Origin of the sequence: Acinetobacter sp. 22512 (assembly GCF_052044755.1) — a bacterium.
GTDB lineage: Bacteria > Pseudomonadota > Gammaproteobacteria > Pseudomonadales > Moraxellaceae > Acinetobacter > Acinetobacter pittii.
On the sequence record NZ_JBQENP010000001.1, the window covers coordinates 115344 to 172676 of the forward strand.

Below are 57333 nucleotides of genomic sequence, written 5' to 3' on the forward strand. Positions count from 1 at the left end.
CTAATAACTACCTAAAAAGTATATTTTTTTATTTTTTACTTTGTTAAGAATTTATAAGGATCTCTTCTAACTATTTTAATAAGGAGAAAAAAATGGATTTTTTTAATATTTTCATTGGTGACACGACTTGGAAATTTGTTTTAGAAATTTTGGTTCGATGTACCGTAATGTTCATCATCATTATTAGTTTTTTAAGATTATCCGGTAAACGAGGTATACGTCAGCTCTCCCTTTTTGAACTCGCAATTATTTTATGTTTAGGTTCAGCCGCCGGTGACCCGATGTTTACCGAAGACTTACCTATTGCCCATGCCTTCGTCGCGTTTGTTGTTATTCTTTTTCTTTATCGCTTTGCTACATGGAGTATGGTAAAGCATAAAAAAATTGAAGATTTACTAGAAGGAAAAGCGCTTTGTATTGTTAAGGATGGCCTTGTAGTCTACAAAGATTTCCAAAAACAATCATATTCTCATGATGAGTTTTTCTCAGAAATGCGTCAACAAAATGTTGAGCACCTTGGACAAGTAAGAACAGCTTTGTTGGAGTCGGACGGTATTCTCAGTCTGCTTTATTTTGAAGATGAAGATGTAAAATGGGGCTTGCCACTATTCCCTGATGCCTACCGTAAAGCCGATGTACTGAAAATTAATACTTTTTATTCCTGTATGAAGTGTGGTGAAACTAAAATTTTAAATAAAATCGATCAAGAATGTACCCGCTGCAAACATCACAGTTGGGCTAAGTCTTTAAAAACACGCCGATTAGGATAATAAAAAAGGTGCTATTTCCTATTAAAAACAGAAAATATCACCTTCAAATGTTAAAAAATTAATTTTAACTTTTTATTTAAAGATTAGTTTAAACCTTTAAATTCAGCTTTACCGCGGTAAGCAGCTTTAGTCAATTCTTCAATACGAAGTAATTGGTTGTACTTAGACACACGGTCAGAACGGCAAAGTGAACCAGTCTTGATTTGACCAGCAGCTGTACCTACTGCTAAGTCAGCAATAGTAGAATCTTCTGTTTCACCAGAACGGTGAGAAATAACAGTCGAATAACCATTTGCTTTAGCAAGATAGATTGCATCTAAAGTTTCAGTCAAAGTACCGATCTGGTTGTATTTGATTAAGATTGAGTTACCAACTTTTTCATCAATACCACGTTGTAAAATCTTAGGATTAGTTACGAACAAGTCATCACCAACCAATTGGATTTTATCACCAAGGATTGAAGTCAAGTAGCTCCAGCCTTCCCAATCAGACTCATCAAGACCATCTTCGATTGAGATAATTGGATATTGATTTACAAGGCCAGCTAAATAATCTGCAAACTGATGGCTTGTAAATGCACGGTTACCTTCACCTTCTAAAACGTATTGACCATTTTTGTAGAATTCTGAAGATGCGCAGTCAAGTGCAAGCATCATGTCTGAACCAGCTTTGTAACCAGTCAATTCAATTGCTTGTAAAATGATTTGAATTGCTTCTTCGTTAGAACGTAAGTTAGGAGCAAAACCACCTTCATCACCTACAGCAGTATTCAAACCTTGTTTCTTTAAAACTGATTTTAAAGAATGGAATACTTCAGCACCAGCACGTAAAGCTTCAGCAAATGAAGTGAAACCTACAGGCTCAATCATGAACTCTTGAATATCAACAGTGTTGTCCGCATGCTCACCACCATTTAAGATGTTCATCATCGGTACAGGCATTGTCAAAATTGTTTGACCACGAAGATCTGCGATGTATTGGAAAAGAGGAAGTTTCTTTTCTTCAGCAGCAGCGCGCGCAGCAGCCAATGACACAGCTAAAGTTGCGTTAGCACCTAATTTCTCTTTGTTTTCAGTACCGTCAAGCGCGATCATTGTATTATCAATGTCTTTTTGCTCAAAAACTGATTTACCCAACAAAGCATCACGAATCAACGTATTAACGTTATTAACTGCTGTACGAACGCCTTTACCTAAGTAACGCGATTTATCACCGTCACGTAGTTCTAAAGCTTCACGAGAACCAGTTGAAGCACCAGATGGTGCACATGCACGACCAACAACCCCAGATTCTAAAATTACGTCTGCTTCGATGGTTGGGTTACCACGAGAGTCCAAAATTTCACGTGCACGAATGTCAACGATTTGGCTCATGAACAATTCCTCTTTGAATGAATATGAGCTGCGGTTAAAGCAGCGTAAGGGTTATAAAACAACTCAATGGGTGTCTAACTTTTTGAATCCTTTAACTAAAGTATCCAATTCTTTTATTTGTGCCAAGAACGGTTCAAGTTGCGACATACGTAATGCACAAGGTCCATCGCATTTTGCATGTTCTGGATCTGGGTGTCCTTCCAAGAACAATCCAGCCAAACCAGTTGCCATTCCAGCGCGTGCTAAAGTTGTAATTTGAGCACGACGACCACCTGCTGAGTCAGAACGACCACCAGGGGTTTGTAACGCATGTGTCACGTCAAAGAAAACTGGCACATTCATTTCTTTCATTGTGTCAAAGCCAAGCATATCTACAACAAGATTGTTATAACCAAATGCTGAACCACGTTCACAAAGAATAAGTTTGTCGTTTCCTGCTTCTAAACATTTGTGCAGGATATGGCGCATTTCATGAGGTGCTAAAAACTGGGCTTTCTTAATATTAATAATAGCCTGTGTTTTCGCCATCGCCTCGACAAGATCAGTCTGACGACTTAAGAAAGCGGGTAATTGAATAATATCGGCTACTTCTGCAACTGGTGCAGCCTGATATGGCTCGTGCACATCAGTAATGATAGGAACATTAAAATGTTTTTTAATATCACCTAACCATTCGATACCTTTTTCAAGTCCAGGACCACGGAATGAATGTAGACTAGAACGATTTGCTTTATCGAAACTCGCTTTAAATACATAAGGAATATCTAAGCGTTTGCAAATATCAACATATGTTTCTGCAATTTCAAAAGCTAAATCTTTTGATTCAAGTACGTTCATTCCGCCAAATAATACAAATGGCAAATGATTTGCCATTTGTATATCGCCTAAACGTACAACTTCTTGTGGTTTTAATTGTGACATTTAAACTTTCCCAGTTTATTTAAAATCGCATTATTTACTTTTTTGATGCTGTGTTTTTGCAGCGTCAATAAAACTAGCAAATAATGGATGTCCATCACGTGGTGAACTTGTAAATTCCGGGTGGAATTGTACAGCAATAAACCAAGGATGTTCAGGAATTTCTACAGTTTCAACTAAATGTTGTGCTGAAGAGTAACCTGAAATCTTCATACCAGCTTGTTCAATCGACTCGATGAAACGGTTATTCATTTCATAACGGTGACGATGACGCTCAGTGATTTCAGCTTTACCGTAGACTTCACGTGTTTTTGTGCCTTCAACCAATTCAGATTTTTGAGCACCTAAACGCATAGTTCCACCTAGGTCAGACTCAAGGCTGCGTTGTTGTAATTCACCGCGCTCATCTAACCATTCAGTAATTAAACCAATGAGTGGATATTTTGTAGAACGATTAAATTCTGTAGAAGAAGCTTCTGGCATACCTGCAACATGGCGAGCGTATTCAATAACAGCCAATTGCATGCCTAAACAAATACCCAAGAATGGGATTTTGTTTTCACGTGCGTATTGAATAGCTTTCATTTTGCCTTCAGTACCACGCTCACCAAAACCGCCTGGAACTAAAATTGCGTCAGCTGTACTTAAAATAGATACGTCTTGGCTTTCAAGTTCTTCAGCGTTGACATAATCAATTTGTACTTTTACGCGATTTTTAATACCTGCGTGTAATAACGCTTCATTCACAGACTTATAAGCATCTGGTAATTCAACATATTTACCAACCATAGCTACACGTAAAGTGTATTCAGGATTTAGTAATGCTTCGACTACATTGTCCCAATCTTCTAGGTTTGCTTCTGGAAGATCATTAAATCCAAAACGCTCACAGATCAAGTCATCAACGTTTTGTTCATAGAATGTACGTGGGATTTGATAAATCGTTTTCGCATCTTTACATACCACTACAGCACGTGCTTCTACGTTAGTGAACAATGCAATTTTGCGTTTAGTATCAACATCCACATCATATTCAGTACGACAGATAAGAATATCTGGTTGAATACCAATCGAAAGCAACTCTTTTACAGAGTGTTGAGTTGGTTTTGTCTTAAGCTCTGCTGCAGATTTGATATATGGCAACAAAGTTAAATGCATAAGCATGGTTCTTTTATGACCAAGCTCAACCATTAATTGACGAACTGACTCCATAAATGGAAGTGATTCGATATCACCTACTGTGCCGCCAATTTCTACGATAGCAACATCGTAGCCTTCACCTGCGCGAAGTACACGTTCTTTAATGTTGTCAGTAATATGAGGAATAACTTGAACTGTACCACCAAGGTAGTCACCACGACGTTCTTTATTTAAAACGTCCTGATATACACGACCACTGGTAAAGTTATTAAGTTTGGTCATTTTCGCACGACGTAAGAAACGTTCGTAATAACCCAAGTCTAGATCAGTTTCGGCACCATCCTCTGTGACAAAAACTTCACCATGTTGGAAAGGGCTCATTGTCCCTGGATCGACATTAATGTAGGGATCCATTTTAACCATTGTGACTTTTAAGCCACGGGCTTCCAAAAGTGCAGCAACTGAAGCAGCAGAAATACCTTTACCTAGCGATGAAACTACACCACCAGTGACAAAAATAAAATGGGTCATTAAGTTTCTCGTACAATCAAGCCGAAATCGGCCTACAATGTTTGGCAATTTTACTGTACTCTGCCCCTATAAAGCAAAGTCAAACCGCATCAATTCAAAGATCATTAAACAACTGGCTATTCTATCAGCATTTTTAATAAAAATTTAGGTCAATCTCACATGATTTTTTCATTCTCTTTTGCTGTTATAATGCCAGCTCCTCAATTAAATGTTGTTTAGGACAATGGCAAATAAAAAACTTTTAATCTGTGCTGCAATTGCTGCTGGACTATTGTTAACCGCATGTGTCAAAAAAGAAACACCTAAAGAAGAAGAGCAAGAAAAGGTTGAAACTGCTGTTTCAGAACCTACACCTGCTGAACCTGCAAAATTTGAGTCTCTAGAAAGTGTTCAAACTGAAGAAGCTCAAACTCAGGAACCAACGCAAGTTGAGGTGCATCACGAAGAAACAGCAAATACGACAACTGAAATTCGCCGTGAAACTCGCCCTGCACAAGCTGAGCAAAATTCACAAACAAATGTTTCTGAGCAACCTAAAGCAGAACCAAAGCCAAAACCTGAACCTAAGCCTGAAGCAAAAGCAGAGCCAAAACCATCTAAACCAGCTGAACCAGCTCAAAGTGAAGATGATGCTGTTGCTGCTGCAATTGCGGCTGCTACTCCAGCGCTTAAGAACTAAGTTCGTATGCGATATGCCCAAATTGAACCATCAGTTTGGGCTTTTTAAATATTATTTAAGTTATCAACACAATAATAAGTTTTACTTTTCTTTCTATTTATCTTTAAAGTTTTCTTAGTTATCAATTAGGGACAATCTACTTTTTTCACTTCAAAAAACATTGACGATAGATATATGGCGATGTAGTTTTTCAACAAGTTCCTTTTTGGAACTTTAATTAAAAGAAGATTGGAGCCTAGAATGAATACAGTATCAAATCGTGTCCCCGCCTCATTTCCAGTCCGTCGTATGGACTATAATTTTGAAAATGTACCTCGCTACTGGTGTAATAATGAACCCACTTTTACCCATTATTTTACGGGTTTATCTACATTATTCCCTGAAGGTGAATCATATTTCGTTCGCTCTGTTCGAGCTTTACGCGCCAAAGCAAAGTCGAATGAAATTTTAGATCGGGAAATCAGTGCGTTTATTGGCCAAGAAGCAATGCACTCAAAAGAACATCATGCTTTTCATGTAAGTGCACAGCAATATGGTTTAGATCCTCAATCTTTAGAAAAAGTAACTGGCATCGTTTTAAAAACTATTGAAAAAGTTTTTAGTAAAAAATGGAATTTGCTTGTAACAGTAGGTCTAGAACATTACACAGCAGTACTTGTGGTTAGTATGATGCAATCCGTTAATGAATTGATGACGGACTCAACTATTCGCAATTTATGGCTATGGCATAGTATTGAAGAAACTGAACATAAAGCTGTGGCCTTTGATCTCTATCAACATTTATATGGAAGCGGCTTAAGTGCATACCTTCCTCGCATTACAGTCTTTACTTTAAGTCTATTTTTGATTACCGGTTTTTCAACAATTTATCAATTTGTTCTTATGAAACGGGATCATCAACTTTTAAATTTCAAATCTTGGCGTAAGTTCTTTAGTTTTGCGAATAAACAATATAGAACATTGATCCCCCAATTTTTTGATTATTATCGCTTTGATTTTCATCCCAACCAAACAGATGAAAAAGACCTCGTGGCTAGCACAAAAATCAAAATTGGACTAAAAGATCCCAAATTGCTTTTATCTTGATCTAATAAAATTATAAAGCCCATCTATTGAATGGGCTTTATTTAACTTATTGCAAATTACCGTTATTGTTTATGTTCGACCAAAAAATAATTTGATATTAATTTGGCAGCCCATGATGTACTTTTCCAACCTTCATAGAAGCCACAATGACTTCCTTTTTTTGTGGTGATTACCGCAATATTACTCATTTGCTGAATCGTTTCTTTGTAAGGTTCCAAATTTTTAATAGAACAGACAGGATCATCCTCAGCGTTAAGAATCATTAATGGTATTTTGACATTCTCAAATACATAAATTGGATTAATGGCTTGGCAATAGCTTTGATAATCTTCAAAGCCAGCCATTTCAAAATATTCTTTCTCAAACTCTTCCAGACTTGTGGTCGCCAGAACTTTTTCAATAGAAGAAAGTTGGTTCCATGTATTTTGATAAGGATGAATAAAATACTTGAATAACTTTTTGGTCATCATTTTGCTATAAAACGGATGAACATTTTTAAAGCCTATCTCTGTATTGTAGCCTGGACACATTGCAAAGGCAGCTTTAAATGGCGTGTCAGTACCTTGCTCTCCTAAGTAGCGAACCAGTAGTCCTGTTCCAGCAGAGGAACCTACAGCGTATAAATCCGATTTAGGAAACAAATTTTGAATATGTTCAAGTTGCTCTTTAAGATCGCTTGTTGATCCAAAAAGAGAAATCTGTGGTACAGGCATAGGTAAGCCAGCATGCCCACGGCGTAAGCATAGCGCTATTCTCCATCCTGTATAGTGATGTATATCTTTCACAAGTTCACGCATACTTTCAGGGGTCCCTGTAATGGTATGCATAATGACAACTGTTGGAGTATCTGAAGGAAGATCATAGCCATACCACGCGATTGCAGTTACGCCACCATCTTTCATGGTGAGCTGATCAATACGATCATATTCAAGCTTAATGGTTTTTTTTCTAATAATATCAAAATATAAAAGATGAACATGATTGTTGCTTAACCACGGTGTGGGCCGATATTTTTGCTTGAGCTGGGGCAATTTCTCCAGAATATCTTTTATTTTCCCATTTGGATCATAATAGATTTTTGGCTGTTCAGCACCTAATACCGAATCGAACAATTCTGAACCGAAAGCTTTAATTTTATTTAAAGTAGATATGCCCATTTTCAATCACTACCTCTGATTATGAGTTAAATGATTGCCGCACTAAGGCTGCAACCTGTTGTCCCCAAATTGCATAAATTTCCTTACTCGGATGAAAACCATCACTTGCCATAGGCAGATTCATCGCTTGAAAATGCTCAATATCATATTGAATGAACTTAAATTGGTTTTGTGATTCTAACCATTTATCTAGTACCTGATTCATTTGTTCCGCATATTTTCCAAACAACCAAGCCAATGGATTTGGTAACGCTGGGAAATGCTGCATTGGCGGAACACCAGAAACAATAATGAGCTTAGGCTGAAAACGTGCCTGTATATATTGAAATAATTGTTTTTGTTGTTTTATCCATGAACTTGCTGAGGTTAGTTTCGTGACATCATTAACACCAATCGACGTAACCACCACATCGTAATTTTGTTGCTCTAAATGCTGTACTGCTTGAAAAACCTGCTTAGTTGTATCACCTGTTTTTGCATGCAGTTTCCAGCGTATCGAATATTGATCTTGCAACTCAGAAATAATTGCACCAGATAAAGCATCTTTTTGGTTTTCTACCCCAACACCTGCTGCGGCAGAGTCTCCTAAAATAAGTAATGATAGAGGTCTTCCCTTGCCAACGGTGCCTTCTCTATCACCGCTTGCTTCTAGCAAGCGTGGTGTATTCTTACGAACCTTTGTTCCTTGTACAAACAGTACAGGAAGCAATACTAGAGTTGAAAGCTTTAACCACATTTTATTGATCTCTATCTTACTAAGCTATTTACTAAAATTATTGAGGTTGAAACTTAGCAATTCTTATACCCATTTGTTCAGCCAATGCAGCTAAGCCACTCATTGGACGTATCATTACTTCAAAATCAATAATTTTGCCTTGTTCATTAAAACGAATCATATCAATATCTTTTAATGATTTACCACTAACATTGGCACTGAACTCAAACACTACATTTTCACCGTCTTCTGTATAAAACTCACGATGATAGGTAAAGTCTTCGAACACCTGAATCACATTGGTAAGAATGAAGAAAACGACCTGCTTTCCTTCATAAGGTTTGTAAGCAACTGGTGAGCGAAAAACCACTTCATCCGCCAGCAAGTCATTTAGATCGGATAAGTTACCAGCCTGAACCATTTCATGCCATTTTTCTAAAGACTGTTTTGTTGTTTCGAGTGTCATTGTTTTTTATATCCTATAATTTAACCAAAGAAGTAATGGGCATTTCTCTTTAAAAAAATGCCCATAAAAATTTATAGTGTTGCTGCTAATTCAGCGCCTTGGCGTATTGCACGTTTTGCATCTAGTTCACCTGCCTCTTTAGCGCCACCAATTAAATGAACTTTTTTTCCATCTGTTTTTAACTGATCATACATTGCAGTAAATGACTCTTGGCCTGCGCAAATCACCACATGGTCAACCTCAAGTACACTTGGTTTCCCATCCATAATTATATGTAAGCCTTGATCGTCTACCTTGTCGTATTGCACACCAGCAAACATTTTGACCTGACGATTTTTTAGTCCTGTACGATGAATCCAGCCTGTTGTTTTACCTAAACCAGCACCTACAGCAGCAGTTTTACGTTGTAGTAAATAGATTTCTCGTTCAGATACCTCAACTTTTGGCTGTTTTAAACCACCTACATGTTCATATTGAGTATCGATTCCCCACTCTTCATAGAACTTTTCTGGATTTAAACTGCCACTTTCACCTTCATGAGTAAGATATTCAGCTGTGTCGAAACCAATACCACCCGCTCCAATAATGGCAACACGTTGGCCTACTGGCACACGCTCTTTTAAAACCTGCAAATAGCTCAGCACTTTAGGATGATCAATTCCCTCAAACTGTAATTGACGAGGTGTTACACCTGTTGCAACCACAATTTCATCAAAATTTGCTTGGCTTAATTCTTCGTAAGTTGCTTGATGGTTTAACACAAGTTCAATGTTTGGTCGCAATTCAATTTGACGACTAAAGTAGCGTAAAGTTTCGTAGAACTCTTCTTTTCCAGGAACTGTTTTTGCAATATTAAACTGACCACCAATTTGATGACTTGCTTCAAAAATTTTAACTTGATGCCCGCGATCAGCTGCATATACCGCAAAACTTAAACCTGCCGGACCTGCGCCAATAACAGCGATACTCTTTTTAACCTGAGCTTCTTTAAAGATCAGTTCAGTTTCATAACATGCGCGCGGGTTTACTAAACAAGTTGCAATTTTCATTGAGAAAATATGATCTAAACAAGCTTGGTTGCACCCAATACACGTATTAATTTCATCACTGCGGCCTTCACTTGCTTTCAAGACAAATTCAGCATCCGCTAACATTGGTCGTGCCATAGACACCATATCAGCATGACCAGATGCCAATACATGTTCAGCCATTTCAGGCGTATTAATTCGGTTAGAAGTAACTAAGGGAATAGACACTTCACCTTTAAGTTTTTCAGTAACCCATGTAAACGCAGCACGAGGAACTTTGGTTGCAATTGTAGGAATACGTGCCTCATGCCAGCCAATACCTGTATTGATAATTGTTGCGCCTGCTTTTTCAATTTCTTTTGCAAGCTGAATCACTTCATCAAAACTTGAACCGCCTTCAACTAAATCAAGCATAGATAAACGATAAATAATGATAAAATTTTCACCAACTAAAGCACGTGTGCGCTTTACAATTTCAATTGGAAAGCGGATACGGTTTTCATAACTACCGCCCCATTCATCATCACGATGATTCGTTCGAGCTGCAATAAATTCATTAATTAAATAACCTTCAGAGCCCATGATTTCTACGCCATCATAGCCCGCATACTGAGCAAGTTTGGCGCAGTTAGCAAAGTCATCAATGGTTTGTTGTACTTCGGCAGAGCTTAAAGCTTTAGGCTTAATCGGGTTAATCGGTGCTTGAATTGCTGAAGGCGCAACGTTATTTGCCTGATAAGAATAACGACCCGTATGTAAAATCTGCATAGCAATTTTACCCCCAGCTTCATGGACAGCTTGGGTAATCACTTTATGTTTTTCAGCTTCTTCAACTGTATCTAGTTTGGTCCCGTGGCTAAATACAACACCATCATCATTTGGAGAAACACCGCCAGTTACAATTAAACCCACATCACCTTTTGCACGCTCAGCATAAAACGCAGCCATGCGCTCATATCCTTGCGGTGCTTCTTCTAATCCAATGTGCATCGACCCCATAAGCACACGGTTTTTTAAAGTAGTAAAGCCTAAATCAAGTGGCTTTAATAAATGTGGATAAGCTGACATATTTTCTCCTATGGCTAGCAATAAGCTTGCTAATGCAACTTGTTGCATAAATTTATAATCAAATTTTGACTTTTATGCAACATGTTGCATAATCTCATGAGTCACACTTTACTTTTGCTTACAAACTGGATTGCCATGTCACTTCCTCATGTTTTATTGACCAGCTTGCTTGAACGTCCAAGTACGGGGTTTGAACTTGCCCGTCGCTTTGACCGCTCAATGGGCTTTTTCTGGAATGCCACTCACCAGCAAATTTATCGTGAACTCAATAACATGCTTAAAAAAGGCTGGGTTTCCACTTTAGAAAATGAAATGGATAATGGCCGAAAAAAAACCTATCAGGTCGAACAACTGGGTCGTATAGAACTAGCCTCATGGATGACGCAACAAAGTGAACCTGCACAGCTTCGTGATGATTTAATGGTTAGATTGCGTGCAGAAGCACAATTGAGCAATAATCAGATATTACCTGAACTGTTAAGGCATCTTGGTTTACATCAAGAGAAGCTCAAACTTTATCAAAGTATTTATGATAAAGATTTTAAAGACAGTGATGATCTAAATGACCGTGTGTTATACATCCACAAAATGATCTTAGAACTTGGAATTACGATGGAAAGTGAATGGATCAAATGGTTGGAACAAGTCATCCCTCAATTAAAACGCTTTGCCCAAGATAACCCATCTGGAGAATAGCTATGCCGTATTACACCATGCCCGATCGGGAAAATTTATTTGTACGCCGTGTTGGTCGTGGTGAGCCTGTTTTGGTTTTATCTGGCCTTGGCATGCAAAGTTGGCAGTGGCTACCGTTTATTTATGCAAACCGTAAAGAATATGAGTTTATTATTCCAGACTGGCGTGGTTTCGGTGGGTCAAAGAATTGTGCAATTCCCGAGCAAGATGCCATTTCTAGTCATTGGCAAGATGTTGCTCATTTGATAGATCAATTAAAACTCGATAACTTTATTTTGATGGGTTATTCAATGGGCGCGACAACTGCCATGCATGGCATGAAACACGCTCAACTTGCACAGCAGTTAAAAGCCTATTTACATATTGATCAGACACCCAAAATATCAGTAGATTCAACTTGGGAATATGGTTTATTCGGCCCTCTTCACACTCAGTTCAAACAACTATTAAATGATATTTATCAATTATTGCTAAAGCATAAAAACGCCAAATATCTTTATGAACTATCTCTTCCAGATCGACAAGAACTAGTCCGTCTATGGGTAGATTTTATTGAGTTACAAAGTAGCAATCCATTTAGTCCACTAGTTTTTAAAACAGCTTTAAAACAGCCTTTTCTACAAAAATACTTATTACCTATTCAACGTTTGGATTACTTGTTTTGGTATGTTGAAAACTATCTTTATCATAATGAAGATTATCGAGAAGCAATTCAGCAGTTAGCATGTCCTACCACTTTCTTTATTGGTCGTAATTCGACACTTTATCCAGAAACTGGTCAGACACTAATTGCACATAGCGTTGAGCATGCAAAAGCAATATATTTTGAACGTTCAGGCCATACACCTTTATTAACCGAGCCTAAAAAGTTTGGGCATGAAATCACTACATTCTTATCCGAACTCAAGCATGCTTCTTAAAAAACAAAGGGATCTATTTACAGATCCCTTTTTAAAGCCCATAAATAATTAAGCGGAATGAGCTAATTCTTTTGTCTTTAATTGCTTCGAGACATTTAATAAAAGCTGCTCTGTTTTTTCCCACCCTAAACAACCATCAGTTACTGACTGGCCATAGGTCATATCACAAGAAATCTTTTGGTTACCATCAACCAAATGACTTTCAATCATGACACCTCGAACTTGTGTTTTTAAACGTTCAGCAACGATTTGCTGTAAAACTTCTGGCTGACGCAACGGATCTTTCCCACTATTACCATGACTACAATCAATCACCAGTGCAGGTAAATTCTGTTTGTACTTTTCGCGTATAGCCTGAATTGAAGCCAAATCGTAATTTGGCCCATGATTCGCACCACGCAAGATCAAGTGAGGTAATGGATTTCCAGCACTCTGAATCACTGAAGGCAAGCCTTGTTGATTCATTCCTAAAAATTGATGTTCATTTTGCGCGGATTGAATCGCATCTAGTGCAATCTGAATAGAACCATCAGTACCATTCTTGAAACCAATACTGTATGGCATATGACTAGAGATTTCACGGTGAATCTGAGATTCGCTTGTGCGAGCTCCAATTGCACCCCAAGCCAATAAATCATCAAAATAGCCAGTTGCCATTGGGCTTAAAATTTCACTCGCAATTGGCAAGCCCTTTTCAATAATTTGTAGGTACAGTTCACGAGATTTTTCTAAACCAAGTTGTAAATTTGATGAGCCATCTAAATTCGGATCATACATGAACCCCTTCCAACCAACTGTGGTACGTGGTTTTTCAATGTATGTACGCATCACGATAAAAATCTGATCTTTAACTTTTTCTTGTAATTTTTGTAGTTTTTCAGCGTATTCAAGTACTGCAACTGGATCATGAATTGAACAAGGCCCTGTAATTACCATTAGACGATGATCTTTGCCGTTAAGAATATTTTGAATAATTTGGCGGTGTTCGGCAATTTGACGTGCGAAAGAGTGTGCAAGCGGGTATTTCGCTTTTAACTGGATAGGTAAACTAACTGGTGTTTCTTTTGTATTGGTTTGAGTCAGTAAAGTATTTAGGGCATTCATTGGTTTTTTCCTTGGGACTGCAATCTACTCAGTCCGATCATTTATTTGAGCGTTTTGGATCTATTCGTTGGTAAAGGTAAGCAAAAGTAAAACCAATAAAAGTTGCTAAAGTACGAATAAGTCATGTTGTTCATTTTAAGTTCCTCGATTCTAAAAAGATAAAGCATAAAAAAACCTGATCGGGGTTGCCGATCAGGTATTAACTGTGATGGGCAACTTTCTCATGCCCGAATACGCTCAGGCAACTATCTAAATTGCCAAAAGTAATAATAAGCGTTAGTGTTCACAGATTGATTTAACATCTTTATCTCAAATATTAAAAAATGTTCCTTAAATCTAAAATACGCATTGTTGATGAGTTTGACAAGTCTTTTTTTTGAAAAAAACTTCTTATTTTCTCGCTTAAGATTTGATTCAATGATGCATTAACGAATCAACCCTTGAGGTTGCAAAATAATTAAACCAGCTCCACAAAGCACAATTAGACCACCTAATATATCCCATCTTGTTAATCCCACCTGATCAACAAAGCGTAGCCACATAAGCGCAGTAAAAATATAGATACCGCCATAGGCCGCATAAATGCGCCCAGAAGCTGCCGGATGTAAAGTCAACAACCATACAAAGATAGCCAGACTTAAGACCGTAGGTAGCCACAGCCAAGCCGACTTACCCTCTTTTAAAATCAGATAAGGAAAATAACAACCAAGAATTTCAGCAATTGCCGTGATAATAAATAACCCGAATACACTGAGTATTCGGGTTATAGCAAGACTATCAATTAACATAAGTTATGCTGGTTCTGCCGTATGATGATCTTCAAACACTTCAAGTTTTAAGCCGACAGCTTTGCCATCTTCTTTTTTCACCGATACAGCCACGTTACCACCATGATCTGCAAGTTCACCAAACAGAATCATTTCAGCGAGTGGTTTCTTCAAGTGTTCTTGAATGAGACGTTGCATTGGACGAGCACCCATCAAACGGTCATAACCATTTGTAGCTAACCAATCTCGTGCACTTTGATCAACATCAAGAACAACTTGTTTTTCATCCAATTGCGCTTGTAATTCTGTCAAGAATTTGTCGACTACAGACTCAATCACAGTTGTTGGCAATGCTTTGAATTGAATAACACCATCTAGACGGTTACGGAACTCTGGAGAGAAAGCACGTTTCATCGCTTCTTGGTTATCAGAACTATGATCTTGTTCCGTGAAACCAATGCTCGCGCGAGAAATACTTTCTGCTCCAATATTCGTAGTCAGAACAATAATCACATTTCTAAAATCTGACTTACGTCCATTGTTATCCGTTAAAGCACCATGATCCATGATTTGTAGCAATAGATTAAACACATCTGGATGTGCTTTTTCAATTTCATCAAGCAACAAGACACAATGTGGATTTTTGTGAATCGCATCAGTAAGCAAACCACCTTGGTCATAACCCACATACCCTGGAGGTGCACCAATTAAGCGTGAAACTGCATGACGTTCCATATATTCAGACATATCGAAACGTACAAGCTCTACACCCAATAATTTAGCGAGTTGCTTAGTAACCTCAGTTTTACCTACACCTGTTGGACCAGCAAAAACAAAACTACCCACTGGTTTATCTGGTGACTTCAATCCAGCACGAGATAACTTGATCGCTGAGCCTAATGCAGTAATTGCTTCATCTTGACCAAACACCACACGTTTCAAATCACGCTCAAGATTTTCAAGCACTGACTTATCATCTTTAGACACAGTTTTTGGTGGAATACGAGCAATCTTAGAAACGATATCTTCGATATTCTCTACAGTAATCAAGCTATCATCACTTTCAGCTTTCAAACGGCGTTGAGCACCTGCTTCATCAATGACATCAATTGCCTTATCTGGCAAGAAACGATCATTAATGAACTTAGCAGAAAGCTCTACAGCTGATACCAAAGCCTTATCGTCATATTGTACGTGGTGAAAATCTTCAAACTTAGTTTTCAATCCACGTAAAATATCAATCGTTTCCGAAATACTTGGCTCATTGACATCAATTTTTTGGAAACGACGTGATAACGCATGGTCTTTTTCAAAAACCTGACGATATTCTTGGAAAGTCGTTGAACCAATACAACGTAAAGTACCATTAGCTAAAGCTGGCTTAATAAGATTTGAAGCATCCATTGTGCTGCCCATACTTGAGCCTGCACCAATGATCATATGAATCTCATCAATGAATAAAATCGCATTTGGATTTTTCTTCAATGCATTAAGCAACTGTTTTAAACGTTTTTCAAAGTCACCACGATATTTAGTTCCAGCAACTAATGCACCAATGTCCAGACTATAAATTTCAGCCTGACTTAAAGGTTTAGGTGCTTTACCATTCACAATTAACCATGCCAAACCTTCAGCAATCGAGGTTTTACCCACACCTGGATCACCCACAAGCAATGGATTGTTTTTGCGACGGCGACACAGAATTTGAGCTGTACGCTCAATTTCTTTTTCACGACCAATCAATGGGTCAGTTTTGCCTTTTTGCGCTTCAACATTTAGATTCAGCGTATAAAGCTCAAGTGGCCCTGCATTGCTTGCGCTAGTTTCACCTTCAATATCTTCAACTTCTTCTTCAACTTGTACTTCGTCTTTACGTGTCCCATGAGACAAGTATTGAGTCAATGTCAAACGATTGATTTGATGACGTTTAAGTAAATACACAGCAAAAGAATCACGCTCTGAATACATTGCGACCAAAACATCTGCACCTTCAACAGTACGATCGCCGCCACTTGATTGCACGTGAAAAATAGCACGTTGCAAAATGCGGTCGAAACTTTCTGTTGGATGAGGCGCTTGCTCGCTATTTTCGCCAAGCTTAGGAGTATGCTGTTCTACATATTCTTCTAATTCTTTACGCAAAGAAACTATATCAGCCCCACATGCTTTTAATGCATTCACGGCTGAATCGTTGTCGAGTAGTGCTAATAATAAATGTTCAACTGTAAGAAACTCATGTCTCTTTTGACGAGCCATGCTAACAGCCAAACGTAATGATACTTCTAATTGACGACTGAGCATGTAACCCCCTTATGCTTTAGGCTCAATCTGGCAAAGTAATGGATGACCTTGCGATCGAGCGTAATTATTAACAAGGTTTGCCTTAGTTTCCGCGATGTCTCTTGGATAGACTCCGGCAATACCTTTACCTTCATAGTGTACTGTTAGCATTACTTGAGTTGCTTGGTCAAGATTCATTGCAAAGTATTGTTGTAAAATTTCAATTACAAAGTCCATTGGAGTGTAATCGTCATTCATTAATACGACTGCATATAATGGGGGACGCTTGAGTTCAGGAGGGGCTGTTTGTACAACAACCTCTCCATCATGATCTTCGTTTTGCGAATCACTTAAGCGTGGGTGGAAGTGCCAATCGACATAGCCAGACTGCTGAAAAGAAGCCTTGATATCTTTTAAGTTTGTTTGACGCTTATTTGTTCGCATAGGATGTTACTATTGTGAATTTGCTTCAGCTTGAGGAATTTCTGCCACGAAAGCAGAAGATGTTTCGACAGGTTTACCACGCTGCCAACTAAAACGTTTAATAATCGGTGTATCAGAGCCACCAGTTAAACGCACTTCAATAAATTGAGGCGTGAAACCTTTAGGCATTGTCCAACGACCTGTTAAGCGCTCAAAGTCAGTAAAGTTAAAGTTCTTCGCTTCAAGTGGTACGACTAAAACCTCAGTATCTTTGATCAATCTGATTTCAACCGATCCTAAAGCACGGCGCTTACTTGGACTTACTTGAACTAAATCTAGTTGATATTCATAAGCATTTTCAGGTAAAGGCTTAATTGCCAGATTTTGGATTGTTAAGCTCAAACCACCGCGCTGTCTCAAAATCTCACGGTAGATATTACTCATACCTTCTTGCTGAGTCTTATCGGCGTTCGCTTGATTAAGCGCTTCAAATAGATCATTTGCATTCGTCACAGCCACATCACGCTCTTGCACCGCTGCATTAAGGCTTTTGTTAACTGCATCTAAGGCTGTTTTTTGCTTTTGCACCACTTCAACCAATTGCTCCGCATCTGCATCGTAACCAACAACAGTTAAACCTTGACGGTGCCCAATTGTATAGCCGAGCGCAAAACAACCACTCATTAAAATAGCAGCACCAATAAACAAAGGCTTATTGGTGTTTAAAAATTTTTTCTTTTGCAACGAACTTTCTGCTGAAGTCGTCTGTCCAGAGTTTTGCATCGTCATCTCAGTGTTCAAGATCAGAGTCAAGACACACATTTAAATCGAAATTTAAATGTGTGTGAAGCAAAAAAGAGTTTTTTATGGTAATAAACCAATCCCTTGTAAGCCTTCATCTTCATTAAAGCCAAACATAAGGTTCATATTTTGTACAGCCTGACCAGATGCACCTTTTACAAGGTTATCTTGAGCCGCCAAAATAATCAGTTTATTTGGTTGTGGTTTATATAATGCAATACGAAGTTCATTCGCACCGCGTACACTACGTGTTTCAGGTGAACTATTTGCAGGCATAACATCTACGAATTTTTCATTAGCATAGAAGTTTTCATACAAAGCTTGTAAGTCTGTCTGCTTACCAGCTTCTGTCAAATCTACATAAATTGTACTCAGCATACCGCGAATCATAGGTACTAGATGAGGAACAAATAAGAGTCCATCAAACCCGCCCTTTTGTCCTGCAATATTTTCTAAGGCTTCTACAATTTCTGGATGGTGACGATGACCTGCAACACCATATGCTTTAAAGTTATCAGCGTTTTCACTATAAATCATGCCCAAGCTTGCTTTACGGCCAGCACCCGAAACACCAGACTTCGCATCAATAATAATATTTTTGGTTTCAATGAGTGCTTGTGCTGATTTTAATAGTGGCGCTAAACCTAATTGAACAGTCGTCGGATAGCAACCAGGGTTACCAATAACTTGAGCTTGTTTAATTTTTTCGCGGTTTAACTCAGTTAGACCATATACAGAATCTTTTAGTACATCTGGGCAAGCATGCTCCATACCATACCATTTTTCAAATTGTTCAAGATCTTGTAAGCGAAAGTCTGCTGCTAAATCAATAACTTTAGTTCCAGCTGCAATTAAATCTTTGGCATGTTGCATGGCAACACCATGTGGCGTTGCAAAAAATACAACATCACACTCTTTTAATGCATCAATGTTTAAATCTGAAAATTGAAGATCAGTATGTCCACGTAAATTAGGGAACATATCTGCAACTGGTTTGCCCGCTTCTGTACGTGAAGTAAGAACTCGAACCTGCGCTTTAGGATGTCGTAATAAAATACGTAATAGTTCAACGCCTGTATAACCCGTTCCACCAACAATTCCGACAGAAATCACGTGCATTACCTCAATTTTTGAATCTATACTTGAGCAGTAGTATGACAGGATGTCCAAGCTTACAAAACCATTTCATGCTTAGTAATTTTAATTTTTTTAATTTTAGCGACAATCAGATAGCACTTACTGGACTGTCATAACCACATAAATATCAGCAAATAAATACCAGATTAATTTTTGGAGAGCTAGGATGCTTCATCAATCAAAAGAAACAAAATTACGCACGTACCTTGGCTTGAGCACATTTATTTTAAGTGTAGCCCTTACTGGTTGCGGAGGTGGAGGTAGTAGTGGAGGCAGTTCACCCACTACACCAACGCCAGTTGACCCTACACCTGAAGCAACAACTGATGTTACTTTAAAAACCCCTGTAGAAATGCGTAATATCCAGCTTAAAGTATATGACAATACCAACAATGCTATTTTAGTGGATACTTCAATTGCGAGTTTAAATAGCTTTAATGTCAAAATTCCTACTGCAAAATTGAATCGTTTATATCGCGTAGAAATTACAACTCAAAGCTCATCTCAAGTGTTTGACCCCATTACTCCACAATACCAAAATTTGTCAGGTATTTATCATGCATTTATTACACCAAACAGTGTAAGTGGCAGAATCCAATTCATTAGCCCAAGCAGTGAAGCAGTTTATCAACGAGCTGTCATACGTTCGGGACAACTCCCTCAAGAAACGGTTGACCCAACCCGTATTGAGCAATTACATGTGGATTTAGCTTCTCAAGATGTCTACAAATCGTTAATGAATGCGTTTAAGGATGGTGACATTCCAAGTTTAAGTCCAGCTAATTCCCTTCTGAATTTAACTTTGTTGCGATACTCAACTACTAAACCTAGTACATATGTAGATAGTTATCTTAGCTTTGGTTACTTACAATATTGGTCAACGATTCATGGCGGAGCAAACACCTACCAAGAACTTGTTAAAAGTTTAGCAACTGATTTAAAAGATGGCTTTTTGGATGGGAAAAAACTTCATGGGGATCAAACATCCTTCACTCCTATTTTCACACCTGCTCCAGATAATATTGATCCACTAAAAAATACGCTGTTAGATATTGCAGCTAATCAAAAAGTAACGCGCGATTACTTTGGAACCAACCTAAAAGCATCTACTTTGCAATTGGCTCAGGCTAATTCACAACAGTCTTTAGATCAGACGGGTTATGAACTTCTACAAAAAAAACAATATACAGGAATTGTTCCTACTGTAAATTCAACAACATTCATTCGCATTGACGGTGCTGGAGATTACCGTAGAGCTGTTGGGTTTACCACCACAGCGACGTGTAATGGATCAAGCTATCCATGCAAACAAGGCTTAACTAGCATCAACCTATCAGATCCAAACCTACCAGCTACAGACTATTTAGTGGGCCACTATGAAGACACCTCAACTGGATGTCAGCTTAATTTTCGCGCGAACGGTCAAATCGACTTAAGTAAAGGTTCACAAATTTATCGTGCTGCTTTAAGTGCTGATAGTACCGATAATTTATTGCAAACAGATGCTGCTAGTTCAAGTTATTTACTCAATTCAAGTTCAGCCGAACCAAATAACACGACGCAACAATACAACTTTATCCAATTATCTATTAAAGCAAATAAAATTATTAGTGCTAAAGCAGGTTTAGATAGCCGGAAAGCACCCGATAGCTTACAAACACCTCAACTAGAATGTACCTTTAGTTAAGCTGAAACATACCACCATGCAGGCAATGGATTTGATTTAAGTTGTCTGCGGTGTTTTTGAAAATATGGATCGTATTTTTCAACTTCTGCCCAAAATGCAGGACTATGGTCAAAATGTTTAGTATGCGCTAACTCATGAATAGCCACATAGCGAGCAATTTCGTGTGACATAAGTACCAGTCCTGCATGTAGCATAATATTATGCTGACTACTACAACTTCCCCACCGAGTTTTCGGGCGGCGAATTGTACACTCCCTATAAGCCAAATGAGTGTGCTCACTTAATTCTTTTAAAAGCTCTGGTAATTCTTGTTTCGCATAGGCAATAACTGCGTTTTGCAATGCCAAATATGGCTGTGTGTTTTTAATAAATAAAGAATTGTTTTCCCAGTCGAATTGAAAAACACGATGCTGCTTTTGAACAATCACTTGAAATGGCTGTTCTTTATTAAAGAAATAAATTTCCGAAGGAATTTCAATGGATGCCGATTGGACGTTTTGTTGCTTATTCCATGTCTCGGTTAACCATTGTTCAGATTGTGCTAAAAAATGCTGAATTTGTTTTTTACTACAAAATAAAGGAACCGTAAGACGGATTGAAGCAGGCTCAACACGTAAGCGCAATTTTCGTGCTCTTACGTGTCGAACGATTTTAATCTCTGGCATTTTTGCAGACATTACTGTGCTGTACGCTCTTCAATACCATTATTCGTTGCAACAATTGCAATCGTTGCCGGATTTAAGGCGAAGATACCGTTAGTTACCACACCAGGAATATTGTTAATTGTTTTTTCCAGCTCAATAGCATTTAAAATATTAAGATTGAAAACATCCAAAATAACATTACCGTTATCTGTAACTACACCTTCACGATAAACCGGATCACCACCCAAACTTACCAATTTACGAGCTACAGCTGAACGTGCCATTGGAATAACTTCTACTGGTAATGGGAAATCACGTCCAAGTTGATCAACCCATTTTGAATCATCAACAATACATACAAATTTCTTAGCGATTGATGCAACGATTTTCTCACGTGTTAATGCAGCACCACCACCTTTAATCATATGCATATGGCGATCAATCTCATCTGCACCATCAACATAGGCATCTAGGCTACCTACATGGTTCATATCAACCACTTCAATACCAAGTTTTTTAAGGCGATCAGCAGTTGCTTGAGAACTTGCCACAGCCGCTTCTAATTGTAATTCAGGTAATAAATCAATTAGAAAGTTTACGGTACTTCCAGTCCCAATACCCAAAATGCCACCTTTGGGTAAGTGTTTTAAAGCAGCTTTCGCAGCAGCTTGTTTCTTTTCATCTTGGGTTGCATATAGGCTCATTACATCACTCAACTATTTTTTGACATTTATGCGCCAATAAACGGCGCAAATGCACAAGGGTTTGCTACAATAATTTCCTATTTTAAACTGTTATAGGGAAGATGAACATGCTGTCTCGTGTGGTACGACAAATTTTACAAGCAACGGTTTATGATGTTGCAATTGAAACACCTCTCGAAGCAGCTCCACGAATTAGTCAAAAATTAAACAATACAATTCGTTTTAAGCGTGAAGATTTACAACCCGTTTTTTCTTTTAAATTACGCGGTGCCTATAACCGTATTAGTCAATTACCAAAAGAACAACTTGAACGCGGAGTAATTTGCGCCTCTGCTGGTAACCATGCTCAAGGCGTAGCTTTGTCAGGACAAAGACTAGGAATTCCCGCTATTATTGTTATGCCAAGCACAACACCTGACATTAAAGTTCAGGCTGTTAAACGCTTAGGTGGTCAAGTCGTATTACATGGCGATAGCTTTGATATCGCAAATAAATATGCTCAACAACGTGCTGAAGTTGAAGGTCTTGTATTTATTCCACCTTATGACGATGAACTTGTCATTGCAGGTCAAGGCACAATTGCCAATGAAATTTTACGTCAATGGCGTGATGTAGAGTACGTGTTTGTTGCCGTAGGTGGTGGTGGCCTTATTTCAGGCGTAGCAGCTTACCTTGGAGAAGTTGCACCGCATGTAAAAGTTATTGGCGTTGAATATGAAGAGTCTGCTTGTTTAAAGGCAGCTTTAGAAGCAAATGAACGTGTAATTTTGCCACACGTGGGCTTATTTGCAGATGGTACGGCTGTTGCCCAAATTGGTGCTTTACCTTTTGATATTATTCGTTTGCGCAAATCTGATAACTCAGGCCCGATTGTTGATCCTGATATTGTGACTGTGAATACAGATGAAATTTGTGCAGCAATTAAAGACACATTTGATGAAAACCGCAGCATTGTTGAACCTTCTGGCGCAATGGCTTTAGCGGGTATCAAAAAATATATTCACGAACATAAAATCAGTAATAAAAATATGGTGTCGATTGTGTGCGGCGCCAATATGAATTTTGACCGCCTCCGTTATATTGCTGAGCGTACCGAGTTAGGTGAGCAACGCGAAGCGATTTATGCAGTTACCTTATCTGAAGAAAAAGGCGCATTCTTAGGCTTCTGCCGTGCTTTACAAGGCCGCAATATTACTGAGTTTAACTACCGAGCAAACAATACAGAGGAAGCACAAGTATTCGTCGGTATTAGTTTAAAAGGTGGAGATGCAGAGCGCCATGAAATTTTGGAACAATTAAAACAGCAAGATTATATTGTAGATGACCTTTCTGACGATGAAGTTGCCAAATTACATATTCGTTATTTAATTGGTGGTCATGCAAATCTAGATGATGAAAGATTGTTCCGTGTTGAGTTCCCTGAACGACCTGGTGCGCTCTTAACCTTCTTAACTCGTTTAGGTCCAACCCACAACATTACCCTCTTCCATTACCGTAATCACGGCGCTGCTGAAGGTCGTGTATTAGTTGGCTTACAAGCAACAGATGCTAAACAAAACCCTGATGGATTGATTGAGACTCTCGAGCAGATTAATTATCCGTATGCAGAAATTACTGATAACGTCGGCTATAAACGCTTCTTAAAATAATCTTTAATTTTGATGAAGAAGCCGACAAAGTTGTCGGCTTTTTTATACAATCTTTTTATATTTCTATCATCTTTACATTGCATCTCTTTATCTTAAAGAAAATATCCTTAAAAATAATGATCTAACTCGGAAAAAAGGACCAACATGGCACAGTTTGCAGTCATTGGCTTAGGTAGTTTTGGAGCCACAGTTGCTCAAGAACTCACAAAATTGAATCATGATGTTATTGGCATCGATACGGTAAAAAAGAATGTCGAAAATCTTGCCGACGTTTTAACTCATGCCGTCATTGCTGACGCTACCGATGAACATGTGCTTGACGAATTGAATATCCAAAATTGTGATGCTGTTGTAGTCGCAATTGGTGAAGATATTGAAGCCAGTATTTTGTGTGTGTTGAACTTAAAAAATTTAGGAATTGATAAAATTTGGGTAAAAGCAAAAACCAAAGCTCATCACACCATTTTGTCACACCTTAATATCAATAAGATTATTCATCCTGAAGAAGATATGGGCGTAAGAGTTGCTCAAGCTCTGAACTACCCTATGGTAAGCCGCTATATGTCTTTAGAAGATGACCATTACATTATCAAGATTGAAATCCCAGATAAGCTTAACGGCATCAATTTATATGGCATTATGCAGCAGGCACCTCAAGTCAAAACATTGCTCGTGAAAAGACAGCAGCAAATTTTGTTTGAGACTGAAGAAAATTTCACTTTGCAAACACATGATATTCTTATTTTAGAAGGTCATTTATCACAGTTAAAGAAACTTTCTAATTGCTTCTTATAAGAAAACGAACTCTAGAATATGTCTATATATCCCAAGCCTCATAAAACGTTAAATTTAAGCCCTCCTTCACTTTTAGCGCTAGGGTTTTTAGGCTTTATTACTTTTGGCACTTTATTGCTTAAATTGCCATTTGCGAATACAGGCAATGTCAGTTGGATGGATGCGCTTTTTACAGCCACCTCAGCAGTTACCATTACTGGTCTATCTGTTTTAAATATTCATGAGTCTTTTACTCTCTTTGGGCAAACTATTATTTTATTACTGATCCAGTCTGGCGGTTTAGGTTTTATGACTTTTGCGATATTGGCCGCATTAAGTTTGTCACCAAAAGTTGGTCTTAAACAGCAAATGATGGCTCAAGATAGTCTCGGGCAAACAAGCCTATCAAAAGTTACCTTTGTTGCTAAAGGCGTTGTCACCTATACTCTTATTTTTGAGCTGATTGGTACAGTTATTCTTACTACCGCTTTTACACCAACCTATGGCTTTGCTCGTGGTTTATATTATGCGGCTTTTTACAGTATTTCCTCATTCAACAATGCTGGTTTTTCATTATTTTCCAATAGTTTAATGAATTTCCAAAGTAACTATATTATTTGTATAACCATTAGCATCCTTTACACCTTAGGTGGTCTTGGTTTTTTAGTGCTCATGGATATTAAACAAAACAAAAAATGGAAAAAACTAACGCCAAATAGCAAACTTATTCTTACCACCATTGCAATTATTAACCTCGTTGCCTTTATTTTAATATGGGCTTTAGAAGCTCAAAATCCCGCGACTTTAGGGATGTTAAACTCAGGTGAACAAGCATTAAACGCTTGGTTTCAGGCAACCGTTCCACGATCTTCAGGCTTCAATACCATTGATACAGGTGCAATGACCAACAGTAGCTCATTACTAATGATGTTACTAATGTTTATTGGTGGTGGTTCACTGAGTACAGCTGGTGGAATCAAAGTTGGCACCTTTGTCATCTTAGTACTTAGTGTAATTTCATTTTTACGCCGTACAGATGAAATTAGAATATTTAACCACTCTGTATCTCACGAAACGACCTATAAAGCATTAGCAGTGACTGCTATTACGAGCATACTGATTTTTATAGGCTTCTTTACTCTTTTGCTCTTAGAACCTAAAGCAGATTTTATGAACTTGCTTTTTGAGGTTGTTTCAGCGGCATGTACAGTGGGTCTCTCTCGTGGAATCACACCAGATTTACATAACGGTAGTTTATTCATTTTAAGCCTACTCATGTTTGCTGGAAGGCTTGGACCTTTAACACTCGCCTATTTAATCGCTACTCCGAAAAAGAGTCGACTCAAACATCCTCAAGCCAATATTCAAATTGGATAATAAAAAAGCCGCTTTAAAAGCGGCTTTTCTTATAGCTTCTTAGTACCAATTCAAGAGCGATACACCCAAACCAGCATAAGTTGCTCGATGGTTATAATCAATTAGGCTTTCACCATAACCGTTAAACAACTGGAAATGTCCGCGTAACTTGCCACTGATTGGAAAAGCCCAGTCAAATTGCACAGCACCATGAGAGTCATCACCACCTTTCAATGAATGACGCAGCATTAAAGAGAAGTCATTCTGCTTCCACTTATAAAACGCTGTTAAATCACCACGACCAATGTAATCTTCCATATCCGGATTATTATCATCTTTACTATCTTCTTCAAGACGAATCCATGGACGAAGCATTAAAGCAAAATTACCACGCTCCAATCCAACATTAAAAATTACACGGTTCCAGCTACGAGATAATGGATCTGAACGACCATTTGACTGATGGTTTAAGGTAACTCCAAGCAAACGTCCATCCAAACCAAGCAACTCGTAGTTCGTTCTAAACATTAAACTTGCTTCTGGCTCATAGTTCGTTTCACGGAATGGGCGAGATTCTTCAGCATTGAACGTCTGCCAACGTGAAGATTGTGTATACCCTACCCACAAATCACCATTATTTCCAAAAATATTTTCCCAAGCTTTGGTTTTCAAAGAAATCTGAAACTTACTTTCTGTTGATTTCAGATTCTGAGCATCCGTTACAGTGTTATTTGGATTTGGACTACTCGGGAATTCATTCTTGTCACTGGTCCAAAATACAGGTAGTAAATAGACTGGCTGATAAGCACGAATATTCCAAACACCGAGTTTACTTTTTTCAGATAACTCCCAACGTTGATCTAGCAAAGAAGTAGTAGGTTCAAGTGTAGGCGCTTTACCAATCACTTTAATATTACTAACTGTATCTACCACCTTCTCTTTAAATGTTTCTGGTTGAACAACAGGCTGATCGATTTTTTTAACAGGCTCAGGTACTACAGCGGCTTGCACAACAGGTAGAGCTGCTGGTTTAAATACAGAGTCGTAACAAGCCAGACGATCGGCATTCGAAGCAAGAGCAACACATGCATCAACTGTGGCAGGGTTTGCTGGAGCTAAGGTATCAGCATATGTTACAGACGCACATAAACAGCTAAGCACGATTCCCATGCTTAGCTGTAAAGATGTGCGTTCAAATTGTTTGAACGCCATGTTCAATCTCCAATTTTTATTTTAATTAACTTGTTGAATGGTAAAACCTAATTGCTGCAATTCATCACGTTTAGCAAATGGCGCAACTACAGCTTTTACAGGAGTTTGCTCTACTAAATATTGACGAGCAACACGTTTTAAATCATCCAATGTTACATGCAACAATCTTTCACGCAAAGTACGGCGGAAAGCTGGTGTTCTCGCATGCAACAATGCATAACATGCTGTAATCGCTTCACCTGCTGGAGAGCCTGGTTTATCCATACTTGCCACTAAACCAAGAATTGCTTCTTCAAGCTGATGAGGTTGTTGCTCTGTATTTAATAACCATTGCACGCTTGCTTCAAAGTCTTTAAACGTCTCTGCTAAACGTGGGTCACGGTAGCTAAAGAAACGGAATGAACAAGCATTTCCATCATAACTAGCACCGCCGCCATAAGCACCACCTTTTTCACGGATAGCACTGTGCAAGAATCCGTTACGTAAATAAGCTGCCAATACCATTAATGGAGCCGCATCTGGATGTGATACTTCTACGGCTTGATATGCAGACGCACAGAATTGAACGTTTGCCTGAATTAACCATGCTTCATGATTATTATCATTAGCTTGTTCTACTTGAGTTAACTCAGTTGTAGCTGTATCAACATTCAACTTATCCCAAACATTCTGGATTTCTTCAACCAAACGTTCAGATTGATGTTCTTCACACACTAGTAAGAACTGTTTAGGTGCTTGCAACAACTTACTATGAATACGTTTTAATTCTGCAATCAGCTCATCGTAAGCGGCATCATCTTGGGTAATTTTAGTAACAAGCTCACCCAACCAATTCAATGCACCTAAACCCGTGTTTTGATAGTCACGTTGAGCCAGGGCACTCATGTTACGAGAAGCAATCTGCATCGCATAGCTGTGACCTGAACCAGATAAACGAGATTGCCAACGTGTTTTACGTTGTTGCAGTAACTCGATAATTCGTTCTTTCTCATCAAATCGAAGCTGTTCAAATGCTAATTTTAATAAATGAATTGCATCAAATTTCTGAGTCAAAGATTTAGTCGTTAAAGTCAGCCAAGCACTAATTTTATCTTTATCATCAACTTTACTACGTAAAGAAGCGCCCATTCCTAAACCACCACTTACAGCGGTTTGCAAGTTTTGTAGTTCAAGATAGCCATATTCGCCTGCACCCACATCACCCATCAAAATAGAAAGCAAATTGAAGTAAGGTGACTTCACAATATCTTCAGGAATCTGAATGAGTACTTGTTGATAGTAAATGCCGTTAGTACCCGCATGGTACAAGTTCAACGGCGTATCCATACGATTACAAATAATTTCGCGTAACTGACCTTGCACAATATGCAAGTCAGCAGGTACATCTTCCAAACCTACTTTTGGCAATAACTCAAGATTATCAGGAGTGTCCTGACGTTCCTCTAAAGCCTTAGTCTTAGCAATGATTTCAGCCTTATCAGCATCTGTTAGCTTTTCACCAATAGCCGCTAAACGAGCTTTTTCCGCTTCCTGCTCTTTTACAGACTTGGTCGGGTCTGGAACTAAAGTCATCTGTACGCGATGAGGGTTGTCGAGCAAATGTGTTTGAATCAGATTTGATAACCACATTGGGTCTTTCAACTCTTCTTTAACTTGTGCAATTGCGCTGTCAACATCCCAAATTTGGATTGGATCATTATGGTGAATCGCACCACTTAAGCCATTTAAAATTAGACTTAAACCATACGGTGTACCATCACCATTAATTTCACGTTGATGTAACTCGATTTGATGCAAAATTGCATCGACTAAATTACTATCAATTGGTTTTGCAGCAACATCACGCAGAATATTTAAAACACCATCTCTAAAGCTTTGCGCATGTTCAGGATTTGAACCTTGAACACCACAGTAGAAAGTCATTTCAAAATTACTATCGTCTACGCCCATTAATGGACCTGTAGATTGAGCATAACCACAAGTTTCTAAGTAATGACGCAGTGGCGAAGCCGAATTTTCTAATAAAATCCCTTCGACTAAACGCATTCCTAAACGCAATTTAATGTCATTTGCTTCCGGTAATAACCAAGATAGAACATGATAAGTTTTATCTTTTAAATCATCACTATCAACACCGTAGTTCTCTGTTACTTCAATTGGTGCAGCTAAACGTTTTTCATGCTTAGAGTATAAAGTTGTTCCCGCAGAAAACTTGTGTAGGGCTAGTTTTTCAAACTGCTCTTGTAGTTCATATGCTGTCTGATTACCAAAGGTCATGAATACAGCATTGCTTGGGTGGTAATGTACTTTATAAAAATCGACTAACTGCTCATACGTTAAATCAGGAATATCTTTCGGATCACCACCTGAGTTGTAATGATAGGTCGTTTCAGGAAATAAATGATGAGCCAACTGATGATAAAGTTGATCAGACGGCGCACTCATTGCACCTTTCATTTCATTAAAAACAACACCTTTATATACAGGTTGACCATTTTCAAGTTCAATACGAATACCTTCTTGAGCAAAATCAAGTGGATTCAAATTGGCAGCAAATGCCGCATCAAGATAAACAGAAAGTAAGTTTTGAAAATCTTTTTTATTTTGAGTAGCGAATGGATATGCTGTCCAATCTGCTGCTGTAAATGCGTTCATAAAAGTATTTAAAGAACGACGAATCATTAAAAAGAATGGATCACGTACCGGAAACTTTTCAGATCCACACAAAGCCGTATGTTCTAAAATGTGTGCCGTGCCTTTAGAGTCCATAGGCTGGGTTCTAAAAGCAACAAGAAATACATTTTCATCATAATCAGTTGCCAAGTGATAATGCACCGCACCTGTGACTTTATGCTTATATTCAGACACTAAAATATCTAATGCTTCTACATGGTGCTGACGTAGCAACTGAAACGCAGGGTGAACAGTTTGAGAAATGGTTTCAGTGACATCTACAGTCATGTGATCTCCTAACATATCGGATAAGTGAATAAGTCTCATTATAGCCTGAGTCAGCTTGAGATTGGCGAACAAAAGCCAAGTAAAATACTATGTTTTTGTTGAGTATTAGTTTTCATTGGCACAGCTTTGATATCAAGCACATAGCCATGAATGTTTTATCCTAACAGAACAAAAGCTTTTAATTCTATGTATATGATAGACATTGAATAAAAAAGCTGATCAATTTTATCTCAACGAGCTATTTGTGAGTCTAAAGAATTTTCACACAATAATATTTTTCCACTAATTTTTGATTTAACTGAATTTTATTCAACAAACTACAGCAAATCCAAGCAATGGTGTAAACTTAGCAACCTGATTTTTTTATTTTGTGACAACACATATGGCAACTGTAGATCTTTTTGCAATTGGTAATGCATTAATCGACCAAGAATTTAAAGTGTCTGATGATTTTCTTAGTCAACAAGGTTTGCAAAAAGGCACCATGCAGTTGTCCGATGGCGACACTCAATCTGCTCTTTATGCGGAGTTAAAACAGCATCAAGATTATAAAGGTCAAGCAAGTGGTGGTTCTGCTGCGAATACTACTGTAGCCTTTAGTGCATTAGGTGGAAGTGCTTTTTATGGTTGCCGCGTTGGTAACGATGATTTGGGTTCAATTTATCTGCAAGGTTTAAATGAAGCTGGCATCCAAACCACTCCAAAATCAATCAGTGAAGGCGTGACAGGTACCTGCATGGTACTCATTAGTCCTGACTCTGAACGTACAATGCATACTTATTTAGGCATCACTGCTGAACTTTCTCAAGATCAAATCGACTTTGAACCGTTAAAAACAGCAAAATGGCTTTATATTGAAGGTTATCTTTCTACAAGTGAAACAGCGCGCAAAGCTGTAAAACAAGCCAGAGAAATTGCAAAAGCAAATGGCGTTAAGATTGCTTTATCTCTTTCAGATCCTGCCATGGTGCAATACGCTCGCGAAGGCTTAGAAGAGCTCATGGATGATGGCGTAGATTTACTATTTTGTAATGAACAAGAAGCCTTAATGTATACAAATACAACAACTGTTGAAGATGCTCTTGCTCAATTACGTTTTAAAAATCATACAGTAGTCATTACACAAAGTGCTAAAGGTGCTTTAGTTTCTAACTCTACTCAACATTTCCATGTGGCAGGCCGTCATGTAGAAGCCGTTGATACCAATGGTGCGGGTGATGCATTTGCAGGCGCATTCCTATACGCCCTAAACCATCATCAAGATTTGAATGCTGCTGCACAGTTGGCTGTCTTGATTTCTAGTGAGGTTGTTTCTCAGTTTGGCCCACGTTTAGCAATTAATGATTATGCTAAACTTCTTGAAAATTTTCAGAAGGAATGTGCTTGAAATGGAAAGGATCTGTATGACGGAAGAAGTTCCTGAGCGTGAAGCTAGAGCTTTTGACACTTTACAAGGAACTACTATTTTCATTACGCAACGTGATGGCGCATTCTATGCTTATCAAAACCTATGCCCTCACTTGCAAACAGAGCTTGAATATTTAGAAAATCAATTTCTGGATCAAGACCAAGAATATATTCAATGTTCTACCCATGGTGCTTTATTCACTGTGGAAACAGGCGAATGTATCTCAGGACCATGTTTAGGTGATTTTTTAAATAAAGTTGAGATTAAAGTACATTCAGATGGCGGTATCTATATCGTAGACTGAAGCGATCAACATTAGAGTTTCTGCCATGGCTGATTTCTTTTTCAATTATTATCTTATGCCATTTCACTTAAGTGTAGTGGCTTTGATATTACTCAGCGTGGTAGAAACCATTGGTATGTATATTGGACTTCGTCCAAGTCAATTACTCAAAAAAATTGCGCCTGTTTGGCTTTCTAACTCACCACTACTTAACGTTAAATTTTCTAAAGCCTTAATTTTCGTTTTTTTACTAATCAACTTCAGTTTTGCAGGTTATTTTTTACAGCTTTCTTTCTTTGCAATCCAGCATTATTTTATTTCACCATTTTATTTAATCGTCCCAGCCCTTGTCATCGCAATCTTTTTTACTGTATTCATGATTCACTGCCTTGACCAAGTAATTAAACCAAAGCTTACTCATACAAATTATAATCTTTTAGGACGATTAGCGACGGTTTCCAGTGGTAATGCTAGACCTGGGTTTTCTGCCCAAGCGCGAGTGCGTGATGAATTCGGCCAGCTCCACTACGTTCAAGTCGAACCAGAATACGGCGAACTCGAATTATACTCTCAGGTTATCCTTGTCAGAGTGCATAAAAGTCATTATGTAGCCAAGAAAATTTCTGTATCAAACGATCTTTTCGCTCCCGATTAAATTCTTACTATTATTCTATTCACTTACTGCTTTTAGCAGTCTTTATTACGCCTATATTTTATTATTTTCTTTTTAATTAATTATTTATTATTCCAACCATTTTAGTTTGAAATATAATTTGTAAATATAATATACAACCATTTTAGTTGGTATTAAATTAAAACAAACCATTTTAATAAACTTAATATTTTTATTTACAAGTGTTTTAGTAGGATTTAATAATTAATTCAAACTATTTTAGTATAGTATTTATTTTAAAATATTAAGTGATTGTTTTATATAAATTAATTATTTAAATATTCATTTAAAATATATTTAATGTTTATTTTTATTATATTTTGATTAATAATAAAATTAATATCAAATGAGGTTTAATTTATGAGCCTTAATTTTAAAAATCTTAATGGTCGTTTAGTTAAAGAAATCACTATTATTCTAATAATAAAAATAGTGCTTCTTTTAACGATCAAACATATTTGGTTTGATGCTCCCACCATCCCCAAAAATTTTGACAATCAGGTCGCCGAGCATATTGCTGGCGATAACATTTCCCACATTAAGGAGACACGTTGATGATTTCTGAAAGCGTGGTTGATCTTTCGCGGTTTCAATTTGCGATGACCGCAATGTATCACTTTCTTTTCGTCCCTTTAACTCTAGGTTTGGCATTTATCCTTGCCATCATGGAAACCACTTATGTCATTTCCGGTAAAGAAATTTACAAGGATATGACTAAATTTTGGGGAAAATTATTTGGTATTAACTTTGCTTTAGGGGTAACAACTGGCTTAACCATGGAGTTCCAATTTGGAACAAACTGGGCTTATTACTCACACTATGTAGGTGATATTTTTGGTGCTCCATTAGCAATTGAAGGCCTTATGGCATTCTTTCTTGAGTCTACATTTATAGGTCTATTTTTCTTTGGATGGGACCGTTTAAGTAAGGTTCAGCATCTAGGCGTAACGTGGTTAGTCGCTCTAGGTTCTAACATGTCAGCACTCTGGATTTTAGTGGCGAATGGTTGGATGCAAAACCCAGTAGGTGCTGCATTTAACTTTGAAACCATGCGTATGGAATTAGTTGATTTCGGCGCGCTTATCTTTAACCCTGTAGCTCAGGTGAAATTCGTACATACCGTTTCTGCGGGCTATGTAACTGGTGCAATTTTTGTACTTGCCATCTCAAGCTATTACTTACTTAAAAAACGTGATCTTCCTTTCGCACGTCGCTCATTTGCAATTGCTGCCATTTTCGGTCTTGCATCTACACTTTCAGTGATTCTGTTAGGTGATGAATCTGGCTATGAGCTCGGTGATGTTCAAAAAACTAAACTCGCTGCGATCGAAGCCGAATGGGATACTCACCCTGCTCCTGCTCCGTTTACTTTGTTTGGTGTACCAAACCATGAAGAAATGCGGACAGATTATGCAGTTAAAATTCCATATGCATTAGGTTTAATTGCAACTCGTTCAACAACCAAAGAAGTTACTGGTCTTAAAGATCTCATGCAACAGCATGAAGTTCGTATTCGCAACGGTATGCTTGCCTATGCCGAACTTGAAAAATTACGTGCAGGTGATCGTTCACCAGAGTTATTAGCCTCTTTTGAAAAAAATCAAAAAGATTTAGGTTATGGCCTACTTCTTAAGAAATATGCACCCAATGTAGTTGATGCAAGCGAGCAAAATATTAAAGCTGCTGTAAAAGATACTGTTCCAAATGTTACAGCGCTATTTTTCTCTTTCCGCGCGATGGTTGCCTCTGGCTTCTTAATGCTATTACTTTTCATTTTAGCGACTTGGGCTGTAGCAAAAAGAAATGCTGAAAATAAACCTTGGCTCCTGAAATATGCATTGTTTGCTCTTCCGCTTCCTTGGATCGCTGCACAAACTGGTTGGTATGTAGCTGAAGGTGGTCGTCAACCATGGTCTATTGGTGAAATTCTACCAACCCACCTCTCTACTTCTAGTTTAAGTACTGGTGACGTATGGGGTTCGATTATTGCGCTAGCAGCGTTCTACACGGCTCTTTTGATTATTGAAATGTATTTAATGATCAAATTTGCTCGCTTAGGACCAAGCTCTCTACACACTGGCAAATATCATTTTGAAAAGCAAGAACCGAAAGCAACAGCTAATGGGGAGGCCTTATCATGATTGAATATGAATTATTGAAAATCATTTGGTGGGTGTTAGTTGGCGTACTTCTGATCGGCTTCGCTCTGACTGATGGCTTTGATATGGGGTCTATGGCTCTCATGCCTTTCGTTGGAAAAACCGATAGTGAGCGCCGTGCTGCAATCAATACCATTGCCCCACACTGGGATGGTAATCAGGTTTGGTTTATTACAGCGGGTGGTGCACTATTTGCTGCATGGCCAATGGTTTACTCAGTCGCTTTCTCAGGCATGTACTGGGCACTCTTGTTAGTTTTATTTGCACTTTTTCTAAGACCCGTAGGTTTTGATTATCGTTCTAAACTTGAAAATACCAAATGGCGTAACTCTTGGGACTGGGGTCTGTGCATCGGTGGTGCTGTTCCAGCGCTTGTGTTTGGTGTGGCCTTCGGTAATTTGTTTTTAGGTATTCCTTTTAGTTTAGATAGCACTTTACGCTCTGAATATACAGGCAGCTTTTTTGCCCTTCTTAACCCCTTTGCTTTAGTTTGCGGTGTGGTAAGTCTGTCTATGCTTTGTGCACATGGCGGTGCATGGCTCATGCTACGTACTGATGAAGCTTTAAAACAGCGCTCTGCCAAAGCTACTCAAATTATGGCAATTATCTTTTTAATTTGTTTCCTTGTAATTGGAGCATGGCTGTATTTTGGGCAAATGCCGGGTTATAGCTATGCTGTTGCTATAGATCCAAATGCTGCACTCAACCCTTTAGCTAAAGAAGTGGTGACTAATAGCAATCCTGGTTGGATGAATAATTACAGCACCTATCCAGTGACTAAAGTTGCTCCAGTTCTTGCCATCTTAGGTGCAATCATTGCAATTTTTGCATCTTCAAAAGCAAAAGCAGGCTTAAGTTTTACTGGCACAAGTTTAATGATTGTTGGAGCAATTTTAACTGCTGGCTTTGCCTTATTTCCGTTCCTGCTTCCATCTAGTATCAACCCTAATTCTAGTTTGACGATGTGGGATGCTGTATCAAGTCACCTTACTTTAGGCGTTATGACTGTCGCAGCCTGCATTTTTGTTCCTCTTATTTTGATCTATACCAGTTGGTCTTATTACAAAATGTGGGGAGTCATTACCAACAAACACATCGAGTCAAACTCGCATAGCTTGTATTAAGGAGAACACAATGTGGTATTTCGCATGGATCCTAGGCATTTTGATGGCATGTTTTGCGGGTGTACTCAGTGCACTTTATATCGAACATCATCAAAATTTAGATGAGGAATAAATGATGGCAAAAGCAATGACAGCATCAAATCATCGAAAAGCTCAAGCATTTGCAATGGCCCTTTCTTTTCTGTTGGCATTGCCTCTTGCTGCAATTTTGTTGGTTTATCCTTCACTCATGCTAGATGCTAACGGACACTACAATCATAGCCAGCTTATGCTGGTGATGATTGGTATTTCTGGTGGTTTTATTTATGGAGTGGGTTTCGTACCCAACTTCTGGTTATGGAAATGGCTATTTAGCCCATGGGTGGCTTGGCCTCTCATGCTTTTAGGTTATTACATCTGGTTTCTAACCTAAATTAAAAAGACCTCATCTGAGGTCTTTTTTCATTTCAACCAATTTAATAGGGACCCTTGGCACCCCTACATTTGCTTCAACCGGATATGACTGCTTATTACCCGTTTTCATATATCCACGTCTTTCATAATAAGCGATCAATTCAGAACGGACATCTAGCACATACATTAAGGCGCTGGTCAGATGGGGATCTTCTTTCAATGCATATTGCTCTGCATATTCTAAAACAGATCGACCCACTCTCATATTTTGAACTTGAGGATCAGTACAAAATGTTCCAATCTCAACCTGATTATTTTCAAATGTAAGCCCAATACAAGCAATAAGCTTGGAAACAGAAGTTTCTGCTATCAATAATGTTGAATTCCTAAGTTGTAGTTGTGCTTCTAATTGAAACTCTGTAATACGCTGTCCTTCTACCCAATCAAGTTCTGTTGTCCAACTTCTATCTTGTTGTTCTCGATAGGACTTATTAATTAAAACTACGAGTTGTGGAATATCAGGAAATTGAGCTGAGCGGAAATTTAAATTATTCATAAAATATACTTAGGCTATTTATAAAAATTCTAAAAATAAAGCCGATATTAAATCGGCTTTATTTTAAATAGCAATAAATTAATTTGATTGTTCAGCTAACCATGCCATAAATTTTTGACGCTCAGCTTTAGAAGCTTTTTGCCAAGTTTCTACTAAACGTTGATCATTCGTTTGGGCTACACCCGTTACTGGCATAGATGTTGGAGCTGGTACAGCCACCTGAACAGAAGTAGGTTTAGCAGAGGCATACACTGCCTCAGGCTGCGATTTAGATGATTTAGTCGTAAAGTCAGTGACTTTTCCTAATAAACCCGTTGCAAACCATGGTTTTGCCTCATTGTTTGCACCAGTTTGTTGTACGATTAATTCATTATTTGCGCTGTACAAAGCCACAGTTGGTTGCTCAGCATATTTCTTTGCTTGTTCAAATTGCTTTGGTGCATCTACCATCGAAAGCTTATAAGTTTGCCCATCTTTGAGTACTGGAGTTTGAATTGTGACTACTCCAGATTTAACAATGTCATGCTCCCCGCTTAAATGTTCAAAGTATTCTTGATAGCGCACACTTAAGCTTGTTTCACCAGCATCGACTTTATAATTATTTTTAGATGAACGAAATAACCCAGAGTTGACTTCCTGACCATTCACCGCAAGGATTACAATTTCCTCTGGTGCTGTAATTGTAACTGCTGAAAATACCGAACCGCTGAGTAATAAACCAATTGCAGCAACACCTAATCTTAAAGTCATCTGTCTCTTTCTCTGTGTTTGATAAGCTATTAAATCATGAGCAATATGCAATATGATTGTGACTATTTTATGACAAAGCAGTTATCGACTAATTTCTTGATTTATTATTTTGAAATATGCATTTGAATTTCATAAATTTTCGTTTTATGTATTCTTCCTCTTCATTCTAAAAACATAAAAAAAGCACCTAAAATAGATGCTTTTTTTAATTTCAATTAAATTAATTGAAAGTTTTGAAACGATCAGCATCATTAATAAATGCTTTTTCACCTGCTGGTGCTTCAACCGAACCAAATACTAATTGAGCACGTAATTTCCAAGTTGCAGGAACATCAAATGCTTCAGCTGCGTCTGCATCGACAATTGGGTTATAGTGCTGTAAAGATGCACCTAAACCAAGCTCTGAAAGCGCAGTCCAAGTTGCAAATTGAGCAATTGCACTTGAGTGTTCAGACCATACAGGGAAATTGTCTGCATATAGTTCGAATTGCTCTTGTAAGCTTTTAACAACAGCTTGGTCTTCATAAAATAAAACCGTACCAACACCAGCTACAAAGCTATCAATTTTTGCATTTGTACCAGCAAAAGCTTCTGCAGGAACAATTTTACGCAAAGCTTCACGAACTAAATTCCAGAATTTAGCATGAGATTCACCGTATAGTGTCACTACACGTGAAGATTGTGAGTTAAAAGCTGAAGGACTATGTTTAACTGCTTCACGGATAGTTTCTTCAATTTTAGTGTGATCTAATGCAACGTTTTTACCAATTGCATAAATTGTACGACGGTTTTTAATTTTATCTAAGAAAGTAGACATTTTGTTATTTCCTACCTATTGATTTGACCAAGGGTCGTTGTTTGGGAATGAGTACAGTGTATTAAAGTCATTTTTCATAATCAGCATTAAAAATATGACAGTTCGTTTTATTTTCGCAACAATAATAAAAGATATACATATAAAAAAAGCTTCACGATTTAGTGAAGCTTTTTAGGGTTATCAAGCAATTTACTTATCAGTTTCAAACAGCGCAGCAACAAAAGATTTAGCCGAGAATGGTCTTAAATCATCAATTTTTTCACCTACACCAATAAAACGAATTGGCACATGGGTGCGGCTCGCAATGTTAAAGAGTACACCACCTTTAGCTGTTCCATCCAACTTGGTAATGGTAATACCCGTTAAACCTACAGCTTGATCAAACTCTTGTACTTGGTTAATCGCGTTTTGACCTGTTCCTGCATCTACCACCAACATAATTTCATGAGGTGCAGTTGCATCAATTTTCTGCATAACACGTTTAACTTTTTTGAGTTCTTCCATCAAGTTACTCTTATTATGTAAACGACCTGCCGTATCCGCAATTAATACGTCAATTCCTTTAGCACGAGCACTTTCAAAGGCATCAAAAATAACAGAAGCACTATCAGCTCCATGACCTTGCGCTACTACAGAGATATCGTTACGTTCACCCCAGATCTGTAATTGCTCAGTTGCTGCGGCGCGGAATGTATCACCAGCAGCCAACATCACTTTTTTACCTTCACCTTGTAAACGTTTAGCCAATTTACCAATAGTTGTAGTTTTACCTACTCCATTTACCCCAACCATCAAAATCACATACGGTGATTTATTAGGGTCAATATGTAATGGCTTAACACGTGGAGTCAACAAAGCAACTAACTCTTCTTGTAACGCTTTATATAAAGAGTGGGAATAGATCAAATCACCACGAGCTGTACGCTCTGTTAAATTGGTAATGATGGTTTTAGTTGCTTCAACACCAATGTCTGCAACCAATAATTGCTCTTCGACTTCTTCAAGTAACTCATCGTCAATTTCCTTTCCACCAATCAAGATATTGACCATACCATCAGCGAAATTACGACGAGTTTTGGTTAAGCCTTCTTTCATCCGGCCAAAAAAACCAGTTTTTGGTTGTTCAGCCGCTGTTTCTGTAGAAGCTACTTCGTCTTTGGCTACTTCAGTATTTTCTTGTGATTTAGCAGGAGATTCAACGATGGGAACATCGATAGCAGGTAAATTAGGTAATGTGACATCGTCATCACCGATCTCAGCATCTATCAAGAATTTATTTTGCATATTCGATTGTTGCTCCATGCGGATTCCTTGAAAAGCAGCGCGTTTAAAAAGATAAAGTTTAGCATAAATTCTAAATTTTGCCTGCCACAATAGTGCTCAAAAAGCTTTGGAAACCAAGATTTAGCCTGATTAACCCATTTACTGAGTATCTTCCTGAGCAAGTGCTGGATATTGTCTAATATGAGCACCTTCAAATTGATATGCATGCATTAACTTTAAATACTCTGCTCTATGAATTTCTGATTGAGCTATTAGCAGCTCAGCCATATCCTGAGTTTTAGGATAAGTAGCTTGATGAGAGAGTTGTATAATTCGTTGATATTGTTCCGGACTAATAGGCCGAAGTAATGCTAAATATGACAGCACAAAAATACAGCCAATGACAATAACCACAAATAGGTTAAAACATTGATCAACTTTTAACTCAGACTTTAATTTAAGAAAATTTTGTTTGAATATGAGCATGACCTACCTCGAATTAGTGTAGTGTAGGGTTCAATACTCATAAGCACAAGATCAAACATCCAGTAAGGCCAAGAATCGTACCTTACTGGATAATAATACTTAGCTTATTAGTGAACGAATGACGGAAAAGTATAAAATTGCTGCAATAATCACCAAGACTAAAAACATCGCAAAAATACTTAACCCTTCTTCAGCATCGGCTGGATGCAATTCATCTTCGTCGGCAATTTTTCTTAGTTCACCATCATAAACTTGATAAAACCAGTTTTTTTGTGCAGGTTCCAAATGCCGTGCAAAGTCAAATACCCTTTTGCGCTGAGCAAGACAATAATCCCCTAAATGGATCTCTTGATGAAAGATCGCTTCGTCTAATAGCTTACGATGATAATGGGCTAGTTCTATGATTTGTTCCTCTCTAGGTGGAGTATCAAAAACAAAGCCATCAATAGTATTTGTCATATTTTATTCTCCTTGTCTTTTATTCTCATATTGATTTTACTCAAAATTATTTGTGAATAATGTTTAATCATGTATCCTAATAGTGAATTAACTGGTATGCACCAATAGTTGACAAATCCATTAATTTGTAATATTAGTTTAATAATTCTAAGTTAAATTAATTTAAAGGCAGTGGCCTTTAGAAAAAGTAATCATAATTACAATAAGGAGTTTTCTATGATTCAACGTATCTCTCATCATGATTTAGAACATGTGTACGCAACTGCAGTAAACACAATTCACTCTCAAATGAATTTTCAGGATGCAGTTGCACAGTTAGAAGAAGTTGCTCGCGCTGGGCACGGTAAAGCTGCTCTGTTTTTAGCTGAATTGTATTATCAAGGTTTCCGTGTTGAACGTGACTCACTTAAAGCACAATATTGGCAAAAGTTAGCCACAATGCAAGCATAAAGAAACGTCACTTAGGTGGCGTTTTTTTACGTCTGTAAATAAGTAAAACTAGCAATTTATCTAAAGCTTTAGCCACTTTAAGTAAAGGATATGAATTTCACAGCTGGAATATTTGTTTACGATTTGATACCTGTTTAAACTGAAATGTCATCTGATTTTTTTATAATAAGCAAGACAAGTTAGAACCTTTAAAATTCACAATGAAAAGTTTAAGTAATCTACAACCGGTTTCAAGAGACTTGATGATTAAGATTTATATTTTAAGAACCATGATGTATTGCGGGGTTCTTTGGGGATTATTTCATCAGGGATGGGCAATTAAATCAGATCAGGAAGACTTTATTTTTCCTTTTTGGCTTAATGGTTTGCAGGCACATCGCTACGCAAAAGAGCATTGGCCACATTACAAACCAAGAAGAATTACACCTAAAGATTTCCATGAGTCTTTACTACCAACTTTAACACGACTCAACGTCACTCCTGCTTTGTTTAATTCATCTCATAGAAAATTAAAGTTATCTACTCAGCAAATGCAACATTTCTTTTTCAAACATCCGAATTGGCAAGGAGCGTAAACTTTTCTTTAGGTTCTTAACCTCTATTAGAATGCTTTTTGAACGCTTGAATGTAAAACTTGTATTTGAATGACTATCCAGTCTTTGCATTTTTATAAAATCAAGCTAATTTAAAACAAAATGATAAAACACAGGACAGAAGAAATGACAATCGTTGCACAAGTAATCAAGAACAAAGCAGAACAAGATATTTTTACAATTTCTCCAGAAGCCACTGTCCTTGAAGCAATTAAGATTATGGCGGATAAAGGAATTGGTGCACTCGTCGTATCTGAGGGCGAAAAAGTTGTCGGAATTTTATCTGAACGTGACTACACACGAAAAGTAACGCTTATGGAACGTTCATCATATAGCACTACAGTTGCTGAAATTATGACATCCAAAGTGCTTACAGTAAGCCTAAACAATACAGTTGAAGAGTGCTTACAGCTTATGACAGATCGTCACTTACGCCACTTACCTGTATTAGACAATGAAAAACTAGTTGGATTTATCTCTATTGGTGACTTGGTAAAAGCAGCGATGGAAGATCAGAAAAACCTCATTGAACAATTAAAACAGTACATCTCTGGTTAATTATTTCATATAAAAAAATGGGCATTTATATGCCCATTTTTTATTGATGTAAAAACTTAAAGATAGTTATTAATTAAAGCAACCAAACGCTCTAGCAAGTCATCAGCCTGTGCTTGAGTCATATTAATTGGTGGTAATAAACGCACTACTGAACCAGCTGTAACATTAATAATAAGCTTATGTTGATCACGAGCAATTGCAACGAGCTCGGCGCAGTCTTTAGGCAATTGAATACCAATCATCATACCAAAGCCACGTACTTGCACATCTTTATGTGCCAATTGCGCACGTAATTGATCAACAATATAACCACCAACAACTGCCGCGTTTTCTACAGCATTCTCTTTTTGGATTGTATCAATTACTGTATAAACCACACGAGAACCTAGCACTGTGCCACCATAAGTAGACCCATGGCTACCAGGTCCTAATAAGCCAACAGCTTTACCTTGGGTCATTACCGCGCCTACTGGAAAGCCATTACCAAGTCCTTTAGCAGTCGTCAAAACATCAGGCACAATGTTTGTATGTTGATAAGCAAAATACTTACCGGTACGGCCGTTACCTGTTTGGATTTCATCTAGCATCATTAGCCAGTTATGTTGATTACATATGGTGCGGACTTCTTCAAGATAGCTAAAGCCTTGAGGTGCTGTATTAATACCACCCTCACCTTGAATAGGTTCAATCAAAATCGCAACAATATCTGGGTGCTGCAAAGCAGCTTCTTGAATTGCTTCTACATCACCAAATGGCACACGAATAAAATCATTGGTTAAAGGAGCAAAACCATCTTGTACTTTCTTATTACCAGTAGCTGAAAGTGTTGCTAAAGTACGACCATGAAATGATTGCTCTGCCACAATTATCTTTGGGGAGCTTACACCTTGTTGAGTACCAAATTTACGAGCAATTTTAATCGCTCCTTCATTTGACTCAGCACCACTGTTTGAAAAGAAGATCTCTTCCATCCCTGAAACTTCAGCAAGCTTCTGAGCAGCAGCCATTTGCCAAGGAATCTCAAATAAGTTACTTGTATGCACAAGTGTTGCAGCTTGTTCAGCAATTGCTTCTGCAATGACTGGATGCGCATGACCTAAACCACATACAGCAATACCGGTTAAAGCATCCAAATACTCTGTGCCATCTTCGGTATATAGATATGCCCCTCGGCCTCGTACAAAACTGATCGCTTGGCGACCATAAGTAGCCATTAAATGTGATGGTTGATCAGGTTGTATTGGAGCTAGGGTAATATCATTCATAACGAACTCTGTCTGTATGAGGTTTTAAGAAGGGTTTATATAAGCAAAAACTGGCTCTGATGAAAAGTCTCATTACTCATTTATCTAAAATTTCGTCCGCTTTTTGCTATCGCTTCGGTTTATACAATAAAATATTGAATATTCAATGCAACTTTAAGTAATCAGGTGGTTTGCAAAGCGATGTAAACACCCCCTATAATGCTGCTAGATTAGTTGAGGATCTCTTTATGACTGAACAAGCACGTGATACTGAAGCGTTAATCCGCGATCAAATTGCGAAGCATCCCGTTTTACTTTACATGAAAGGAACTCCACAGTTTCCACAATGTGGTTTCTCTGCACGTGCTGTAGAGGCGCTCAGTCAAATTGGTCGTCCATTTGCATATGTAAATATTTTGGAAAACCCTGATATTCGTGCAACATTACCAAAAATTGCGAACTGGCCTACATTCCCGCAACTTTGGGTAAATGGCGAACTTATTGGTGGTAGCGATATCATGCTTGAAATGTTCCAAAATGGCGAATTAAAACCATTAGTTGAACAATACAGCGCAGCGCCAGAAGCGTAAATAATAAAAAAGCCAATCAATAGATTGGCTTTTTTATACTCCCAATTTTAACGATCACTTACCCCGACATAGCGAAATAAATTTTCCACACCTAAATCAGATTTTAAAATAATTAGATTTTCATAAGTTGTTGTCGTGAGAGCTTCAAAAATATTCATATTCGGATCTTCGTGCAACTCATCCACATTTTGATCCATACGCTCTTCAAATCGATCAGCAATAAATTCAAACCCCAAATCCATAGCAATAAATAAAGTATGTTCACATGGCTGAATATATTGTTCTTGCGCCCAGTCAATTATTGCTTGTTTGCAAAATGGACATTCAATATTCGCAGAAGCATCGTTAAGTTCAATTAATTGATAGTGCATTAGATTTGAAAAGAATAGAAAATTGTAGTGTAAAAGAAATTAATTGAAAGTTCTAGAAAAGGCTAGAACCACTCATCAAAAAACACACAATAAAATTACATTGTAATGACAATATAATTTCAAATTCCCAGTTGAAGGAAATATCTTAGTATATGTTTTAATTACAAAAAATTTAGTTTAAGAATTATCGTTGCAAAAATAATAATGTAAAATCATGGTTGTTGCAGAAATAGGATATTTTAATGCTCACTGATCTTGATGATTTTTATTGTTTTGCTCTCGTCGTTGAGCATGGTGGTTTTAGTGCCGCTGAGCGTGTAACGGATATACCAAAATCAAAACTAAGTCGTCGTGTATATAGCCTAGAAGAAAACTTAGGCGTTCGCCTGATTCAACGCAGCTCTCGTCATTTTGCTGTTACAGATATTGGGATGGATATTTATAGACATGCTCAAGTCATGATGAATGCTGCACAGGCTGCTCATGATTTGGTTGATCATTTAAGCATTCAACCTAGAGGTGTTGTAAAGGTTAGTGTTCCTGTTGATATTGCTCAAAATCAACTGCCTAAGATTTTGCCTGCTTTCTTAAAAAAATATCCAGAAATTCGTTTGCAACTTATGGTCAGCAATCGTCGAGTAGATGTCATTAATGAAGGAATTGATATTGCTTTACGTGTTCGCTCAAAACTAGATGATGATCCAAGTTTAGTTCTTAGACAGTTTGCACTTATTGAACAGAGTCTATTTGCAAGTCAAGCATATCTGAATGAATTTGGAGATATAAAAAATCCAGAACAACTTAGTGAGCATCGCATTTTAAGTTTGTCAGAAGAGCATCTTGATCAACAATTTCTTTTGCATGGTCCAGACAATCAGCAAAAGAAAATCAAAGTCAGCCCTATCGTAATGGGTACAAATATCCATATGTTGGCGCAATTAGCGAGTCAAAACTGTGGGATCGCTTTACTACCTGAGAGCGCAGCAGAAGATTTTCTAAAATCTGGACAGCTTGTACAAATTTTACCGGAATGGAAAGCTCCTCACGGTATATTACATGCCGTATATCCATCACGCCGAGGGTTACTACCTGCTGTACGAGTATTTATTGATTATTTAGTAGAACATCTTTCTGAGCATTAAAATGAATGAAAATAAAAAAGTTCGATAATTATCGAACTTTTTTTATTTTTAAATTGCAGGATAGTTTCCTACACCTTCAGGCCAAGGTGTTAAGAGTTCAAAGCCAGTGTCAGTTACAGCAACCATGTGTTCCCATTGCGCAGATAACGAAAGATCTTGAGTAATAACTGTCCATCCGTCATTTAATTCTTTAACCTGTGGTCTACCCGCATTAATCATCGGTTCAATCGTAAAGACCATACCTTTTTTTAATACTAAGCCTTGGCCACGCTGTCCATAATGTAAAACATTAGGTTGTTCATGATAAACCTTACCAATCCCATGACCACAATACTCTCGAACAATGCTATACCCTTCTCGATGAGCAACTGACTGAATAGCATAACCAATATCGCCTAGTGTAGCTCCTGGCTTAACAGCATGAATCCCAGCAACCATCGCTTCATAAGTTGTATCAACCAGTTTTTTTGCTTGCGGGTTTACATCACCCACAAAATACATGCGGCTCGTATCACCAAAATAGCCATCTTTAATAATTGCGACATCAATATTAATAATATCGCCATCTTTTAAAATCTTATTCGGTGACGGAATTCCATGGCAAACTACTTCATTTACTGATGTACATATTGTTTTAGTAAAACCATGATATCCCACATTCGCAGGAATAACTTTTAGAGTATTTACAATATAATCATTACATAGGTTATCTAAATATTCAGTAGATACACCCGGTTTAATATATGCCCCTATCATTTCTAAAACTTGTGCAGCCAAGCGTCCAGAAACTCTTAACTTTTCCAGATCTTGTTCAGTTTTTATTGTAACAGTAGAAGCTCTCATTCAGTTTTATCCTCGTAGACACTGCTTTTACCACGCCTACAAAAATGTAAGTTAATTTAGAATATTCTAGAACGGATATAGGATAGGCTGGAAGCATTAAATGCCCAAATATTCAACACTCATAATAGAAATTCATACTTTTATTTTTGCATAATTTCTCTAAAAAGTCAGAGACAAAAAATGATTTCCTAATTTCTTTCAATGGTTTTTCAAATACATACCTTAACCAGTTGATATTTTTAATATCTATTAAAGTTTTTTATGCTCTGAAAAAAATCTTTTTCACATAAAATACCGCTTGATCATGATCTCTTTTGCTCTAAAATTCCTTCTTTTTTATTAATTTTAATTTATGCAACATCTTCGTACTGGAGATATTATTGCCCTAGGTTTTATGACCTTTGCTCTTTTTATTGGGGCTGGCAATATTATCTTTCCTCCCATTGTCGCTCAACAAGCCGGTGATCATGTATGGCTAGCCGCTATAGGCTTTTTGATTACTGCAGTTGGTCTACCTGTAATTACCATCATGGCACTCTCTCGTATGCAGGGTTCCATTGAAATTATCAGCTCTCCTCTTGGTCGAGTAGCAAGTCTGATTTTAACCGTTGTTTGTTATTTATCAGTAGGCCCTTTATTTGCTACTCCACGTACAGCTACTGTTTCTTATGAAATTGGTTTTTCATCTTATTTTGGAACATCAAGTAGTAGTCTTTTAATTTACAGCGCAATTTATTTTTCCTTTGTAACTGTAGTTTCACTTTATCCAAACAAGTTATTAGATACTGTTGGCCATGTGCTTGCTCCCCTAAAAATTATTGCTTTAGCAATTTTAGGTATTGCAGCAGTTATGATCCCAGCGGGTTACGTCCCTGCTCCAATCAACCATTACGTTGAATCTCCAGTTTCGGAAGGTTTCGTAAATGGTTATCTCACTATGGATACTTTAGGCGCACTAGTATTCGGTATCGTAATTATTCAAGCGATTTATTCGCGTGGTGTTACCGATAAAAAATTAGTCACTAAGTATGCGATTACTGCCAGTCTTATTTCTGGTGCAGGTCTTACATTAGTTTATTTAAGCTTGTTTAAATTAGGTTTAGGTAGCCATGAAGTTGCACCAAATGCAGCAAATGGTGCAGTAATTTTACATGCATATGTTCAACATGCTTTTGGCAATATGGGCTCATTATTCTTAACTGGCCTAATTTTTCTAGCATGTATGGTGACAGCAATTGGCTTAACTTGTGCTTGCGGTGAGTATTTTGCTCAGTTAACTAAGTTGCCTTACAAACTTTTAGTATTCATTTTAGTTGGTTTCTCTTTCATTATTTCTAATCTTGGATTAACCAAACTTATTGCTGTATCAGTACCTGTTTTAAGTGCAATTTATCCACCAGCAATTGTTGTGATTATGCTGAGCTTCTTTTGGAAATTTTGGCACAAACCTTCTTTTATTGTCGGTTCAGTAACAAGTATTGCTTTAATTTTCGGTATTATTGACGGTATTAAAGTTGCTGGTTTTGGTGATTATTTACCTAATTTTCTTCAACATTTACCTTTAAATGAACAAAACTTAGCTTGGTTGATCCCATCTTTAGTTGTTCTAGCAATTACCGTAATTATCGACAAAGTTAAATTTAAAAACATTTAATCTAGTGTCTTTTTTGAAATCGAGTTTTACCCAAACATGATTTTATATATTGAATAAAATGCTGAGTTTACCCAACCGGCATTTTATTTCCACACTACTTTCAATGACAAATCAACTATAGATATAATCAGTTTTTACTGTAAAATTACACTAAAATAATTTTTAGCTTACTAGGAAAGAAGAGCAACAATGAAAAGTAAATATTACCTAACACAAGCAGATGCAGAGTTTTTAATGGAAGAAGCTCAAAAATATGCAATTGAACACAACTTTAAAGTCAGTATCGCTATTGTTGATGAAACAAGTTCTCTACTGTTGATGAAGCGTTTAGATGGTGCTTCACCTTTATCCTCACATTTATGTTTAGAAAAAGCAAAATGCTCTTCAATATCAGGTAGACCTTCAAAATTTTATGAAGAACTTCTGCAAAGTGGACGCTTAGGTTTTTTAAGTATGCCTAGTGCTCAAGGAATGTTAGAAGGTGGAAAACCCATTATTTATGACGGGCAAATTTTAGGGGCGATTGGCGTTTCTGGTGTCCAATCTTTTGAAGATGCAGAAATTGCTCAACATGCGATTGATACATTTTTAAAAAAACAAAACAGCTAAACTGAAATGATAGAAAAGAGAAATTATTACACTTTTCATTAAAATATTTTCTCTTTTCTAAAATATTAAGTATTTTATACAAAAATATTTAATATTTACTTTTTTAATACCTTAACCATTTATAAACATAGAGTTTTTTATAAAACTGTTCAAAAAATTTTCTATTCACTATTGAATTGAATTAAAAATAGAAGTACAACATTAAACTTATTCTTGACTAAAACATTCGGTTTTAGCGCAACCACAAGGAGGGATGGAGATGTTATCATTACATTTCAACAAACAAGTCTTCATTAACACTCTGAACAGCAAAGATTCAGTTGTTTATGGAGTAACACCGCTTGCTCTTATGCTGACTTTACTGTTTCAAGGTATGATTAAAGGAAATCTGAAACCCGAATACTTTATGTATGCGATGGTTGTTTCTTTCATATTTTGTGTGTGGGCCTTTGTCGACCATAAGATGCGAAAACTAGCTAAAAGACGTCTTAGTCAACAAAACTTGAATACTTAAAAAATGGATGAGCAATCATCCATTTTTATACATCCAAAAATAAAAAAATTGTTCCGATAACTAAAATAGCTGTAGCTAATAATTCAGTCAAAATTAATCCCACCATCATTAAAGTCATCATCCATGAAGGTAAGCTAAAACGACCTAGCTTGTGAGGACGTTTGAATTGATTTGTTGTGTCCTGTAAATAGCCATGTATGATATAAACCAGAATTGAAAAACTAAAAAATAGAATATTTGCGAATACACACCATAAAGTAATATTTTCATTTAAAACAGTAAAATAGCTTAATACAGCTAAAATTAGGCTAGCAGCTGCATATAACAAACTACTTCGATGAGCGATATCCACATAATAATGAGCACGACTTAATTCTGAACGGCGTATTTGCCAATATTTCCATACCCCAGTTAACATTCCTATCCATAAAAATATGCCACTAAACACAATTGCGAGCTGTACAGCTTTTGGTAAATCCATCTTTTTTCCAATTATTTGTTTTATTCAAATTTAATGAGCTATATAACATAAATATTGACTTTATAGTCATATTTTAACCAAGTTTCATTTCGGAACTCGTGTAAATTAAAGATATCAATAAACCAATCACTACGAAATATTATGGATAACACTTTTGAATCATTTTGGATGACCTGTAAAGATGGTTATCAACTTGCTGCACATTTTTATCCAGCTCAATCCCCAAAATCAGCAAATCCCGTATTGATCTGTCCAGCAACAGGTATTACTAAAAACTTCTATCATTCTTTTGCTACATGGTTAAGCGAACAAGGATATGACGTATTAAGCTTTGATTTCCGTGGAATTGGAGGCTCTTTACACGGGTCTTTGAAGCAAAGTACAGCAAGTATTAATGATTGGGGAGTTCTCGATATTCCTTGTGCAATTGATACGTTATTAGAAAAAACTAAAGCAGAACAAGTTACCCTTCTTGGCCACAGTGCTGGTGGGCAGCTATTAGGAATTGTTCCTAATTTTCATAAAGTAGCAAAAGTTATCGCGGTCGCAGGTTCCACTGGCCATGTAAAAGGTCTTAAAGGTAAAACCAAGTTTTTAGCACCGGTAATGTTCAATGTCATCTTTCCAATTTCTAGTGCTTTTAAAGGTTATGGTGCTACTCAATTTATTGGAATGGGAGAAAACTTACCTAAAAAAGTCGCCCAACAGTGGCGAGAATTTTGCAGCCATCCTGGCTATGTGAAAAATGCTATAGGTAAAACAGTCCATCATGATTTTCATAGTGAAATTATCTGCCCTATTACTTCAATTTGGGCAAGTGACGATGAAATTGCAACCGAGCGTAACGTTGAAGATTTATTAAAACTTTATCCTAATGCGCCCACAAAAATGCTAGAGCTAAATCCCATGAAACTTGGGCATAAATCAATTGGGCACATGCTAATGTTTAAAAAATCACATCAAAACTTATGGTCACTCCTAGAACAGGAAATCCAACACTAATCTATTGATCTTTTACTTTTGCCTCTATACCCGTAATCCGGTATAGAGGTTTTTTTTAATATTAATACCCACTTCTTTTATAAAGTTAGTTTATTAACCTAATAATTATCATAAGAAATCAAAATATATTAACCACCTATTCCTTTGTATTAAAAACAAGCATTATTTACGTAAATACGTCGATATAGCTTTAAAGTTCTGCTATCGTTATTTATACGAAGCTGTTGTTTAAAAACGGTTAAACTAACCTATTTTTAATACAAACAGCTTCTTTTTTTCTGTTTAGCTAAACCAAAGAAATTGTTCAAGGATAAGTATGCTAGCACTAGAGCCTCGACATATTCATATGAATCAACATGCTGTTGATAAAAAGCATGCATTACAGTGTCTAGTAGATATATTGGTAAAAGATGGGTTAGTTACACCTGACTACATTACAGGACTCATCAATCGCGAACAACAAAGTGCCACCTATTTAGGTCAAGGCATTGCTATTCCCCACGGTACACCCCAATCTCGCGAATTTATTCTAAAAACAGGTATCCGTTTAGCTCACTTTCCAGAAGGAATTATATGGGATGGTGAAAACAGAATTTATTTAGCTGTTGTTATTGCAGCAAAATCTGATGAACATTTACAAGTTCTACAAATATTAACTCGAGCTTTAATGCATGATGTAAGTGAACAGGTAAAAAATGCTAAACAACCTGAACAAATTATTGAAATCTTACAAGCTCAACCATTATCTTTAACTTTGCATGAAAATTTAATTCAAACTGAAATTGAATCTCAAGATATTGAAGATTTGTTTTGGTCTGCATCTCAGATTCTAAAAAAGCACAATTTCGTAAAGTGCGGTTTTCTAAGTTCACTTGACCCTGATCAAGTTATTCAACTACAAGATCAGATCTGGTCTATTTCAAGTAGTAAGTTTGTTCAACAACCAGCGATCAGCATTGTAAAACCTCGCCATGCTCTAGAGCTAAACGGAAAAAAATTAAACACACTAGTGTGTATAGCTGCCAATGAGCAATTAGATAGTCAGAGATTTAATCGACTGATTGATATTCTATTTAATCCAGAGCAAGTTGCGCAATTAGACCAAACACAAGCACCAAATGAAATTGCTAAAATCATTGGTGCAGATGTTATTCCAGATTGGCCTCACCGTTCGGTTGTATTAGCCAATGCCCATGGATTACATGCTCGACCAGCAACTCATTTAGTGAACTTAACTAAAAGTTTTCAAGGTGATATTCAAGTCGCAGTAGATGACGGAAATTTTGTTTCTGCTAAAAGTTTGACACGTCTCTTGGCTTTAGGTTGTAAACGTGGCCAAACTTTACGTTTCATTGCCGAACCAGAAACGGATGCAGTTGAAGCTTTAGATAAAGTTATTTTGGCAGTGCAACAAGGCTTAGGTGAAGAAGTTGAACCTATACAATCTTCAGACATTAAAATTGAGCAATCTAGTGAAATCCCAAGCCATTCAAAACCACTTAGCTCAAATACAGGAATTGCTGCTTCAAGCGGTTTAGCTTTCGGACCTGTACATGTAATTAAGCCAAAGGTTTACCAATATGAACGTATGGGCTTAAGTGTCAAAATAGAAAAAGAAAAACTTGATATTGCGCTTCATGCTGTTAAAAACAATATTCACCAAGTTATTGCAAAATCTGAAGTGGCTGAGATTAAGCAAATCTTCCAAGCACATTTGGAAATGCTTGACGACCCAGATCTGATTAATGGTGTTTATCAAAAAATTAACTTAAATCTTTCTGCCCCTGCTGCATGGCATGAACATATTGAGACAGCAGCCAAAGAGCAAGCAGCTTTACCAGATCGATTACTGGCTGAGCGTGCTACAGATTTACGTGATATTGGTGATCGCGTTTTGGCTCAACTTTGCGGTGAGGTCATCATCGAAGAACCTAAAGAACCTTATATACTGATCATGTATGACGTAGGACCAAGTGATGTAGCCCGACTTAATAAAGATCGTGTAGCAGGTATTTTGACAGCTGTAGGTGGTGCAAGCGCTCATAGTGCTATTGTTGCTCGTGCTTTAGGTATCCCTGCAATTGTTGGGGCTGGTGATCAAGTACTAGATATTGAGCAAAAAAATTCTCTTTTAATTAATGGAGATACTGGAGCTTTTATCTTAAATCCCAATGCTCAACAAATCGAACAAGCAAAACAAGAACGAGAGCTTCAGAAAAAAATTCGTGAAGAAGCTGAACGTCATAGCCAAGAACCTGCAATTACTTTAGATCAACATCAAATCGAAATTGCTGCCAATTTAGGAAAAGTTCAAGCAACAGCCCATGCGGTAGAATGTGGCGCTGAAGCCATTGGCCTACTCAGGACTGAGCTTGTTTTTATGGCGCATAGTAGCGCTCCGAGCGAAGCTACCCAAGAAGCAGATTATCGTGTTGTTTTAGATGCCCTAGCGGGCCGACCACTCGTAGTACGTACGCTAGATGTAGGTGGTGACAAACCACTCCCTTACCTTCCAATTGCTGAAGAAGAAAATCCATTTTTAGGTCTAAGAGGTATCCGTTTAACGCTAAGACAGCCAGAGCTGTTGCGTCAACAACTTATTGCTTTGCTTAAAGCTGCAGATGATCGTCCTTTACGAATCATGTTTCCAATGATTGGCCGTGTAGAAGAATGGCGTGCTGCAAAAACTATTCTTGATGAAGTTAAAGCTGCACATCCATGCACCAACTTACAAGTTGGTATCATGATTGAAGTTCCTTCTGCTGCTTTACTTGCACCTATTCTCGCGAAAGAAGTGGACTTTTTCAGTATCGGAACAAATGATTTAACTCAATATACTTTAGCTATTGACCGTGGTCACCCTATCCTCTCGGCTGAAGCAGATGGCCTCCACCCAAGTATTTTACAATTGATTGATCAAACTGTAAAAGCTGCACATAAGTATGGCAAATGGGTTGGTATATGTGGTGAACTCGCAGCCGATCCAAAAGCTGTGCCTATTCTGATGGGCTTAGGAGTAGATGAGCTTAGTATGTCACCAAATAGTATTCCTTTGGTTAAAGCCCAAATTCGTACACTTAAATACAGCCAAGCTCAAGTGCTCGCTAAGCGTGCACTTGAATGTGATAGCGCTACTGCTGTACGTCAGTTATCCGAACAAGAAATGTAAAGATTAGGAATGGTAATGGCTAAAGTTTTAACAATTACTTTAAATCCTGCAATTGATGTGACTATACAACTCAAAGAGTTACAGATAGGTCAAGTAAACCGCCAAGAGTCTGTAGAAATACATGCGGCAGGCAAAGGTTTAAATATTGCACAAGTTTTAAAAGATTTGGGGCATGAAGTTGTTGTTTCTGGTTTTCTAGGAGCAACAAATAGACAGATTTTCGATGACCATTTTAAAGAAGCTCAATTTCAATCTGAATTTATTTATATTGAAGGTGAAACTCGCCAAAATATAAAAATTGCTGAACATTCAGGACGTATAACAGATTTAAATGGAAAAGGTTTTTTCGTATCTGAACTAGATAAGAAGCACCTCTTCCAAAAAATTGAAATGATTTTGCCTCTGGTAGATGTGGTTGCCATTGCCGGGAGCCTTCCACAAGGTTTTAGTGTTGATGAGTTACAACAACTTATTAAACTCATTCAAGCGCAAGGGAAAAAAGTTGCACTAGATACAAGTGGTAAAGCGTTGGTTGCTGCAATTGAATGTCAACCTTGGATGATTAAACCAAATACAGATGAGTTAGTAGAAAGTTATCAGCTTCCTGCTACCACCTATGCTGAACAAAAAAAACTTTTTGCAAACTTAGCTAAAATTGAACATATCGTTATTTCGATGGGTGAAGACGGTGTAAACTGGTTACATGACACTCACCCACTTCATGCCACAGCACCTAAAGTGATAGTTAAAAGTACAGTTGGTGCGGGTGACTCTCTTTTAGCAGGTATGATTCATGGCTTATTAAGTGGCTTCTCTGCCGAAGAAACATTAAAGACTGCTACCGCAATTGCAAGCCACGCTGTAACACAAATAGGCTTTCGTATTCCTAATGCTGAAAAGCTAAACCAATTACAAGCCCAAACTATAATCAATTCATTGAGTGAATCTGATGCCAACTGCTAAACGTTTATTATTTGTTATTAATAGTCCGCAACAGCAAGTCAATGCTTTGATTTTAGCTCGTAAGCTTGCACAAGTCGCGTCTCAACAGGGTTATCAAAACAGCATTATTTCGCTTGATGAATTCGAGGTGAATGAAAGCTTTGACCAAATTATCGTTGTTGGACAACGCCCGAAAAATCTTAATATTTTTGGTACACACCCTTTATCTTTCGTTAACATTGAAGAGATCAAAAGTGATACTGATTCAGCTCTTCAAACTGCTTTAGATCATTTTAAATCTGCTCAAGACTGGCAAAATGATAATAACGTATCAGCATCTACAGCTAAAAAATTTGTTGCGATCACTGCGTGTCCTACGGGTGTCGCGCATACTTTTATGGCCGCCGAAGCTTTACAGCAAGGCGCAGAAAAACATGGTTATGACATTGAAGTAGAAACTCAAGGTTCCGTTGGCGCAAAAAATATTTTATCACCTCAAACTATTGCTGATGCGGACATCGTCATTCTTGCGACTGACATTGAAGTTAATACAGACCGTTTTGTAGGTAAGCGTGTTTATAAATGTAGTACAGGTTTTGCTCTAAAGCAAACAGATAAAGCTTTTGCTGAGGCAATCAGTAATGCGCAAGTTTTAGAACAAGGTAAGCAACAAACTTCTGCAGAAAACAAAGATAAAACCGAAAAAGTTGGCGTATATAAACATCTCTTAACGGGTGTCTCTTATATGTTACCTATGGTGGTGGCGGGAGGTCTTTTAATTGCTCTGTCTTTATGCTTTGGCCTTAATGCAGCTGAACAAGCAGGCAGCTTACCGGCTATATTAAAACAAATTGGTGCCGCTGCATTTATGCTTATGGTTCCAATGTTATCTGGTTATATCGCCTACTCGATTGCTGATCGTCCTGGCCTCGCACCTGGTTTAATTGGCGGCCTACTTGCTTCTCAGTTACAAGCAGGTTTTTTAGGAGGTATTGTCTCAGGTTTTCTTGCTGGCTATATCGCGCTTTTTATTGCAAAAAAACTCAAACTTCCTACAAGTTTAGAAGCACTTAAACCTATTTTAATTATTCCGCTATTAGGTACTTTATTTGTTGGTCTGATTATGTTCTACGTGGTGGGTCAGCCAGTAGCACATATTTTTGAGCTAATGAAAGACTTCCTAAACAATATGGGTACAACAAATGCCGTGTTAATGGGCATTATATTAGCAAGCATGATGTGTATTGATTTGGGTGGTCCAATCAATAAAGCAGCCTACGCTTTTACTGTTGGACTGCTGACAACAAATACTTATATGCCTATGGCAGCCACGATGGCAGGCGGCATGGTCCCTGCTATTGGTATGGCTATTGCAACTTTCATTGCTAGGAATAAATTTAGTACTGGAGAGAAAGATGCCGGAAAAGCAGCTTTCGTATTAGGTTTATGTTTTATTTCTGAAGGTGCTATTCCCTTTGCAGCTAAAGACCCAATGCGTGTTATTCCAACTTGCATTTTAGGTGGAGCTGTGACTGGAGCACTCGTTGCCCTATTCCATTGTGAGTTGGTTACTCCTCACGGCGGTGTATTTGTTCTTTTAATTCCCAATGCGATTAATCATGCTTGGTTATATCTTGCTGCAATTGCTGCTGGTAGTATCGTTACAGGGATAAGCTATGCGATTGTTAAGAAAAAAATAGAAGAAAAAGCTGTGACCACTGCATAATTAAAAAGGGAGAATATAAATTCTCCCTTTTTTATAAATTATATGTGCCTGATCTCATAAAAATTTAAACTGAGAGTTTTTAATATTTAATTCTCTTTCTCTGAGACTTAAATCATTTAATCTGAATAGCTCTTGCCATAATCTTTGTGGGCACTTCTTCTGCGAGTATTACGGTTAGATTGGCTCTTTTGAAATTTAATGGATAAAATTTATTGAAATTATAATTTATAGACAAAAATACCTCTATTTCAAAAGCTTAGTATTTAAAATAATGTTTGAAATTTATTAATAAAAATCAGATATTTAATATAGAAATCTAATTTTATTTTACTAAATAATAGATGTTTCATGTTAAATGTATGGTAAATTTCTCTCACACCAAAACAATATAATGTCATGATATATATAAATATTTTTTATTTAAATATCTTGATTTTTCATAGTTATGACTTTAGAGACAAAAACTTTCTCGTTCAATGCCACGTTCAAATCATAATTTTTTTTCTACGATGCCCTTGCAAGCAATATCGTTCAATTAACGATCAAGCAAGCTTAGATGCAATCTTACATATCCACTCAAAGAGTTTCAGGTACGGCTTTGTTAAACAGTTTTTACCTTTAATAATCTTTGATTATAGCTGAAGAGTATTTAAAGTTCGTAAAGTTATAGGAACGCTTTATAAAGTTAAGGACAATTAAACCATGTCATTGTTAAATGAAGCTATATAACTTTTGCTCATCAAGTAAAGTCCTGCTATAACTTGCTTGATGAAACTATATTTTTCAACTATTAAAGATAGTTCACCAGGAATGCGATCCACCAAGGTATGGGGAAAAGTCAATGACAAAGAAGTATGCGCGTTTTTTACCTACAACAGAATCTTTTACTCTTGAAGATTTTCCATATTATTGGATTACTCAAGTACATGCTCAATATGTACAAAACATTGATAATGCTTTAAAAAAATATGGTTTAGATAACTCACGTCGACGCATCATGTTGGCTTTAAGCAGCAAGCCCCATGCAA

At 37.4% G+C, this 57333-nt stretch carries 57 protein-coding genes (1 of these 57 cut by a window edge); 30 read left to right on the top strand and 27 right to left on the bottom strand.

Going from position 1 to position 57333, the window contains the following annotated elements; all coding sequences use genetic code 11:
• Positions 1-92 precede the first annotated feature (92 nt).
• Positions 93-770, top strand: a complete 678-nt coding sequence (locus ACTJJG_RS00570; protein ID WP_032055988.1) for a DUF421 domain-containing protein — start codon at positions 93-95, stop codon at positions 768-770.
• 83 nt (positions 771-853) lie between these two features.
• Here the strand turns inward: ACTJJG_RS00570 and eno are convergent, their stop codons facing one another.
• The 3 genes from eno to ACTJJG_RS00585 form a co-directional block, all read right to left on the bottom strand.
• Positions 854-2143: a phosphopyruvate hydratase gene (gene eno, locus ACTJJG_RS00575; RefSeq protein WP_002121066.1), complete on the bottom strand. Its 1290-nt coding sequence runs from the start codon at positions 2141-2143 to the stop codon at positions 854-856.
• 63 nt (positions 2144-2206) lie between these two features.
• Positions 2207-3064, bottom strand: a complete 858-nt coding sequence (kdsA, locus tag ACTJJG_RS00580) for a 3-deoxy-8-phosphooctulonate synthase (protein ID WP_002121042.1) — start codon at positions 3062-3064, stop codon at positions 2207-2209.
• A gap of 30 nt (positions 3065-3094) precedes the next feature.
• The gene (locus tag ACTJJG_RS00585) at positions 3095-4732 is read right to left on the bottom strand and encodes a CTP synthase (protein ID WP_002121060.1); all 1638 of its coding nucleotides are present in this window, start codon (positions 4730-4732) and stop codon (positions 3095-3097) included.
• Positions 4733-4955: 223 nt separating this feature from the next.
• Here ACTJJG_RS00585 and ACTJJG_RS00590 point away from each other — a divergent pair, with 223 nt between their 5' ends.
• The gene (locus ACTJJG_RS00590) at positions 4956-5411 is read left to right on the top strand and encodes a hypothetical protein (RefSeq protein ID WP_032055984.1); all 456 of its coding nucleotides are present in this window, start codon (positions 4956-4958) and stop codon (positions 5409-5411) included.
• Positions 5412-5651: 240 nt separating this feature from the next.
• Entirely contained in the window at positions 5652-6497 is an 846-nt protein-coding gene (locus ACTJJG_RS00595) for a metal-dependent hydrolase (protein ID WP_025468387.1), read from the top strand.
• 62 nt (positions 6498-6559) lie between these two features.
• On the opposite strand, the gene ACTJJG_RS00600 is transcribed toward ACTJJG_RS00595, so the two are convergent.
• The 4 genes from ACTJJG_RS00600 to ACTJJG_RS00615 all read right to left on the bottom strand — a co-directional run bounded on the left by ACTJJG_RS00600 (position 6560) and on the right by ACTJJG_RS00615 (position 10931).
• Positions 6560-7654 (bottom strand): YheT family hydrolase, encoded by a 1095-nt coding sequence (locus ACTJJG_RS00600; RefSeq protein ID WP_032055980.1) that lies wholly within the window; start codon positions 7652-7654, stop codon positions 6560-6562.
• 19 nt (positions 7655-7673) lie between these two features.
• Entirely contained in the window at positions 7674-8390 is a 717-nt protein-coding gene (locus ACTJJG_RS00605; RefSeq protein WP_032055978.1) for an SGNH/GDSL hydrolase family protein, read from the bottom strand.
• 37 nt (positions 8391-8427) lie between these two features.
• Positions 8428-8835 carry a nuclear transport factor 2 family protein gene (locus ACTJJG_RS00610; RefSeq protein ID WP_372552686.1) on the bottom strand — a complete coding sequence of 136 codons (408 nt, stop codon included), beginning with the start codon at positions 8833-8835 and terminating at the stop codon, positions 8428-8430.
• Positions 8836-8906: 71 nt separating this feature from the next.
• Positions 8907-10931, bottom strand: coding sequence for an oxidoreductase (locus tag ACTJJG_RS00615; protein WP_372552687.1), 2025 nt, complete (start codon positions 10929-10931; stop codon positions 8907-8909).
• Between the two features lie 135 nt (positions 10932-11066).
• Here ACTJJG_RS00615 and ACTJJG_RS00620 point away from each other — a divergent pair, with 135 nt between their 5' ends.
• Positions 11067-11627, top strand: a complete 561-nt coding sequence (locus tag ACTJJG_RS00620; protein ID WP_005069032.1) for a PadR family transcriptional regulator — start codon at positions 11067-11069, stop codon at positions 11625-11627.
• Between the two features lie 2 nt (positions 11628-11629).
• Positions 11630-12547, top strand: a complete 918-nt coding sequence (locus tag ACTJJG_RS00625; protein WP_002120883.1) for an alpha/beta fold hydrolase — start codon at positions 11630-11632, stop codon at positions 12545-12547.
• Between the two features lie 48 nt (positions 12548-12595).
• Here ACTJJG_RS00625 and ACTJJG_RS00630 read toward each other — a convergent pair whose 3' ends face one another.
• The 6 genes from ACTJJG_RS00630 to argC form a co-directional block, all read right to left on the bottom strand.
• Complete coding sequence (locus ACTJJG_RS00630; RefSeq protein ID WP_005073981.1) at positions 12596-13651, bottom strand: 3-deoxy-7-phosphoheptulonate synthase; 1056 nt, start codon at positions 13649-13651, stop codon at positions 12596-12598.
• Between the two features lie 425 nt (positions 13652-14076).
• Positions 14077-14439, bottom strand: coding sequence for a YnfA family protein (locus tag ACTJJG_RS00635; RefSeq protein WP_005069026.1), 363 nt, complete (start codon positions 14437-14439; stop codon positions 14077-14079).
• Positions 14440-14442: 3 nt separating this feature from the next.
• Positions 14443-16719, bottom strand: a complete 2277-nt coding sequence (gene clpA, locus ACTJJG_RS00640) for an ATP-dependent Clp protease ATP-binding subunit ClpA (protein ID WP_005073979.1) — start codon at positions 16717-16719, stop codon at positions 14443-14445.
• A 9-nt stretch (positions 16720-16728) separates the two neighbouring features.
• Positions 16729-17142, bottom strand: a complete 414-nt coding sequence (clpS, locus tag ACTJJG_RS00645) for an ATP-dependent Clp protease adapter ClpS (RefSeq protein ID WP_002121129.1) — start codon at positions 17140-17142, stop codon at positions 16729-16731.
• Between the two features lie 9 nt (positions 17143-17151).
• The gene (locus tag ACTJJG_RS00650; RefSeq protein ID WP_014206946.1) at positions 17152-17910 is read right to left on the bottom strand and encodes a DUF6776 family protein; all 759 of its coding nucleotides are present in this window, start codon (positions 17908-17910) and stop codon (positions 17152-17154) included.
• Positions 17911-17985: 75 nt separating this feature from the next.
• A complete protein-coding gene (argC, locus tag ACTJJG_RS00655; protein WP_016805956.1) occupies positions 17986-19041 on the bottom strand; it encodes an N-acetyl-gamma-glutamyl-phosphate reductase in 1056 nt (351 codons plus the stop codon).
• A gap of 184 nt (positions 19042-19225) precedes the next feature.
• On the opposite strand from argC, the gene ACTJJG_RS00660 reads away from it, so the two are divergent.
• Positions 19226-20746: a hypothetical protein gene (locus ACTJJG_RS00660; RefSeq protein ID WP_032055970.1), complete on the top strand. Its 1521-nt coding sequence runs from the start codon at positions 19226-19228 to the stop codon at positions 20744-20746.
• Here ACTJJG_RS00660 and ACTJJG_RS00665 read toward each other — a convergent pair.
• Positions 20743-21423, bottom strand: a complete 681-nt coding sequence (locus tag ACTJJG_RS00665; RefSeq protein ID WP_032055968.1) for a YgjP family zinc-dependent metalloprotease — start codon at positions 21421-21423, stop codon at positions 20743-20745. The genes ACTJJG_RS00660 and ACTJJG_RS00665 overlap by 4 nt on opposite strands.
• Positions 21423-22094 (bottom strand): ribose-5-phosphate isomerase RpiA, encoded by a 672-nt coding sequence (gene rpiA, locus ACTJJG_RS00670; RefSeq protein ID WP_032055966.1) that lies wholly within the window; start codon positions 22092-22094, stop codon positions 21423-21425. Before rpiA ends, ACTJJG_RS00665 begins: the two co-directional genes overlap by 1 nt.
• Before the next feature lie 101 nt (positions 22095-22195).
• Here rpiA and ilvA point away from each other — a divergent pair, with 101 nt between their 5' ends.
• The 3 genes from ilvA to ACTJJG_RS00685 all read left to right on the top strand — a co-directional run bounded on the left by ilvA (position 22196) and on the right by ACTJJG_RS00685 (position 25894).
• On the top strand, positions 22196-23743 hold the full coding sequence (gene ilvA, locus ACTJJG_RS00675; protein ID WP_014206951.1) for a threonine ammonia-lyase, biosynthetic: 1548 nt from the start codon (positions 22196-22198) through the stop codon (positions 23741-23743).
• A gap of 144 nt (positions 23744-23887) precedes the next feature.
• A complete protein-coding gene (locus ACTJJG_RS00680) occupies positions 23888-24538 on the top strand; it encodes a potassium channel family protein (RefSeq protein ID WP_005069007.1) in 651 nt (216 codons plus the stop codon).
• Between the two features lie 18 nt (positions 24539-24556).
• Positions 24557-25894 (top strand): TrkH family potassium uptake protein, encoded by a 1338-nt coding sequence (locus ACTJJG_RS00685; protein WP_032055964.1) that lies wholly within the window; start codon positions 24557-24559, stop codon positions 25892-25894.
• Positions 25895-25933: 39 nt separating this feature from the next.
• On the opposite strand, the gene ACTJJG_RS00690 is transcribed toward ACTJJG_RS00685, so the two are convergent.
• Entirely contained in the window at positions 25934-27085 is a 1152-nt protein-coding gene (locus tag ACTJJG_RS00690) for a phospholipase A (RefSeq protein ID WP_032062745.1), read from the bottom strand.
• 21 nt (positions 27086-27106) lie between these two features.
• Positions 27107-30046: an insulinase family protein gene (locus tag ACTJJG_RS00695; protein WP_440608907.1), complete on the bottom strand. Its 2940-nt coding sequence runs from the start codon at positions 30044-30046 to the stop codon at positions 27107-27109.
• Between the two features lie 382 nt (positions 30047-30428).
• Between ACTJJG_RS00695 and ACTJJG_RS00700 the strand changes: the two genes are divergently transcribed.
• The 8 genes from ACTJJG_RS00700 to ACTJJG_RS00735 all read left to right on the top strand — a co-directional run bounded on the left by ACTJJG_RS00700 (position 30429) and on the right by ACTJJG_RS00735 (position 36105).
• Positions 30429-31433 (top strand): adenosine kinase, encoded by a 1005-nt coding sequence (locus ACTJJG_RS00700; RefSeq protein ID WP_017480985.1) that lies wholly within the window; start codon positions 30429-30431, stop codon positions 31431-31433.
• 16 nt (positions 31434-31449) lie between these two features.
• The gene (locus tag ACTJJG_RS00705) at positions 31450-31758 is read left to right on the top strand and encodes a Rieske (2Fe-2S) protein (protein ID WP_002121079.1); all 309 of its coding nucleotides are present in this window, start codon (positions 31450-31452) and stop codon (positions 31756-31758) included.
• Between the two features lie 25 nt (positions 31759-31783).
• Positions 31784-32392 (top strand): OB-fold-containig protein, encoded by a 609-nt coding sequence (locus ACTJJG_RS00710; protein WP_002121106.1) that lies wholly within the window; start codon positions 31784-31786, stop codon positions 32390-32392.
• 378 nt (positions 32393-32770) lie between these two features.
• Positions 32771-32965, top strand: coding sequence for a cytochrome oxidase putative small subunit CydP (gene cydP / locus ACTJJG_RS00715; protein ID WP_005073962.1), 195 nt, complete (start codon positions 32771-32773; stop codon positions 32963-32965).
• Entirely contained in the window at positions 32965-34551 is a 1587-nt protein-coding gene (locus ACTJJG_RS00720; protein ID WP_032055956.1) for a cytochrome ubiquinol oxidase subunit I, read from the top strand. Before cydP ends, ACTJJG_RS00720 begins: the two co-directional genes overlap by 1 nt.
• The gene (cydB, locus tag ACTJJG_RS00725; RefSeq protein WP_032055954.1) at positions 34548-35693 is read left to right on the top strand and encodes a cytochrome d ubiquinol oxidase subunit II; all 1146 of its coding nucleotides are present in this window, start codon (positions 34548-34550) and stop codon (positions 35691-35693) included. The genes ACTJJG_RS00720 and cydB overlap by 4 nt, the downstream gene beginning before the upstream one ends.
• A 10-nt stretch (positions 35694-35703) precedes the next feature.
• Positions 35704-35805 (top strand): cytochrome bd-I oxidase subunit CydX, encoded by a 102-nt coding sequence (gene cydX, locus ACTJJG_RS00730; protein ID WP_000270276.1) that lies wholly within the window; start codon positions 35704-35706, stop codon positions 35803-35805.
• Entirely contained in the window at positions 35806-36105 is a 300-nt protein-coding gene (locus ACTJJG_RS00735) for a cyd operon YbgE family protein (protein WP_004791954.1), read from the top strand.
• Positions 36106-36117: 12 nt separating this feature from the next.
• On the opposite strand, the gene ACTJJG_RS00740 is transcribed toward ACTJJG_RS00735, so the two are convergent.
• The 6 genes from ACTJJG_RS00740 to ACTJJG_RS00765 all read right to left on the bottom strand — a co-directional run bounded on the left by ACTJJG_RS00740 (position 36118) and on the right by ACTJJG_RS00765 (position 40417).
• Positions 36118-36642 carry a GNAT family N-acetyltransferase gene (locus ACTJJG_RS00740; RefSeq protein WP_032055951.1) on the bottom strand — a complete coding sequence of 175 codons (525 nt, stop codon included), beginning with the start codon at positions 36640-36642 and terminating at the stop codon, positions 36118-36120.
• Between the two features lie 78 nt (positions 36643-36720).
• The gene (locus ACTJJG_RS00745; RefSeq protein WP_032055949.1) at positions 36721-37392 is read right to left on the bottom strand and encodes a YccT family protein; all 672 of its coding nucleotides are present in this window, start codon (positions 37390-37392) and stop codon (positions 36721-36723) included.
• Between the two features lie 220 nt (positions 37393-37612).
• Positions 37613-38209, bottom strand: a complete 597-nt coding sequence (locus ACTJJG_RS00750) for a nitroreductase family protein (RefSeq protein WP_032055947.1) — start codon at positions 38207-38209, stop codon at positions 37613-37615.
• 189 nt (positions 38210-38398) lie between these two features.
• A complete protein-coding gene (ftsY, locus tag ACTJJG_RS00755) occupies positions 38399-39511 on the bottom strand; it encodes a signal recognition particle-docking protein FtsY (RefSeq protein ID WP_069119888.1) in 1113 nt (370 codons plus the stop codon).
• A 120-nt stretch (positions 39512-39631) separates the two neighbouring features.
• Positions 39632-39958: a hypothetical protein gene (locus ACTJJG_RS00760; protein ID WP_002120920.1), complete on the bottom strand. Its 327-nt coding sequence runs from the start codon at positions 39956-39958 to the stop codon at positions 39632-39634.
• A 99-nt stretch (positions 39959-40057) separates the two neighbouring features.
• Entirely contained in the window at positions 40058-40417 is a 360-nt protein-coding gene (locus ACTJJG_RS00765) for a hypothetical protein (protein WP_002120892.1), read from the bottom strand.
• 216 nt (positions 40418-40633) lie between these two features.
• On the opposite strand from ACTJJG_RS00765, the gene ACTJJG_RS00770 reads away from it, so the two are divergent.
• The 3 genes from ACTJJG_RS00770 (at position 40634) to ACTJJG_RS00780 (ending at position 42018) form a co-directional block, all read left to right on the top strand.
• Positions 40634-40867, top strand: a complete 234-nt coding sequence (locus tag ACTJJG_RS00770) for a hypothetical protein (protein ID WP_002121063.1) — start codon at positions 40634-40636, stop codon at positions 40865-40867.
• A gap of 200 nt (positions 40868-41067) precedes the next feature.
• On the top strand, positions 41068-41442 hold the full coding sequence (locus ACTJJG_RS00775; RefSeq protein ID WP_005802084.1) for a DUF2750 domain-containing protein: 375 nt from the start codon (positions 41068-41070) through the stop codon (positions 41440-41442).
• A gap of 144 nt (positions 41443-41586) precedes the next feature.
• Complete coding sequence (locus ACTJJG_RS00780) at positions 41587-42018, top strand: CBS domain-containing protein (RefSeq protein WP_032036362.1); 432 nt, start codon at positions 41587-41589, stop codon at positions 42016-42018.
• Positions 42019-42074: 56 nt separating this feature from the next.
• Here ACTJJG_RS00780 and ACTJJG_RS00785 read toward each other — a convergent pair whose 3' ends face one another.
• Complete coding sequence (locus tag ACTJJG_RS00785; protein ID WP_069119886.1) at positions 42075-43283, bottom strand: aspartate aminotransferase family protein; 1209 nt, start codon at positions 43281-43283, stop codon at positions 42075-42077.
• 227 nt (positions 43284-43510) lie between these two features.
• Here ACTJJG_RS00785 and grxD point away from each other — a divergent pair, with 227 nt between their 5' ends.
• On the top strand, positions 43511-43852 hold the full coding sequence (gene grxD / locus ACTJJG_RS00790; protein ID WP_002120913.1) for a Grx4 family monothiol glutaredoxin: 342 nt from the start codon (positions 43511-43513) through the stop codon (positions 43850-43852).
• 47 nt (positions 43853-43899) lie between these two features.
• On the opposite strand, the gene ACTJJG_RS00795 is transcribed toward grxD, so the two are convergent.
• Positions 43900-44223: a hypothetical protein gene (locus ACTJJG_RS00795; RefSeq protein WP_019767694.1), complete on the bottom strand. Its 324-nt coding sequence runs from the start codon at positions 44221-44223 to the stop codon at positions 43900-43902.
• Between the two features lie 242 nt (positions 44224-44465).
• Between ACTJJG_RS00795 and ACTJJG_RS00800 the strand changes: the two genes are divergently transcribed.
• On the top strand, positions 44466-45365 hold the full coding sequence (locus ACTJJG_RS00800) for a LysR family transcriptional regulator (protein ID WP_002120927.1): 900 nt from the start codon (positions 44466-44468) through the stop codon (positions 45363-45365).
• Positions 45366-45413: 48 nt separating this feature from the next.
• On the opposite strand, the gene map is transcribed toward ACTJJG_RS00800, so the two are convergent.
• The gene (gene map / locus ACTJJG_RS00805) at positions 45414-46208 is read right to left on the bottom strand and encodes a type I methionyl aminopeptidase (RefSeq protein ID WP_032003794.1); all 795 of its coding nucleotides are present in this window, start codon (positions 46206-46208) and stop codon (positions 45414-45416) included.
• A gap of 352 nt (positions 46209-46560) precedes the next feature.
• Here map and brnQ point away from each other — a divergent pair, with 352 nt between their 5' ends.
• From brnQ to ACTJJG_RS00820, 3 genes are all read left to right on the top strand, one after another.
• A complete protein-coding gene (gene brnQ, locus ACTJJG_RS00810; RefSeq protein WP_230445272.1) occupies positions 46561-47862 on the top strand; it encodes a branched-chain amino acid transport system II carrier protein in 1302 nt (433 codons plus the stop codon).
• A gap of 189 nt (positions 47863-48051) precedes the next feature.
• Complete coding sequence (locus ACTJJG_RS00815) at positions 48052-48471, top strand: GlcG/HbpS family heme-binding protein (protein WP_014206963.1); 420 nt, start codon at positions 48052-48054, stop codon at positions 48469-48471.
• A gap of 259 nt (positions 48472-48730) precedes the next feature.
• Positions 48731-48985, top strand: coding sequence for a hypothetical protein (locus ACTJJG_RS00820; RefSeq protein ID WP_005073940.1), 255 nt, complete (start codon positions 48731-48733; stop codon positions 48983-48985).
• 25 nt (positions 48986-49010) lie between these two features.
• Here the strand turns inward: ACTJJG_RS00820 and ACTJJG_RS00825 are convergent, their stop codons facing one another.
• The gene (locus ACTJJG_RS00825) at positions 49011-49466 is read right to left on the bottom strand and encodes a hypothetical protein (RefSeq protein WP_019767691.1); all 456 of its coding nucleotides are present in this window, start codon (positions 49464-49466) and stop codon (positions 49011-49013) included.
• A 141-nt stretch (positions 49467-49607) separates the two neighbouring features.
• Between ACTJJG_RS00825 and ACTJJG_RS00830 the strand changes: the two genes are divergently transcribed.
• The 5 genes from ACTJJG_RS00830 to ACTJJG_RS00850 all read left to right on the top strand — a co-directional run.
• On the top strand, positions 49608-50468 hold the full coding sequence (locus tag ACTJJG_RS00830) for an alpha/beta hydrolase family protein (RefSeq protein ID WP_005068960.1): 861 nt from the start codon (positions 49608-49610) through the stop codon (positions 50466-50468).
• Positions 50469-50784: 316 nt separating this feature from the next.
• The gene (ptsP, locus tag ACTJJG_RS00835; protein ID WP_230445271.1) at positions 50785-53637 is read left to right on the top strand and encodes a phosphoenolpyruvate--protein phosphotransferase; all 2853 of its coding nucleotides are present in this window, start codon (positions 50785-50787) and stop codon (positions 53635-53637) included.
• A 15-nt stretch (positions 53638-53652) separates the two neighbouring features.
• A complete protein-coding gene (pfkB, locus tag ACTJJG_RS00840) occupies positions 53653-54600 on the top strand; it encodes a 1-phosphofructokinase (protein WP_069119879.1) in 948 nt (315 codons plus the stop codon).
• Positions 54587-56305, top strand: a complete 1719-nt coding sequence (locus tag ACTJJG_RS00845; RefSeq protein ID WP_069119876.1) for a fructose-specific PTS transporter subunit EIIC — start codon at positions 54587-54589, stop codon at positions 56303-56305. Before pfkB ends, ACTJJG_RS00845 begins: the two co-directional genes overlap by 14 nt.
• Before the next feature lie 841 nt (positions 56306-57146).
• Positions 57147-57333 carry the start of a MarR family winged helix-turn-helix transcriptional regulator gene (locus ACTJJG_RS00850; protein WP_002121027.1) on the top strand. The gene runs 278 nt beyond the window's last position, so 187 of the gene's 465 nt are visible here — the first part of the coding sequence; it begins with the start codon at positions 57147-57149; its stop codon lies beyond the right edge, outside the window.

What these genes read in the sequence shown, in the direction of transcription:
- ACTJJG_RS00570 (WP_032055988.1), top strand. Translation starts at nt 93, where the DNA reads ATGGATTTTTTTAATATTTTCATTGGTGACACGACTTGGAAATTTGTT.
- eno (WP_002121066.1), bottom strand. Translation starts at nt 2,143, where the DNA reads ATGAGCCAAATCGTTGACATTCGTGCACGTGAAATTTTGGACTCTCGT.
- kdsA (WP_002121042.1), bottom strand. Translation starts at nt 3,064, where the DNA reads ATGTCACAATTAAAACCACAAGAAGTTGTACGTTTAGGCGATATACAA.
- ACTJJG_RS00585 (WP_002121060.1), bottom strand. Translation starts at nt 4,732, where the DNA reads ATGACCCATTTTATTTTTGTCACTGGTGGTGTAGTTTCATCGCTAGGT.
- ACTJJG_RS00590 (WP_032055984.1), top strand. Translation starts at nt 4,956, where the DNA reads ATGGCAAATAAAAAACTTTTAATCTGTGCTGCAATTGCTGCTGGACTA.
- ACTJJG_RS00595 (WP_025468387.1), top strand. Translation starts at nt 5,652, where the DNA reads ATGAATACAGTATCAAATCGTGTCCCCGCCTCATTTCCAGTCCGTCGT.
- ACTJJG_RS00600 (WP_032055980.1), bottom strand. Translation starts at nt 7,654, where the DNA reads ATGGGCATATCTACTTTAAATAAAATTAAAGCTTTCGGTTCAGAATTG.
- ACTJJG_RS00605 (WP_032055978.1), bottom strand. Translation starts at nt 8,390, where the DNA reads ATGTGGTTAAAGCTTTCAACTCTAGTATTGCTTCCTGTACTGTTTGTA.
- ACTJJG_RS00610 (WP_372552686.1), bottom strand. Translation starts at nt 8,835, where the DNA reads ATGACACTCGAAACAACAAAACAGTCTTTAGAAAAATGGCATGAAATG.
- ACTJJG_RS00615 (WP_372552687.1), bottom strand. Translation starts at nt 10,931, where the DNA reads ATGTCAGCTTATCCACATTTATTAAAGCCACTTGATTTAGGCTTTACT.
- ACTJJG_RS00620 (WP_005069032.1), top strand. Translation starts at nt 11,067, where the DNA reads ATGTCACTTCCTCATGTTTTATTGACCAGCTTGCTTGAACGTCCAAGT.
- ACTJJG_RS00625 (WP_002120883.1), top strand. Translation starts at nt 11,630, where the DNA reads ATGCCGTATTACACCATGCCCGATCGGGAAAATTTATTTGTACGCCGT.
- ACTJJG_RS00630 (WP_005073981.1), bottom strand. Translation starts at nt 13,651, where the DNA reads ATGAATGCCCTAAATACTTTACTGACTCAAACCAATACAAAAGAAACA.
- ACTJJG_RS00635 (WP_005069026.1), bottom strand. Translation starts at nt 14,439, where the DNA reads ATGTTAATTGATAGTCTTGCTATAACCCGAATACTCAGTGTATTCGGG.
- clpA (WP_005073979.1), bottom strand. Translation starts at nt 16,719, where the DNA reads ATGCTCAGTCGTCAATTAGAAGTATCATTACGTTTGGCTGTTAGCATG.
- clpS (WP_002121129.1), bottom strand. Translation starts at nt 17,142, where the DNA reads ATGCGAACAAATAAGCGTCAAACAAACTTAAAAGATATCAAGGCTTCT.
- ACTJJG_RS00650 (WP_014206946.1), bottom strand. Translation starts at nt 17,910, where the DNA reads ATGACGATGCAAAACTCTGGACAGACGACTTCAGCAGAAAGTTCGTTG.
- argC (WP_016805956.1), bottom strand. Translation starts at nt 19,041, where the DNA reads ATGCACGTGATTTCTGTCGGAATTGTTGGTGGAACGGGTTATACAGGC.
- ACTJJG_RS00660 (WP_032055970.1), top strand. Translation starts at nt 19,226, where the DNA reads ATGCTTCATCAATCAAAAGAAACAAAATTACGCACGTACCTTGGCTTG.
- ACTJJG_RS00665 (WP_032055968.1), bottom strand. Translation starts at nt 21,423, where the DNA reads ATGTCTGCAAAAATGCCAGAGATTAAAATCGTTCGACACGTAAGAGCA.
- rpiA (WP_032055966.1), bottom strand. Translation starts at nt 22,094, where the DNA reads ATGAGCCTATATGCAACCCAAGATGAAAAGAAACAAGCTGCTGCGAAA.
- ilvA (WP_014206951.1), top strand. Translation starts at nt 22,196, where the DNA reads ATGAACATGCTGTCTCGTGTGGTACGACAAATTTTACAAGCAACGGTT.
- ACTJJG_RS00680 (WP_005069007.1), top strand. Translation starts at nt 23,888, where the DNA reads ATGGCACAGTTTGCAGTCATTGGCTTAGGTAGTTTTGGAGCCACAGTT.
- ACTJJG_RS00685 (WP_032055964.1), top strand. Translation starts at nt 24,557, where the DNA reads ATGTCTATATATCCCAAGCCTCATAAAACGTTAAATTTAAGCCCTCCT.
- ACTJJG_RS00690 (WP_032062745.1), bottom strand. Translation starts at nt 27,085, where the DNA reads ATGGCGTTCAAACAATTTGAACGCACATCTTTACAGCTAAGCATGGGA.
- ACTJJG_RS00695 (WP_440608907.1), bottom strand. Translation starts at nt 30,046, where the DNA reads ATGACTGTAGATGTCACTGAAACCATTTCTCAAACTGTTCACCCTGCG.
- ACTJJG_RS00700 (WP_017480985.1), top strand. Translation starts at nt 30,429, where the DNA reads ATGGCAACTGTAGATCTTTTTGCAATTGGTAATGCATTAATCGACCAA.
- ACTJJG_RS00705 (WP_002121079.1), top strand. Translation starts at nt 31,450, where the DNA reads ATGACGGAAGAAGTTCCTGAGCGTGAAGCTAGAGCTTTTGACACTTTA.
- ACTJJG_RS00710 (WP_002121106.1), top strand. Translation starts at nt 31,784, where the DNA reads ATGGCTGATTTCTTTTTCAATTATTATCTTATGCCATTTCACTTAAGT.
- cydP (WP_005073962.1), top strand. Translation starts at nt 32,771, where the DNA reads ATGAGCCTTAATTTTAAAAATCTTAATGGTCGTTTAGTTAAAGAAATC.
- ACTJJG_RS00720 (WP_032055956.1), top strand. Translation starts at nt 32,965, where the DNA reads ATGATTTCTGAAAGCGTGGTTGATCTTTCGCGGTTTCAATTTGCGATG.
- cydB (WP_032055954.1), top strand. Translation starts at nt 34,548, where the DNA reads ATGATTGAATATGAATTATTGAAAATCATTTGGTGGGTGTTAGTTGGC.
- cydX (WP_000270276.1), top strand. Translation starts at nt 35,704, where the DNA reads ATGTGGTATTTCGCATGGATCCTAGGCATTTTGATGGCATGTTTTGCG.
- ACTJJG_RS00735 (WP_004791954.1), top strand. Translation starts at nt 35,806, where the DNA reads ATGATGGCAAAAGCAATGACAGCATCAAATCATCGAAAAGCTCAAGCA.
- ACTJJG_RS00740 (WP_032055951.1), bottom strand. Translation starts at nt 36,642, where the DNA reads ATGAATAATTTAAATTTCCGCTCAGCTCAATTTCCTGATATTCCACAA.
- ACTJJG_RS00745 (WP_032055949.1), bottom strand. Translation starts at nt 37,392, where the DNA reads ATGACTTTAAGATTAGGTGTTGCTGCAATTGGTTTATTACTCAGCGGT.
- ACTJJG_RS00750 (WP_032055947.1), bottom strand. Translation starts at nt 38,209, where the DNA reads ATGTCTACTTTCTTAGATAAAATTAAAAACCGTCGTACAATTTATGCA.
- ftsY (WP_069119888.1), bottom strand. Translation starts at nt 39,511, where the DNA reads ATGGAGCAACAATCGAATATGCAAAATAAATTCTTGATAGATGCTGAG.
- ACTJJG_RS00760 (WP_002120920.1), bottom strand. Translation starts at nt 39,958, where the DNA reads ATGCTCATATTCAAACAAAATTTTCTTAAATTAAAGTCTGAGTTAAAA.
- ACTJJG_RS00765 (WP_002120892.1), bottom strand. Translation starts at nt 40,417, where the DNA reads ATGACAAATACTATTGATGGCTTTGTTTTTGATACTCCACCTAGAGAG.
- ACTJJG_RS00770 (WP_002121063.1), top strand. Translation starts at nt 40,634, where the DNA reads ATGATTCAACGTATCTCTCATCATGATTTAGAACATGTGTACGCAACT.
- ACTJJG_RS00775 (WP_005802084.1), top strand. Translation starts at nt 41,068, where the DNA reads ATGAAAAGTTTAAGTAATCTACAACCGGTTTCAAGAGACTTGATGATT.
- ACTJJG_RS00780 (WP_032036362.1), top strand. Translation starts at nt 41,587, where the DNA reads ATGACAATCGTTGCACAAGTAATCAAGAACAAAGCAGAACAAGATATT.
- ACTJJG_RS00785 (WP_069119886.1), bottom strand. Translation starts at nt 43,283, where the DNA reads ATGAATGATATTACCCTAGCTCCAATACAACCTGATCAACCATCACAT.
- grxD (WP_002120913.1), top strand. Translation starts at nt 43,511, where the DNA reads ATGACTGAACAAGCACGTGATACTGAAGCGTTAATCCGCGATCAAATT.
- ACTJJG_RS00795 (WP_019767694.1), bottom strand. Translation starts at nt 44,223, where the DNA reads ATGCACTATCAATTAATTGAACTTAACGATGCTTCTGCGAATATTGAA.
- ACTJJG_RS00800 (WP_002120927.1), top strand. Translation starts at nt 44,466, where the DNA reads ATGCTCACTGATCTTGATGATTTTTATTGTTTTGCTCTCGTCGTTGAG.
- map (WP_032003794.1), bottom strand. Translation starts at nt 46,208, where the DNA reads ATGAGAGCTTCTACTGTTACAATAAAAACTGAACAAGATCTGGAAAAG.
- brnQ (WP_230445272.1), top strand. Translation starts at nt 46,561, where the DNA reads ATGCAACATCTTCGTACTGGAGATATTATTGCCCTAGGTTTTATGACC.
- ACTJJG_RS00815 (WP_014206963.1), top strand. Translation starts at nt 48,052, where the DNA reads ATGAAAAGTAAATATTACCTAACACAAGCAGATGCAGAGTTTTTAATG.
- ACTJJG_RS00820 (WP_005073940.1), top strand. Translation starts at nt 48,731, where the DNA reads ATGTTATCATTACATTTCAACAAACAAGTCTTCATTAACACTCTGAAC.
- ACTJJG_RS00825 (WP_019767691.1), bottom strand. Translation starts at nt 49,466, where the DNA reads ATGGATTTACCAAAAGCTGTACAGCTCGCAATTGTGTTTAGTGGCATA.
- ACTJJG_RS00830 (WP_005068960.1), top strand. Translation starts at nt 49,608, where the DNA reads ATGGATAACACTTTTGAATCATTTTGGATGACCTGTAAAGATGGTTAT.
- ptsP (WP_230445271.1), top strand. Translation starts at nt 50,785, where the DNA reads ATGCTAGCACTAGAGCCTCGACATATTCATATGAATCAACATGCTGTT.
- pfkB (WP_069119879.1), top strand. Translation starts at nt 53,653, where the DNA reads ATGGCTAAAGTTTTAACAATTACTTTAAATCCTGCAATTGATGTGACT.
- ACTJJG_RS00845 (WP_069119876.1), top strand. Translation starts at nt 54,587, where the DNA reads ATGCCAACTGCTAAACGTTTATTATTTGTTATTAATAGTCCGCAACAG.